Annotated in this window: 40 protein-coding genes, 4 tRNA genes and 1 pseudogene; 23 read left to right on the forward strand and 22 right to left on the reverse strand. The window is 67.8% G+C overall.

The window, feature by feature from the left end; genetic code table 11:
* A partial coding sequence (locus FG94_RS26440) for a zinc ribbon domain-containing protein (protein WP_152570852.1) occupies nucleotides 1-262 on the forward strand: 262 nt, incomplete at its 5' end.
* 298 nt (nucleotides 263-560) lie between these two features.
* Here the strand turns inward: FG94_RS26440 and FG94_RS05130 are convergent.
* The gene (locus FG94_RS05130) at nucleotides 561-2,204 is read right to left on the reverse strand and encodes a SulP family inorganic anion transporter (protein ID WP_036207991.1); all 1,644 of its coding nucleotides are present in this window, start codon (nucleotides 2,202-2,204) and stop codon (nucleotides 561-563) included.
* Between the two features lie 42 nt (nucleotides 2,205-2,246).
* Nucleotides 2,247-3,716, reverse strand: a complete 1,470-nt coding sequence (locus FG94_RS05135) for a diguanylate cyclase (protein WP_036207994.1) — start codon at nucleotides 3,714-3,716, stop codon at nucleotides 2,247-2,249.
* A gap of 175 nt (nucleotides 3,717-3,891) precedes the next feature.
* Here FG94_RS05135 and FG94_RS05140 point away from each other — a divergent pair, with 175 nt between their 5' ends.
* From FG94_RS05140 to FG94_RS05150, 3 genes are read left to right on the forward strand one after another with little or no spacing between them, the layout of a single operon-like run.
* On the forward strand, nucleotides 3,892-4,857 hold the full coding sequence (locus tag FG94_RS05140; protein WP_051996226.1) for an SDR family oxidoreductase: 966 nt from the start codon (nucleotides 3,892-3,894) through the stop codon (nucleotides 4,855-4,857).
* 9 nt (nucleotides 4,858-4,866) lie between these two features.
* Nucleotides 4,867-5,943 (forward strand): Ku protein, encoded by a 1,077-nt coding sequence (locus FG94_RS05145; protein WP_036207997.1) that lies wholly within the window; start codon nucleotides 4,867-4,869, stop codon nucleotides 5,941-5,943.
* Nucleotides 5,944-5,946: 3 nt separating this feature from the next.
* Nucleotides 5,947-6,180, forward strand: coding sequence for a hypothetical protein (locus FG94_RS05150; protein WP_036208000.1), 234 nt, complete (start codon nucleotides 5,947-5,949; stop codon nucleotides 6,178-6,180).
* Nucleotides 6,181-6,204: 24 nt separating this feature from the next.
* Here FG94_RS05150 and FG94_RS05155 read toward each other — a convergent pair whose 3' ends face one another.
* On the reverse strand, nucleotides 6,205-7,230 hold the full coding sequence (locus FG94_RS05155) for a S41 family peptidase (RefSeq protein ID WP_161783941.1): 1,026 nt from the start codon (nucleotides 7,228-7,230) through the stop codon (nucleotides 6,205-6,207).
* A 129-nt stretch (nucleotides 7,231-7,359) separates the two neighbouring features.
* Nucleotides 7,360-7,932, reverse strand: a complete 573-nt coding sequence (locus tag FG94_RS05160) for a hypothetical protein (RefSeq protein ID WP_051996230.1) — start codon at nucleotides 7,930-7,932, stop codon at nucleotides 7,360-7,362.
* A 148-nt stretch (nucleotides 7,933-8,080) separates the two neighbouring features.
* On the opposite strand from FG94_RS05160, the gene FG94_RS05165 reads away from it, so the two are divergent.
* Entirely contained in the window at nucleotides 8,081-9,541 is a 1,461-nt protein-coding gene (locus FG94_RS05165; RefSeq protein WP_051996232.1) for an App1 family protein, read from the forward strand.
* A 92-nt stretch (nucleotides 9,542-9,633) separates the two neighbouring features.
* A complete protein-coding gene (locus FG94_RS05170; RefSeq protein WP_036208002.1) occupies nucleotides 9,634-11,097 on the forward strand; it encodes a catalase in 1,464 nt (487 codons plus the stop codon).
* A gap of 161 nt (nucleotides 11,098-11,258) precedes the next feature.
* Here FG94_RS05170 and ligD read toward each other — a convergent pair whose 3' ends face one another.
* Nucleotides 11,259-13,922, reverse strand: a complete 2,664-nt coding sequence (gene ligD, locus FG94_RS05175; protein ID WP_036208005.1) for a DNA ligase D — start codon at nucleotides 13,920-13,922, stop codon at nucleotides 11,259-11,261.
* Between the two features lie 268 nt (nucleotides 13,923-14,190).
* Here ligD and FG94_RS05180 point away from each other — a divergent pair, with 268 nt between their 5' ends.
* Complete coding sequence (locus FG94_RS05180) at nucleotides 14,191-15,138, forward strand: D-2-hydroxyacid dehydrogenase (RefSeq protein WP_036208068.1); 948 nt, start codon at nucleotides 14,191-14,193, stop codon at nucleotides 15,136-15,138.
* A 1-nt stretch (nucleotide 15,139) separates the two neighbouring features.
* On the opposite strand, the gene FG94_RS05185 is transcribed toward FG94_RS05180, so the two are convergent.
* The gene (locus FG94_RS05185; protein ID WP_051996235.1) at nucleotides 15,140-19,069 is read right to left on the reverse strand and encodes a two-component regulator propeller domain-containing protein; all 3,930 of its coding nucleotides are present in this window, start codon (nucleotides 19,067-19,069) and stop codon (nucleotides 15,140-15,142) included.
* Between the two features lie 109 nt (nucleotides 19,070-19,178).
* On the opposite strand from FG94_RS05185, the gene FG94_RS05190 reads away from it, so the two are divergent.
* Both FG94_RS05190 and FG94_RS05195 read left to right on the forward strand, forming a co-directional pair.
* A tRNA-Arg gene (locus tag FG94_RS05190) sits at nucleotides 19,179-19,255 on the forward strand.
* Between the two features lie 132 nt (nucleotides 19,256-19,387).
* A tRNA-Arg gene (locus tag FG94_RS05195) sits at nucleotides 19,388-19,464 on the forward strand.
* A gap of 50 nt (nucleotides 19,465-19,514) precedes the next feature.
* On the opposite strand, the pseudogene FG94_RS28070 reads toward FG94_RS05195, so the two are convergent.
* Nucleotides 19,515-19,870, reverse strand: a pseudogene (locus FG94_RS28070) (IS1595 family transposase); the annotation flags it as partial.
* Between the two features lie 197 nt (nucleotides 19,871-20,067).
* Here FG94_RS28070 and FG94_RS05205 point away from each other — a divergent pair.
* The 3 genes from FG94_RS05205 to FG94_RS05215 all read left to right on the forward strand — a co-directional run bounded on the left by FG94_RS05205 (nucleotide 20,068) and on the right by FG94_RS05215 (nucleotide 21,592).
* Nucleotides 20,068-20,144: transfer RNA gene (locus FG94_RS05205), tRNA-Arg, on the forward strand.
* Nucleotides 20,145-20,471: 327 nt separating this feature from the next.
* Nucleotides 20,472-20,548 (forward strand) — tRNA-Arg (locus FG94_RS05210).
* Between the two features lie 498 nt (nucleotides 20,549-21,046).
* Nucleotides 21,047-21,592, forward strand: a complete 546-nt coding sequence (locus FG94_RS05215) for an FxDxF family PEP-CTERM protein (protein ID WP_036208007.1) — start codon at nucleotides 21,047-21,049, stop codon at nucleotides 21,590-21,592.
* A 189-nt stretch (nucleotides 21,593-21,781) separates the two neighbouring features.
* Here the strand turns inward: FG94_RS05215 and FG94_RS25820 are convergent, their stop codons facing one another.
* The 3 genes from FG94_RS25820 to FG94_RS05230 are packed head-to-tail and all read right to left on the reverse strand — an operon-like array spanning nucleotide 21,782 to nucleotide 26,170.
* The gene (locus FG94_RS25820) at nucleotides 21,782-23,674 is read right to left on the reverse strand and encodes an ATP-binding protein (RefSeq protein ID WP_051996240.1); all 1,893 of its coding nucleotides are present in this window, start codon (nucleotides 23,672-23,674) and stop codon (nucleotides 21,782-21,784) included.
* On the reverse strand, nucleotides 23,674-24,249 hold the full coding sequence (locus tag FG94_RS05225) for a YfiR family protein (protein ID WP_152570853.1): 576 nt from the start codon (nucleotides 24,247-24,249) through the stop codon (nucleotides 23,674-23,676). Before FG94_RS05225 ends, FG94_RS25820 begins: the two co-directional genes overlap by 1 nt.
* A gap of 40 nt (nucleotides 24,250-24,289) precedes the next feature.
* A complete protein-coding gene (locus FG94_RS05230) occupies nucleotides 24,290-26,170 on the reverse strand; it encodes a TonB-dependent siderophore receptor (RefSeq protein WP_051996242.1) in 1,881 nt (626 codons plus the stop codon).
* A 374-nt stretch (nucleotides 26,171-26,544) separates the two neighbouring features.
* On the opposite strand from FG94_RS05230, the gene FG94_RS25825 reads away from it, so the two are divergent.
* From FG94_RS25825 to FG94_RS05250, 4 genes are all read left to right on the forward strand, one after another.
* A complete protein-coding gene (locus FG94_RS25825) occupies nucleotides 26,545-27,381 on the forward strand; it encodes a response regulator (RefSeq protein WP_051996244.1) in 837 nt (278 codons plus the stop codon).
* A gap of 99 nt (nucleotides 27,382-27,480) precedes the next feature.
* Nucleotides 27,481-28,554 carry a 5-methyltetrahydropteroyltriglutamate--homocysteine methyltransferase gene (locus FG94_RS05240; RefSeq protein ID WP_229445864.1) on the forward strand — a complete coding sequence of 358 codons (1,074 nt, stop codon included), beginning with the start codon at nucleotides 27,481-27,483 and terminating at the stop codon, nucleotides 28,552-28,554.
* Nucleotides 28,551-31,628 carry an ATP-binding protein gene (locus tag FG94_RS05245; RefSeq protein WP_229445865.1) on the forward strand — a complete coding sequence of 1,026 codons (3,078 nt, stop codon included), beginning with the start codon at nucleotides 28,551-28,553 and terminating at the stop codon, nucleotides 31,626-31,628. Before FG94_RS05240 ends, FG94_RS05245 begins: the two co-directional genes overlap by 4 nt.
* A gap of 130 nt (nucleotides 31,629-31,758) precedes the next feature.
* Nucleotides 31,759-32,754: a diguanylate cyclase domain-containing protein gene (locus tag FG94_RS05250; RefSeq protein ID WP_036208011.1), complete on the forward strand. Its 996-nt coding sequence runs from the start codon at nucleotides 31,759-31,761 to the stop codon at nucleotides 32,752-32,754.
* Nucleotides 32,755-32,936: 182 nt separating this feature from the next.
* On the opposite strand, the gene FG94_RS05255 is transcribed toward FG94_RS05250, so the two are convergent.
* Complete coding sequence (locus tag FG94_RS05255; protein WP_051306809.1) at nucleotides 32,937-33,386, reverse strand: hypothetical protein; 450 nt, start codon at nucleotides 33,384-33,386, stop codon at nucleotides 32,937-32,939.
* Nucleotides 33,387-33,647: 261 nt separating this feature from the next.
* On the opposite strand from FG94_RS05255, the gene FG94_RS05260 reads away from it, so the two are divergent.
* Complete coding sequence (locus FG94_RS05260) at nucleotides 33,648-35,270, forward strand: response regulator (protein WP_036208014.1); 1,623 nt, start codon at nucleotides 33,648-33,650, stop codon at nucleotides 35,268-35,270.
* A 51-nt stretch (nucleotides 35,271-35,321) separates the two neighbouring features.
* Here the strand turns inward: FG94_RS05260 and FG94_RS05265 are convergent, their stop codons facing one another.
* Nucleotides 35,322-35,777 (reverse strand): hemerythrin domain-containing protein, encoded by a 456-nt coding sequence (locus FG94_RS05265; RefSeq protein WP_036208017.1) that lies wholly within the window; start codon nucleotides 35,775-35,777, stop codon nucleotides 35,322-35,324.
* 183 nt (nucleotides 35,778-35,960) lie between these two features.
* Between FG94_RS05265 and FG94_RS05270 the strand changes: the two genes are divergently transcribed.
* The gene (locus FG94_RS05270; RefSeq protein WP_036208018.1) at nucleotides 35,961-36,698 is read left to right on the forward strand and encodes a sensor histidine kinase; all 738 of its coding nucleotides are present in this window, start codon (nucleotides 35,961-35,963) and stop codon (nucleotides 36,696-36,698) included.
* Nucleotides 36,699-36,807: 109 nt separating this feature from the next.
* Here the strand turns inward: FG94_RS05270 and FG94_RS05275 are convergent, their stop codons facing one another.
* Complete coding sequence (locus tag FG94_RS05275) at nucleotides 36,808-38,109, reverse strand: NAD(P)/FAD-dependent oxidoreductase (RefSeq protein WP_229445866.1); 1,302 nt, start codon at nucleotides 38,107-38,109, stop codon at nucleotides 36,808-36,810.
* 193 nt (nucleotides 38,110-38,302) lie between these two features.
* Between FG94_RS05275 and FG94_RS05280 the strand changes: the two genes are divergently transcribed.
* Entirely contained in the window at nucleotides 38,303-39,286 is a 984-nt protein-coding gene (locus FG94_RS05280) for an aldo/keto reductase (protein WP_036208024.1), read from the forward strand.
* 13 nt (nucleotides 39,287-39,299) lie between these two features.
* Here FG94_RS05280 and FG94_RS05285 read toward each other — a convergent pair whose 3' ends face one another.
* The 3 genes from FG94_RS05285 to FG94_RS05295 all read right to left on the reverse strand — a co-directional run bounded on the left by FG94_RS05285 (nucleotide 39,300) and on the right by FG94_RS05295 (nucleotide 41,921).
* Nucleotides 39,300-39,767, reverse strand: coding sequence for a hypothetical protein (locus FG94_RS05285; RefSeq protein WP_036208028.1), 468 nt, complete (start codon nucleotides 39,765-39,767; stop codon nucleotides 39,300-39,302).
* A gap of 92 nt (nucleotides 39,768-39,859) precedes the next feature.
* Nucleotides 39,860-40,651 carry a LytTR family DNA-binding domain-containing protein gene (locus tag FG94_RS05290; protein WP_036208031.1) on the reverse strand — a complete coding sequence of 264 codons (792 nt, stop codon included), beginning with the start codon at nucleotides 40,649-40,651 and terminating at the stop codon, nucleotides 39,860-39,862.
* A complete protein-coding gene (locus FG94_RS05295) occupies nucleotides 40,644-41,921 on the reverse strand; it encodes a sensor histidine kinase (protein ID WP_036208034.1) in 1,278 nt (425 codons plus the stop codon). Before FG94_RS05295 ends, FG94_RS05290 begins: the two co-directional genes overlap by 8 nt.
* Nucleotides 41,922-42,042: 121 nt before the next feature.
* On the opposite strand from FG94_RS05295, the gene FG94_RS05300 reads away from it, so the two are divergent.
* The 3 genes from FG94_RS05300 to FG94_RS05305 all read left to right on the forward strand — a co-directional run bounded on the left by FG94_RS05300 (nucleotide 42,043) and on the right by FG94_RS05305 (nucleotide 44,134).
* Entirely contained in the window at nucleotides 42,043-42,618 is a 576-nt protein-coding gene (locus tag FG94_RS05300) for a hypothetical protein (RefSeq protein ID WP_051996246.1), read from the forward strand.
* 65 nt (nucleotides 42,619-42,683) lie between these two features.
* Entirely contained in the window at nucleotides 42,684-42,812 is a 129-nt protein-coding gene (locus FG94_RS28400; RefSeq protein WP_267872328.1) for a hypothetical protein, read from the forward strand.
* 74 nt (nucleotides 42,813-42,886) lie between these two features.
* A complete protein-coding gene (locus tag FG94_RS05305; RefSeq protein ID WP_036208037.1) occupies nucleotides 42,887-44,134 on the forward strand; it encodes a DEAD/DEAH box helicase in 1,248 nt (415 codons plus the stop codon).
* A 34-nt stretch (nucleotides 44,135-44,168) separates the two neighbouring features.
* On the opposite strand, the gene FG94_RS05310 is transcribed toward FG94_RS05305, so the two are convergent.
* The 5 genes from FG94_RS05310 to FG94_RS05330 form a co-directional block, all read right to left on the reverse strand.
* Nucleotides 44,169-46,850, reverse strand: coding sequence for a bifunctional acetate--CoA ligase family protein/GNAT family N-acetyltransferase (locus FG94_RS05310; RefSeq protein WP_036208040.1), 2,682 nt, complete (start codon nucleotides 46,848-46,850; stop codon nucleotides 44,169-44,171).
* Between the two features lie 93 nt (nucleotides 46,851-46,943).
* A complete protein-coding gene (locus tag FG94_RS05315; protein ID WP_036208044.1) occupies nucleotides 46,944-47,342 on the reverse strand; it encodes a hypothetical protein in 399 nt (132 codons plus the stop codon).
* Between the two features lie 90 nt (nucleotides 47,343-47,432).
* Nucleotides 47,433-50,090, reverse strand: coding sequence for a PAS domain S-box protein (locus tag FG94_RS25830; protein WP_051996249.1), 2,658 nt, complete (start codon nucleotides 50,088-50,090; stop codon nucleotides 47,433-47,435).
* Nucleotides 50,091-50,271: 181 nt separating this feature from the next.
* Nucleotides 50,272-52,746, reverse strand: a complete 2,475-nt coding sequence (locus FG94_RS05325; RefSeq protein WP_036208048.1) for a heavy metal translocating P-type ATPase — start codon at nucleotides 52,744-52,746, stop codon at nucleotides 50,272-50,274.
* Between the two features lie 99 nt (nucleotides 52,747-52,845).
* Nucleotides 52,846-54,717, reverse strand: coding sequence for a PAS domain S-box protein (locus FG94_RS05330; RefSeq protein ID WP_036208051.1), 1,872 nt, complete (start codon nucleotides 54,715-54,717; stop codon nucleotides 52,846-52,848).
* Nucleotides 54,718-54,899: 182 nt separating this feature from the next.
* Between FG94_RS05330 and FG94_RS05335 the strand changes: the two genes are divergently transcribed.
* Complete coding sequence (locus FG94_RS05335) at nucleotides 54,900-55,397, forward strand: nuclear transport factor 2 family protein (protein ID WP_081925814.1); 498 nt, start codon at nucleotides 54,900-54,902, stop codon at nucleotides 55,395-55,397.
* A 23-nt stretch (nucleotides 55,398-55,420) separates the two neighbouring features.
* On the opposite strand, the gene FG94_RS05340 is transcribed toward FG94_RS05335, so the two are convergent.
* A complete protein-coding gene (locus FG94_RS05340) occupies nucleotides 55,421-55,951 on the reverse strand; it encodes a flavin reductase family protein (protein WP_051996250.1) in 531 nt (176 codons plus the stop codon).
* Nucleotides 55,952-56,104: the final 153 nt, after the last annotated feature.

Below are 56,104 nucleotides of genomic sequence, written 5' to 3' on the forward strand. Positions count from 1 at the left end.
GCGCGCCTGGACATGCGCCGGCTGCGGCGCGTACCACGACCGCGACGTCAACGCGGCCATCAATTTGCAACGGCTCGCCACCGGCGCCCTCGCGGCGGCAACGGCGCTACCCGTGGCGAGTCCGGCGGCGACGCCGGGCACTGCCGCCGGCCAGGTGCCGGCGGGAGGCGGGAAAGTCACGCCTGCCAGGCACGAGCTCGGTCAACAAGACGGTTCGGGGCAGGAAGAGAACGCTGCACACTTTTGTGCACGTTTTTGCTAGCAGATCAGGATCCCGGTCCTGCACCCGGTAGACGTTGCCGGCCATCAGCCGGCCGCTGGTCTTGACTTCGGCCGCCTGGGCCGGTCCGGCCGCCAGCGCGGCAAGTGCGATCGCCGCGCCTGTCCTGCGAACGGCAACGCTGGTTGCCGGCGTCTCATGTCGGGTCATCCCTGCCCTTATCCGATTCGGCGCGTGCGCTCCAGGCCCAAGCCTGTCGCACCTGATTTGATATTGCGCCTGATCAATCCTAATGACCGGTCGACACGCTGTCAATACAGCGTTGCTTTTCAGGAACTAATCATGAGGCCGGCCCGGGCGCCAGCTCATCCCAGGCCATGGCGGCGCTCAGGAACAGGCGTCCATTCAGCGCCTGCAGCAGCGTGCTGTGCTTGAGGCGGTCCATCACCGGCCCCTTCACCTCGGCCAGGTGCAGCAGCACCCCGCGCTGGCGCAGCGAGGTGTTCAACTCCCCGAGCCCGAACAGGGCCGAGGTATCAATGGCGTTCACCGCCGACAGCACCAGCACCAGGTGGCGCGTGTCGGGGCGCGCCGCGAGTTCGTCCTCGATGCGTTCGTTCACCGCCTCGACGTTCCCGAAGAACAGCCCGGCGTCCACGCGCAGCATCAAGAGGCCCGGTGCGGTCTCGGCCGAATAGCGGTCCACATTGCGGAAGTGCTCGGTGCCATTGATACGGCCCAGCACGGCAATGTGGGGACGGCTGGCGCGCCAGATCAGCGCCCCCATCGACAAGGCCACGCCCACCACCACGCCCGCTTCCACGCCCAGCACCAGTACCCCGGCGCCGGTGGCCAGCAGCGCCGCCGCGTCGGCGCGGTCGTAGCGCCAGGAGGTGCTCAAGGTCGACAGGTCGAGCATGCCGAGCACCGCCACGATGATGGTCGCCGCCAGCACCGGCAGCGGCAGCAGCGCCAGCCAGCCGGTCGGGGCCACCAGGGCGAGCGCCAGCAGCGCGGCCGTGATGATGCTGGCCAGCTGGGTGTTGGCGCCGGCCGCGAAGTTCACCGCCGAGCGCGAGATGCTGCCGGTCACCGGGAAGCCGCCGCTGAGGGCGCTGCCGATGTTGGCCGCGCCCAGGCCCACCAATTCCTGGTTGCTGCCCAGCTTCTCGCCGCGCTTGAGCGCCAGCGTCTGAGCGCCGGACATGCTGATCAGGAAGATCATGAAACCGATCAGGAGCGCCGGCTGCAGCAAGGCCTGCCAGTGCCCGCTTGACATCGCCAGGTTCAGCCCCGGCAGTCCCGCCGGTACGGAGCCGGTGGTGGCCACGCCGAGCGCTTCCAGCTTCAGCAGCGGCACCAGCGCGGTCGCCCCGATCACCACCAGCATGGGCGCCAGCTTGGCGCCGATGTCGGCCGCCACCGGCGGCAGCCCGGCGCGGCGCAGGCTGCCGGCCATGTAGTGCCGCGCCCAGACCAGCACGGCCAGCGCGCCCAGTCCCAGCGCCGCGCTCGGCCAGTGGACGGCGGGCGGCGTGGCGCCCAGCAGCGGCCGCAGCTGGCCCCAGGCGATCAGGAGCGCCGAGCCGAGCGTGAAGCCGCTCATCACGGGACGGGAAAAGAAGTTGGCCAGGAAGCCGATGCGCAGCAGGCCGCAGGCCAGCAGCACAACACCGGACAACAGCGCCAATTGCGCGGCCAGCACTCCATACAGCGCGCTGCCGGGCGCCGCCAGCGGAGCCAGGCTGGAGGCCGTCATCAGGGAAATGATCGCCATCGGGCCGACCGACTGGGTGCTGCTGGTGCCGAACAGCGCGTACAACAGCGGTGGCACGATGCTGGCGTAGATCCCGGCCACCGGCGGCAGGCCGGCCACCAGCGCATAGGCCATGCCCTGGGGGATCATCATCATCGCGACGACGATGCCGGCGCTGATGTCGCCCGGCAGCATCGAACGCCGGTAGTGCTGCAGCCACTGAAGCATAAGGTATTGCCCGACAGAAAAGCCGCTAGCCTATCATGCGGCTTATTGCATCGCCAGTTCGACGCAGTTGCGCCCTGCCCGCTTGGCACGCGCCAGCGCGGCATTCACGCGCACCGCCAGCGAATCGCCGTTTTCCAGTTCGCCCAGCTGCGCCACGCCGAGGCTGACCGTGACGCGGTCGCAGCCCGGGATCTCGGCGGCCTCGATGGCCGCGCGCAGCTTCTCGGCCATTTTCAGGCCGTCGATGGCGCTGGTGTGCGGCGCGATCACCTGGAACTCCTCGCCGCCCGAGCGCACCAGCACGTCGCTCGAGCGCAGCAGGGCGCGCGCGGTGTCGGCCACGGTGCGCAGCGCGATATCGCCCACCGGGTGGCCGTAGGCGTCGTTGACGTTGCGGAAGCGGTCGATGTCGAAGGCGATCAGGGCCAGCGGCGTACGGTAGCGGCGGGCGCGCTTGATCTCCTGTTCCATCAGGTATTCGCCATGGCGGCGATTCGCCACGCCGGTCAGGGCGTCGAGGGTCGCCAGCTGGGTGACCCGGCCGAGCAGCTCCTCGCTTTCGCGCATCAGCTCCGCCATGCGCAGCCCGAAGGCGGCCAGCTGCGCCAGGTCGTCCAGGGCGGACAGCTGGGCGCCAGAGAGCGGGCGCGCGTCCCCGAACAGCAGGCAGAGGGCGCCGCGCGGCGCGCCCGGGCCCGATGCCGGCACCGGCACGCCGAGCACCATCTGCACGCCCTGGGCACGCAAGGCTTGCGCGAGCAGCGGCTCGCCTGCCTTGTCGACGGCATCGAGCAGCACGGTCTCGCCGCTGGCAGCGGCCAGGAGGCTCGGAAAGGCATGGCGCAGCGGCGCCTGCAGCAGGCGCTCGCCGCGCCCGAGCACGGCGGCCAGGTCGAGCCCAGCGCGCCCGTGCTGCGCTTCCAGCCGCAGATCGCCGCCCTCGTGGCGCTGGAACATCGCGGCATGCACCACGCCGGGCCAGTCCAGCAGGGCCAGGCACAGGCGCTCGCCGAAGCGGATGCTGTCGTCGGCCTCGGCCAGCGCCCCCTGGGCCCTGCTGCGCACCGCCAGCAGCGCCGCCAGCTCCGTTTCCATCGGACTGGCCGCGGGGGCCGGCGAGAACGCGGCGCGCAGGCCTGCGGCGACTTCGCGACGCAGCTCCTCCGGCCCCAGGGGGCCGATCACGTAGGCCAGCGGGCCATGGGCCATCAGGGCCGGCAGCCAGCGCGCATTGCCGAAGGGGCACAGGACCAGCACCGGCCTGCCTTCGCGCTGCGCCACCAGCTGGCCGAGCGCCGGCAGGTCGATGCCGATCTCGAAGCACTCGAGGTCGAGCACCAGCACGTCGGCCGGCTGCTGCGCCAGCATGGCAAGGGCCTGCTCGGCGCCATCGACCACGCGCAAGGCGTCGAACAGTCCGGCACACGCTTGCTGGAACGCGCTGCGGCGCTGCCCGGCCGGATTGACGAACAGGCCGCTGCACGCCTGCCCTGCGCCTTCCTGCTGAGACATCCCTTCTCCTTTTATTTCCTGGCGAGCCAGTTTGCGAAAAACGCTGGCAAGTTTGCCATAAAGCCATGGGGGGGCATAGTGAAGAATTGTCTCCGTGTGTGTGGGAGCGCACCGTCCGGCACGGAGCGACGCGTCGATACTCTACGGGTCGACTGAACGTTCACGGGAGCACGCAATGGCACACCAGGATGACGTGGCAAACAAGCAGAAGGCGATCCAGAGCCGCCAGGACCAGCAGGACGGCAGCATGCAGAAGGCGGAGAACGACGAGGCGGTGCAGACCGGGATCCAGCAGCCGGCCCCGCCGATGCCCGAGCAGCATCTCGCCAAGCCGGGCATCGAGGCCCAGATGGAGATGAAGCCGAAGTTCATGGCGGAGCAATACAAGGGCAGCGGCAAGCTCGAAGGCATGAGCGCCATCGTCACCGGCGCCGATTCCGGCATCGGACGTGCGGTCGCGGTGCTGTTCGCGCGCGAAGGCGCCGACGTGGCCGTGATGTACCTGAACGAACACGAGGACGCCGAAGAGACCAAGCGCTGCGTCGAGGCGGAAGGCCGGCGCTGCGTCACCATCGCGGGCGACGTCAAGGACGCCGCATTCTGCAAGGACGCGGTCGAGAAAGTGGTCGCCGAGTTCGGGCGCCTCGACGTCCTCGTCAACAACGCGGCCTTCCAGGAACATGCCAGCTCGCTGCTGGACATCACCGAGGAGCGGCTGGACGAGACCTTCCGCACCAACATCTACGGCTACTTCCACATGGCGCGCGCGGCCCTGCCCCACCTCAAGGAAGGTTCGTCGATCATTAACACCGGTTCGGTGACCGGCCTGAAAGGCTCGAAGAAGCTGCTCGACTATTCCGCCACCAAGGGCGCCATCCACGCCTTCACGATGTCGCTCGCGGCCAGCGTGATCGACCAGGGCATCCGCGTCAACTGCGTGGCTCCGGGCCCGGTCTGGACGCCGCTGAACCCGGCCGACCAGTCGCCCGAGGACATCAAGGAATTCGGCGCCAGCACCACCTTCAAGCGTCCCGCCCAGCCGGAGGAACTGTCGCCGGCCTACGTGTTCCTGGCTTCGCCGGTGTGCTCGGGCTACATCACGGGGGTCATCCTGCCGGTGACCGGCAAGGTAGGCGAATAAGGAGGAGTTATGCCGCGCAGCATGTGGAAAGGTGCGATCAGCTTCGGGCTGGTGCACATCCCCGTCGATATGTACCCGGCGGTCGACAACAAGGGGCTCGACCTGACCATGCTCGACCGGCGCGACTTCTCGCCGGTCGGCTTCAAGCGCTACAACAAGGGCAACGGCAAGGAAGTCTCCTGGGACGACATCGTCAAGGGCTACGAGTACACCAGCGGCGAATACGTCGTGCTGTCCGACGAAGACCTGCGGCGCGCCAACCCGGAGGCGACCCAGACCATCGACATCCTCGCCTTCGTGGATGCCGAGGACGTCTCGCTGCTCTACTTCGAGCAGCCCTACTACCTCGCCCCCGGCAAGGGCGGCGACAAGGTCTACGCCCTGCTGCGCGAAACCCTGCGCAAGGCAGGCAAGATCGGCATCGCGCGCGTCGTCATCCGCGTCAAGCAGCACCTGGCGGCGCTGGTCTGCGTGGGCGATACCATCGTCATGAACACGCTGCGCTACGCCGACGAGATCCGCGATGCGGGCGACCTCAAGATCCCCACGGCCGACGACAAGAAGGCCGCGATCACCGACAAGGAACTCAAGATGGCGATGGCCCTCGTGCAGGGCATGGCCGAGGACTGGGATCCCGAGCAGTACCACGACACCTACCGCGAGGACGTGCTGGCCCTGATCGAGAAGAAGGTCAAGGCGCACCAGACCAAGACCATCACCATGCCCGAGCCGGGCGAGACGAAGCGCGAGACCGGCAAGGTCATCGACCTGGTTTCGCTCCTGCAGGCCAGCCTGGGCAAGAAACCCGGCAAGGCCGCGGCCATTGATGACGACGACGACGACGACGAACCGCCGCCGCCGAAGAAACGCCGGCCCGCTGCCGAGGACGAGGACGAAGAGGAAGCACCGCCTCCGCGTGCGCGCAAGGCCGCCGCCCACGGCACCGACCGCGTCGCCGCCAGCGGCGCGGCGCCGAAGCGCAAGACCGCCACCAAAGCCGCGGCCAAGCCGGCGGCAAGGAAAACCGCCGCCAAGTCCACCGGCGCACCATCGACGGCCGCTCCGCGCCGCAGGAAGGCGGCGTGACGGATGGATGAATTCATCGACTTCCTCCAGTGGCCGGCGATGCTGGTCACCCTGTTCGCGGCCTACCTGATCGGCTCCAAGCGCGCCGAGCGGCGCGTGTTCGGCTTTTCCATGTTCATCCTCAGTAACTTGCTGTGGATCGTGTGGGGCATCCACGACGAAGCCTTGGCCCTGATCGTCCTGCAGGCGGCGCTGATGTGCATGAACATCCGCGGGATCTTCAAGAACGAATCCTGAGTCCGGCCACCCGGCCCGGGCGTGTCAAGGTCCGGCGACAGCGAGCGCGGCGCCTCCCTGGAGCCGACGCCGCATCATGTCCCTGGCCACTCCCAGCGCCTGGTCCGGCGCCGCCGCGATGTCCGGCTTGACCCCGCGTCCTTCCCAGTTGGTGCCGGTAATGGAACTGATGCTGCGCTGGTTGGGTATCTGAGCAAAGAAGTGCTCGCCGATGCGGTAAAAGCCCATGGGGTGGGCGCCGCCCCAGGTCCGATCGCCGATCACGGTGGCGCGTTTCAGGGCCTGCATCGTGTACGCGAAGTCTTCGCCGGCGGACGCCGTGCGGGGGCCGACCAGGATCAGGATCGGCTTGCTGCCGCCGTAGCGGTTACCGACGAGCTTGTCGTGCGTCCAATGCTGGACCGCATTGCCGGTCTCGCGATCCCAGATGTCGTTGAGGCGTGTGGGCCGGTCGACGAAATAGCTGATCAAGAGGGCCACCGCTTGCGGATCGCCGCCGTCATTCTTGCGCAGGTCGACGACGAGGCCCCCGGTATCGGCGAGTTCATCCATCGCTGCACCGAACTTGCCGGCGACCGGGAGGGCATCGGGGAAACTGGAGATTTTCAGGTAGCCGACATTGTCGCCGAGGCGTTCGACCTTCACTGCACGGGCTGCCGTGCGGCGCATCATCAGGCGCTCGAGAAAGTTGGTGCGCTGCTCCCACTCTGCCTGCGTCGCCGCCGGCGCTTCTCCCATTTCGCTGACCAGATCCAGGCCGGGAGCGAAGCGCACCTTCAGGTGCTGGTCCTTCGCGACGCCATGGATATCGGCCGTGAGCTGCGTCGCCAGCCGGTAACCGTCCTTGGTTTTATCGTATCTGCCTTCCTGCTCGCGCTGGCGCAGGACGGCCTCGAATTGCCTGGCCTTCTCGGGAAAGACATAGTGATCGTTCAGCTTCGCCACCAGGGCATCGATCATTGCGGTACGCATTGCACGGTCGACCACTACCTCCGGTCGGGGCTTGAAGGCCAGCCAGAACACGGCCAACACCAGCGAGATCGCTATCACGGTCACTATTCTTTTCATTGTTTTCCTCTGGGTGAACGAACATTACTATGAGCGAGACAATCCAGTGGCAGAAGAATAGCACAGCCATTACCAACTCCTGGTAGTTTTTATTGCCATGCAAGCGCAGCTCTAGCGAATCCGGGTTACATGGGCGTCACGCGCGGCATGCCATCCGAGGCGCGCCGCGATGATGCGGCGGTATGCGGTATCGATATGCGGCGGCGTGCAGCGCACGTAACGCTCGGCCTGGGCCCGTTCCTCGCCCGGCAGGCAATCGAGGGCGCGTACTACCTCGTCCGGCGTCGGCACCCGCCCGGACTCCCCCTCGAACTTGGCCGGCAGCGCGGTCCATACGGCGGCGTCGAGACGCATGCGCGCCAGCCAGGCGGCGATGCGCTCGTCGCTTCGGGCACCGTCGACCGGCGGGATGCTGCCGATGTAGTCGGGCCTCCCCGGCGCGATCTTCTCGCGCTCGCCCAGCATCGCACGCGCCGCATCGAGGTCGGAGGCATCGAGATAGGCCCAATAGGTCGGCATGGGGCGCGCGCCTTCGCACAGCACCAGGGCGACTTCCGCGCTGTCGTCGCTCTTGCGCACGAATTCGAGCGGCAGGCGTGGACCGCCGGGATGCCAGCCCGAGGCCAGCTTGAGGGGGGCGGGCTTCCACAACAGGGAGCCCCAGGCGATGCAGACGATGTTCATGGTCGGCCGGCGGTGGTGAAGTAGGCACTCCAGCTTGCCAGAGAAGCGTGGCGTGCATGAAGCGTGCACCGTGATTGTCTCGTAGCGTGCGTGCCCTTCGCCGCGCGTGCGCGATACTTGGCATAACCCGACTATGCCAGATGCGACCATGCCCAACAGCGCCATGCCCTTCCTTGTGTTGACCCGTGCCGGTTTCGACGACATCGCGGCCAGGGTTGACCTCGGCAAGGCCAGCCTGTTCCTGAATCCCGGCCTGCTGTCGGAAACCGACATCGCGCGGCTACGCGAGATGGGCACGGCGGTGCACGTGATGGCCACGCCAGTGGATCCGATGAAGCCCCAGCAGGTGCAGCAGGCCCTGCTCCTGACGCGCACTGCGCGCGGCAGCGTGTGGGTGGAACGTGGCACGCCGCGTGCCGCCACGGCGGCCAATGCCGCCGACAAGCTGCAGCAAGCCAGCCGGGAGGTGGTACCCGCCACGCCGCTACGCCAGCGCCTGGCGCGCGGCGCCGGCGCCTTTGCCAGCGCCGCCCTGCGCCGCTTGAGCGCGCCGGAAAGCGGGCGCCGCCTGATGGCCGTGCCCTACCTCGGCTTCGGCAATGCCGGACGGGTGTGGCTCAAGGGCCGCCTGCTGGACGAGGCGGCCTTCCGCGAGCAGAGCGACACCGACAGCGGCTGGCAGAACCTGGTCGCCCTGTACCGCCGGCTCGAATCGGATGAGGTGGCGGGTGCGCGCGTGCTGGCGCACTTTGCCGGCGCCACGCACGAAACCCACACGGATCGGGGCGGCTACTTTTCCTTCGACTTCGTCCCCGCCGCCGAACTCGGCGGCGGCTGGCACGAGGTCGAACTCGAATTCCCGGACAACCTGCAGCCCGACGGCCAGCCGCTGCGCGCGACAAGCGAGATCCGCGTCCCGGCCGCCAGCGCCCGCTTCGGCATCATCAGCGACATCGACGACACCGTCCTCTGGACCAATGTCACCAACAAGCTGAACATGGCGCTGATGCTGGCCCGCACCAACCACCATACGCGCAAGCCCTTCAAGGGCGTAGCCGGCTTCTACCGCGCCCTGCGCGACGGTGCCAGCGGCAGCGAGGACAATCCCCTGTTCTACGTCTCGAGCAGCCCCTGGCACCTGTTCGGGCCCCTGGTCGACTTCCTCAAGCTGCAGGACATCCCGCTCGGGCCCCTGCTGCTGCGCGAGCTGAGCGTGCGCCAGGTGCTCAAGATCAACGAGCACGGCAACCACAAGCTCGAACAGATCGAGCGCATCCTGGATTTTTATCCCGACATGCAGTTCGTACTGATCGGCGACAGCGGCGAACAGGACCCCGAGATCTATGCCGAGGTCGTGCGCCGCCATCCGGGCGCGGTCAGGATGATCTACATCCGCAACGTCAACCCCGATCCCTCGCGCATCGATGCGCTCGACCGACTGATCGACGAGGTGAGTGCCACCGGCACCCAGCTGGTGCTCTCGCCCGACAGCGTGTTCGCCGCCTCGCACGCCGCGGCCGAGCGCCTGATCGCGGTCGACCGACTTCCTGGGATCCGCTCGGACAAGCGCGAGGACGACAATGCCCCCCCTGCGAAAACGGGATTGTGAAAAACTATCAAGCTGATTCAATTAATCAAATTTATTAATTCTCCGTTGAGCCATAGAATCTCCCTATCGAGTACACAACAAGGAGATTCCTGATGAGCCAGCCCCGCCTTACCACCGCTTCCGGCATCCCGGTCGCCGACAACCAGAATTCGCTCAGCGCCGGCCCGCGCGGCCCGTTGCTGCTGCAGGACTTCCACCTGATCGAGAAGCTGCAGCACTTCAACCGCGAGCGCATTCCCGAGCGCGTGGTCCATGCCAAGGGCTCGGGCGCCTACGGCAGCTTCACCGTCACCCACGACCTGCGCCCCTTTACCAAGGCCAAGCTGTTCTCCGAGGTCGGCAAGGCCACCCCGGTGTTCCTGCGCTTTTCGACCGTCGGGGGCGAAAAAGGCAGCGCCGACAGCGAGCGCGACCCGCGCGGCTTCGCCCTGCGTTTCTATACCGAGGAAGGCAACTGGGACCTGGTCGGCAACAACACCCCGGTGTTCTTCATCAAGGATCCAATCAAGTTCCCGGACTTCATCCATACCCAGAAGCGCGATCCGCAGACCAACCTGAAATCGGCCAACATGATGTTCGATTTCTGGAGCAATGCGCCGGAAAGCCTGCACCAGGTGACCATCCTGTTCTCGGATCGCGGCACCCCGGACGGCTACCGCCACATGGACGGCTTCGGCAGCCATACCTATAGCCTGATCAACGAAGCCGGGCAACGCGTGTATGTGAAGTGGCACTTCAAGACCCGCCAGGGCATCAAGAACCTCAGCGCCGCCGAGGCGGTCCGACTTGCAGGCACGGACCCGGACCACGCCCAGCGCGACCTGTTCGAGGCGATCGCCCGCCAGGACTTTCCGCAGTGGGACGTCAAGGTGCAGGTGGCAAGCGAACAGCAGCTGGCCGACTGGGAGGCGCGCACCGGCTGGAACCCCTTCGACCTGACCAAGGTGTGGCCGCACGGCGACTTCCCGATGCTGCCGGTGGGTGTGCTGGAACTGAACCGCAACCCGGACAACTACCACGCCGAAGTCGAACAGGCCGCGTTCTCGCCGGCCAACGTGGTGCCGGGCCTGGGCTACTCGCCGGACAAGATGCTGCAGGGCCGCCTGTTCGCCTACCACGACGCCCAGCTGTACCGGGTCGGCACCAACCACCAGCACCTGCCGGTGAACGCCCCGCGCTGCCCCTTCCACAACCAGCAGCGCGACGGCGCGATGGCGATCGCCAACGGCGGCGCGGCGCGCAACTACGCCACCGTCGATTCGGTAGGCCGGGGAGCGCTGGGCATGGGCCATGGCGAGCCGGAACTGCCGATCAGGGGCGACGCCGGCCGCTACGACTTCCGCGGGATGGAAGACGATTACACCCAGGCCGGCAACCTGTTCCGCCTGATGAGCCCTGCGGCGCGCCAGAACCTGTGCGACAACCTGGCAGGGCCGCTCAGCGGGGTGGACGAGGATATCCTGCAGCGCCAGCTGCGCCAGTTCGACAAGGCGGATCCGGCGTACGGGCGGGGGGTGCGGGCGTCGTTGAAGGCGCTGGGCCGTAACGTTGAGTGAAACCTTGGTAGCTCAGGGTGCGAACTTGGGTCCCGGCCTCCGCCGGGACGACGGTTTTACGGCTAGCGCAGAGAAATCCTCTCCATAGCTGCCAAACTGAATACCGTCGTTCCGGCGAAGGCCGGAACCCAATTTTGCATGAGCAGCAAGCGGTATCTCACCTACTCATCAAACCCCAGGATCTTCATCGCCTTGGTGAGCCCCTTCGCGGCTTTCGCATAGCCCGCCCACGGTTCGTTCCCCTTGTCCAGCCGCGTGTGCACGTTTGCCACCGTCCACTGCGCGCTCGACTTGAGCTTTTGCAGCTCGTCCCATGCCAGGGGCACCGAAATGCCCAGCCCGGGGCGTGCACGCGCCGCCCAGGCGCTGATGGTGGTCGCGCCGCGACCGTTGCGCAGGTAGTCGATGAAGATCTTGCCGACCCGGTTCTTGGCGCCGCTCTTGAAGGCGAAGCGGTCCGGCAGCGTGGCCGCCAGGTGGCGCACGATGGCCTGCGAGAAGGCTTTCACGGTATCCCAGCCGTATTCCGGCTTCACCGGCACCACCACGTGCAGGCCCTTGCCGCCGCTGGTCTTCAGGAAAGACGGCAGGCCCAGCTCGTCGAGGAAGGCATGCATGATCTGCGCCGCTTCCTGCATCTGCTGCCACTCCACGCCCTCGCCCGGGTCGAGGTCGAACACCATGCGATCCGGCGTCTCGTAGCTCCTGGCCAGCGCATTCTGGGTGTGCAGCTCGATCGCGTTCCACTGCGCCAGGGACAGGATACCCTCCACGCCGGCGATCTCCAGCATCGGCGGATTGTCCGGGTCGAGCGCCTGGTCCATCTGCTTCACGCCCGGCAGCTTCTTCACGTCGGCATGCTTCTGGTACACCAGCTCCGCACCGATGCCGGCGGGGGCGCGCACCAGGGTCAGCGGACGGCGCTTGAGGTGTTCCATCATCAGCTCGCCCACCAGCGCGTAGTAGCGGATGATGTCCAGCTTGGTGATGCCGGTGGACGGGTCGACCACCCGCGCGGGATTGGTGACCCGCAGCGAGTCCGGCAGCTTGCGGTGCAGGCCGGCGGGCGGCGGCGACACCGGTTCGTCGGGCGCCTCGGCCCGCGCTTTGCCCTCGTCGATGTCCTCGATGTGGCGCGGCTCCTCGCGCGTGATGCCCCTGGCCGGCTTGTCATTACGCAGGCCCTGGAACACCGGATGGCGCACCGAGCCGGTATTGGTCCATTCCGAGAAGCTCACCTCGGCCACCAGCACCGGTTTGACCCAGTGGTGCTGGCGCCCCGGCACCGCGCGCGGCGGGAACGGACTGTCGTCGGTACGCAGGGCTTCCAGGCGTTCCTTGATGTCCATCAGCGAAGCGTGGTTGAAGCCCGAACCCACGTTGCCCGCATAGCGCAGCACGCCCTCGCGGTCGTAGGTCCCGAGCAGCAGCGAGCCGACGCCCTGGCGCGAGCCCTTCGGGTCGGTGTACCCGCCGATCACGAATTCCTGGCGCAGGCCGCACTTGAGCTTGATCCACTCGGGCGAGCGGCGCGTCACGTAGCGCGAATCGCGGCGCTTGCCGATCACGCCTTCCAGGCCGATCTTGCAGGCCGCCACCACCAGTTCGTCCGGGTTGGTCCCGAACTCGGCGGAGAAGCGCACCTTGTCCGACTTGGCCTTCTTGAGGATCTGTTCCAGCGCGGCGCGCCGCTCGACCAGGGGCACGTCGCGCAGGTCGTAGCCGTTGCAATAGGGAGCATCGAACAGGAAGTAGACGATGTCGGCCGTGCGCACGCCATCGAAGGCCAGCTGCAGCAGGCCGAAGTTCGGCTTGCCGTTCTCGTCGTGGACCACGATCTCGCCGTCGTACCAGCCGTCCGGCAGCCCGATGCGCTGCAGTTCGTCGCGCAGCGGCGCCAGCTTGTCGGTCCAGTCGTTGGCGTTGCGCGTGATGAGCCGAACCGTACCCTTCTCGACCCGCGCCAGCATGCGGTAGCCGTCGAACTTGACTTCGAATACCCAGTTTTCCGGGTCCAGCGGCGGACCGTCGACCAGCGTCGCCAGTTCGGGCGTGAAGGCTTCGGGCAGCTCTGCCTCGACCACGCCTTCCGGCAAGTTGGGCGCCGCGGCCTTCCTGGCGCGCGTGGATGTGCTGGTGGACTTCGCGCCGGCCTTGGCCGCGGGCTTGGCGGCGGCGGCCCGCTTGCGCGCCGGCTCGCGCACGTCTTCCGACTGGGCTTCGGATGCCGCCTCGGCCTTCAGCGCCGCCACCTTGCCGCGCGCGGGCTTCGGCATCGGCAGGTCCTTGACGCTGTCGGGCATTTCGTCGACCACCGAGAATTCCTCGGCCGGCCGGGCGTGCTCGTCGTTCTCCTTGATCAGGAGCCAGGGTTCCTGCTTGTCGTCGCCGCGGCCCTTCATGCGCACCAGCACCCAGCGCCCGTGCATCTTGTGGCCGTGGATGACGAACTTCAGGTTGCCCTTGCGATAGCCCTCGTGCGGATCGCCGACTGGTTCCCAGGTACCCTTGTCCCAGATGATGACCTTCCCCGCACCATATTGTTTGGGCGGAATGGTGCCTTCGAAGTCGGAATAGGAAATCGGGTGGTCCTCGACGTGCACGGCCATGCGCTTGTCGTGGGTGTCGTAGCTCGGTCCTTTCGGAACGGCCCAGCTCTTCATGGTCCCGTCGAGTTCCAGCCGGAAATCGTAGTGCAGGCGCGTGGCCCAGTGTTTCTGGATGACGAAGGTCAACGCCTCGGTACTGGGCGCGCCGCCCTCAAGGGGCTCGGACGTGATGTCGAAATTGCGCTTGGCCTTGTACAGTTTGAGCGCGTCTGGCATGTGCCACCTCCCCGGCTACGGTCGTGGGTCCAGTGTAGGCCGCGCCCGGCTGGCGCGACTGTACGCCAGCTAACCCTGCCTTCCTTTGTAAGCAAATGTAAGCCCGTCAACCGGCCGGCCTGCGCAGCCGTTGAGGGTTCAGCAGTACATAACAGGCCGCTCGGGCCCCACCATATCCAAAGGACAGGTTCGCCCTGTCCTTTGTCGTATTCGACGCCATCGTTTCGATGGCGTCTACAATGTGGCTTTGACCACCCGCGAGCACGCCATGCCCAGAATCGTCTTCCTCGACCGCGACAGCCTGCAGGCCCGGGTCCGCGCCCCCGCTTTCGACCATGACTGGCAGGATCATGCCGGCACGGCGGAAGACCAGGTCGTGGAACGCCTGGCCGGGGCAAGCGTGGCCGTCACCAACAAGGTGCCGCTGCGCGCGGCCGCGATCGAGCGCCTGCCCGACCTGAAGATGGTGGCCATCGCCGCCACCGGCACCGACAACGTCGACCTCGCGGCCTGCCGGGCGCGCGGCATCGTGGTGTCGAACATCCGCAACTATTCCCTGGTGTCCGTGCCCGAACACTGCTTCGCCCTGCTGCTGGCGCTGCGCCGGAACCTGGGAGCCTACGTGGCCGACGTCGAGGCCGGCAAATGGGAGCGCTCGACCCGCTTCTGCCTGCTGGACCACCCGATCGGCGACCTGGCCGGCAGCCGGCTCGGCATCGTCGGCTATGGCGCGCTGGGAAAGAAAGTGGCGCAGCTCGGGCGCGCCTTCGGCATGCAGATTGCCGCCACCTCGCGCTCGACGGTAGCCGAGCCTGGCGTGACCGAACTGCCGCTCGACGAACTGCTGGCCAGCTCCGACGTCGTCAGCCTGCACCTGCCGCTGACGCAAGCCACGCGCCACCTGATCGGCGCGCGCGAGCTGGGCCTCATGGGGCGGCATGCCCTCCTGATCAACACCGCGCGCGGCGGCCTGGTGGACGAGGCGGCGCTGGCTTCGGCCCTGCAGGAGGGGCGCATCGGCGGCGCCGGCTTCGACGTGTTGAGCCAGGAGCCGCCGCTGCCCGACAACCCGCTGCTGCGTCTGCGCCTGCCGAACTTCATCATGACCCCGCACGTGGCCTGGGCCAGCGGCGGGGCAATGCAGACATTGGCCGACATGCTGGTCGATAACATCGAAGCCTGGGCCGCCGGCCGGCCGATCAACGTGGTCGCCTGAGCTAGCGCCCGGGCATGCTTTCCGGCGCCGCCTGCAGCGCCTGCGGGTCCGGCGCGCGCAGCGGCAGCTCGAGGATGAAGGCCGCGCCCTGCCCCGGCGCGCTTTCCACCCGCAGCGATCCGCCCAGCAGCGTGGTGACGATGTTCCAGCTGATGTTCAGTCCCAGGCCGGTGCCGCCCTGTCCCATGCGCGTGGTGAAGAAGGGATCGAAGATGCGCGACAGGTCGCCTTGCGGGATGCCGCGCCCGTCGTCGCGGAAGGTGATGCGCACCCCGCCCTCGCAGGGCGCCGCTTCCAGCACCATGCTGCCGCCCGGCCCCTCGAAGGCGTGCAAGAGGGCATTGTTGACCAAGTTGATCACGACCTGGCCGAGCGGGCCGGGGAAGCTGTCCATCACGATGCCCGGCGCCACGCGCAGTTCGAGCCGGTGTCCGGCCAGGCGCACGGTGTTCATCAGGGTAGCGACGATCTCCTGGCAGGCCTGGGCCAGGTCGAAGCGGCGCCGCTGGGCGCTGGCCTGGTCCACCGATACCTGGCGGAAGCTGTTCACCAGCTCGGCCGCATTGTGCAGGCTGCGCATGATCAGGCTGGACGCTTCGCGCGAGGCCGCCATGTAGTCGGCCAGCTCCGAGCGACGCAGGTTGGCGCTGTCGAAGCGCGCGGCGATGTCGCCCGTCTTCTCCTGCAGCGTGCTGGCCATGAGCAGGCTGTTGCCGATCGGGGTATTCAGCTCGTGGGCGACGCCCGCCACCAGCGAGCCGAGCGAGGCCAGCTTCTCGCGCGCCGCCAGCTGGGCCTGGGTATCCTGCAGCTGGCGGTAGGCGCTGGCATTGTCGATCGCCACGCCGACGTAGGCGGCCAGCGTTTCGAGCATGTCGAGGTGCACCTGGCCGTAGGCCCGGGCGGCCGGGCTCTGCACCGTCAGCGCGCCCAGCACGCGCTCGCCCACCAGCACCGGCACCAGGAGCAGCGAGCGCGGCGCCATGCCGGCGCGCCAGGCGCAGGGCAAGGCGATCTCGCCGGCCTGTTCAGGCGGCAAGCCCGGCAGGTAGTCCGGCAGCTCCTGGGGAAGCTCGCCGGCCAGCACCTCACGCCCGCGCACGATGGCCCAGGCGGCGAGAATCCGGTCCGGGTCTTCCGGCAGTTCGAAGGCCTCGCGGCGCTCGCCGTCGACCACCGCATAGACATATTCGATGGCGCCGCGCTCGGGGTGGCGCAGCACTACCGCGAACAGGCTCGCGTCCATCAGCGCATGCACCTCCTCGTAGAGCGTGCGCATGATCGCTTCGAGTTCGAGGTTCGCCGTCACCGCGCGCCCGATGTCGGACAGCAGCGCGATGTTGCGGTGCGCCTGCTCCACCACTTCCTTCTGCTGCTCGACCTCCTGCTTGCGCCGCTCGGCCGATTCCTTCTGGCGCCGCAGCTCGACGGTGCGCACCCCCACCTCGTGTTCCAGCAGCAGCTTCTGGGCGACCAGGCCGCGCACGCGCAGGCGGTAGGCGGCAGTGAACAGCGCCAGGACGGCCAGCACCGCGAGCGTGCGGAACCACGGGGTCTTCCAGAACGGCGGCGTGATCGTGATCGTGAGGGAGGCCGGCTGCGCGCTCCAGACGCCGTCCTTGTTGCTGGCACGGACCCGGAACACATAGGTTCCCGGGTCCAGGTTGGTGTAGGTTGCATAGCGCCGCCGCGCGTCGGTGTCGACCCAGCCCTGGTCGAAGCCCTCCAGCTGGTAGGCGTAGCGGTTGCCTTCGGGGTCGGCATAATGCAGGGCCGCGAATTCGAGGGTGAACACGGTGTCGCGGTGCGACAGCGTCAGGGCGGACTGTTCGTGGAAGTTGGGCGTGGCCCGCGAGCGGTTCAGCACCAGGAAGTCGGTGATCACCACTTCCGGCACATAGGGATTGTCGCGCACCGCGTCCGGCAGGAAGGAAGTCAGGCCGGTGGTGCCGCCGAACCAGAACTGGCCGTCGCGGCCGCGCATGGCCGCGCCGACGAAATAGGAACCGTCCACCAAGCCGTCCTTCGCGGTGTAGTTCTTGGTGGCGCCGGTGGTGGGATCGACGCGCGTGATGCCGGCCGTCGTGCTGGCCCAGACAAAGCCGTGCTCGTCCTCGATCATCGCGCCGATCGGCAGCGCTTCCGGGCCCTTGTTGAACGGGTAGTAACGGAAACGCACTCCTTCCTTGCCGGCTTCCATCCGGTGCAGGCCGCCGGCGGTGCCGACCCACAGTTCACCGCGCGCCGACTCCATCAAGTGATAGACGCGCCCGTGGCGCAGGCCGTTCGGATTGTGCGGGTCGGGGCGATAGTGGGTGAAGCGCCCGCTCGCCGGGTCGTAGCGTTCCAGGCCGGTCTCGGTGCCGATCCAGACGATCCCGCGGCGGTCCTCCAGCGCCGTGAAGCCGTAGTTCTCGCCCAGGCTGCCCGGGTCGTCGGGGTCGTGGCGCCAGGTGCGCACCAGGTCTTTGCCATGCGCCTGCCCCGGCAGCAGCGCGGCCAGGCCGCCGCGCGTGACGATCCACAGCGTGCCGCTGCGGCCGGGGTGGAGCGCCTGCACATAGTTGGCGCCCGGGCTGGCGCCCAGCCCGGTCTGGCCGAAGCGCCCGGCGGCATCAACCCAGGCCAGGCCGGTCGGGGTGCCGATCCAGGTGCGGCCGCGCGCATGCGCCAGCGCGCTCACCACCTCGCCCGGCAGCTCGCCCTGGCCGACGCGCTCGATCCGTCCACCCGGGCGGGCCATCCGCATCAGGCCGTCGCCGGTGGTGCCGATCCACACCGCGCCGTCCGGATCCTCGGCGATGGCGCGTACCTTGGCCCTCCCGAGGCCCTCGTTGCCGCCATAGCGGGCGAAGCCGCCGCTGGCCAGGTCGGTGCGGCTGACGCCGCCGAACTGGGTGCCGGCCCACAGGGTGCCGGTACGGTCGACCAGCATCGCGGTGACCTGGTTGTCCGACAGCGTGTGCGGATCGGCCGGGTCGTTGCGGTAGCTGAGGAAGCGCCCGGTCGCCGGGTCCAGCCATTTCAGCCCTTCCAGTTCGGTACCGACCCACAGGGTGTTGCCGCGGTCGTGGTACAGCGCATTGATGCGCGACTCTTCCATGCCGAGCTGGCTGCCGATGCGGCGCCGCTGCGGCCGCCCATCGGCCGCGCCGTCGCCGAGGCGCCAGGCTTCCAGCCCGGCCGCGGTGCCGACCCAGAGCGTATCGCGCGGGCCCATCGACAGTGCCAGCACGGTATTGCGCTGCAGGTCTTCCGGGTCGAGATCATGGTGCTCGAAGCGGTCGGCGCCGGGCACCAGCCGGTCCAGCCCTGCCGCGGTGCCGATCCAGAGGTGGCCGCGGCCATCCAGCGCCAGCGCATTGACGCGGTTGTCGCGCAGGGTGCGCGGATCGGCCGGGTCATGGCGGTAGGCGCGCAGGCGCCCGCTGGCGGGATCGAGGTACTGCAGGCCGTCGCCGGTGGCGAGCCACAGTCCGCCGCCCGGCGCCGGCTGGATCGCCAGCACGGCGCGGTTGCCGGTATACGGGGCGCCGGCGCCGGCGCCGGGCGCCGCGAAGCGCAGGAACTTGCCGGTGGCGTGGTCGAACCGGCTCAGGCCGCCCTTGGTGCCGAACCATAGCCTGCCCTGCTCGTCCTCGTAGGAGGCGAGCACATAGTTATCGGGAATGCTGGCGGGGTCGTTCGGGTCGTTGCGATAGACCGTGACGCGGTAGCCGTCGAAGCGGTTCAGGCCGGCCTGCGTGCCGAACCACATGAAACCGCGCCGGTCCTGCAGGATGGTCAGCACCGACTGCTGCGACAGGCCCTCCTCGATCGACAGGCGTTCGAAGCGCAGGCTGCGCGGCGCGCCGAGGGCGCTGCCCGCCCACAGGCACAGCATACATAGAGCGACCAGAGCGAGGCGCGCTCCCGGCTTCAAGGCAAACATAGGTGTCTCATCAGGTTCCAACCCGGCTAATCTACCAGAGCAGGTTTGCCTACGGAAAAAAATTGAGGCTTCCGGAAATAACAAGGCGCTGCTATAATGCGTGCCTCGGGCGGCTGTAGCTCAGCTGGATAGAGTACTTGGCTACGAACCAAGGGGTCGTGGGTTCGATTCCTGCCAGCCGCGCCAGAATATGAGGGACCAGATTGAAAGATCTGGTCCCTTTTTTCGTTGTGGGCCACGCAGGTCCCGCGGGATGTGCCAGGATGCCAATGAAGGCTTTTGCAATATGCGAAGCTCCTGCTATAATGCGTGCCTCGGGCGGCTGTAGCTCAGCTGGATAGAGTACTTGGCTACGAACCAAGGGGTCGTGGGTTCGATTCCTGCCAGCCGCGCCAGAATATGAGGGACCAGATTGAAAGATCTGGTCCCTTTTTTCGTGGCGCTGTCACCGTTGGCTATGGATGACCCCGATCGCAAGGCGCAGCAACTGCTCCACCGTCGTGATCCGCCCACCATCGAGCGCCCGGCGCCAGCCCAGGTAGTTCGGCAGGTAGCGCGAAGCTACGCCGCGGAAGCGGCTCAACCACTGCCGGAAGCGCTGGCGGTAGGCATTCACATTCTGCACATGGATGGCTCCGGCAACGGCGCGGCGTACCCGCACGCCCGCACGCCCGCACGCAGGTTCACCGCCTCGTGCGCAATGCCATGCTTGCGGGCGAAACGGCGATATGCCGCATGGGCGTCGCTGACCAAGAGTACCTGCCGGTCGAGCCGGGGCAGCAGGTCTCGCTCCAGCTGCGCAACTGGTGCGCGCATGGTTGTTGCCGTCTGTGGTGACAGGCATTCGACCAAGGATGAGCTCAGCAGTTCCGCCCTCATCCATAGTTAAGGATGACAGCGCCTTTTTCGTTGTGGGCCGCGCAGGACTCGCAGGCTGTGCCAGGATGCCAATGAGGCTTTGGCAATATGCGAAGCTCCTGCTATAATGCGTGCATCGGGCGGCTGTAGCTCAGCTGGATAGAGTACTTGGCTACGAACCAAGGGGTCGTGGGTTCGATTCCTGCCAGCCGCGCCAGAATATGAGGGACCAGATTGAAAAATCTGGTCCCTTTTTTCGTTGCGGCATCCGTTTGATGCGGCCGCTCTCCCTGTCCCCTCGCCGGCGCCCCTGCAGATTGACATGTTGCGCCCGCCTGCGCCACGCTTAAGCGCCTTCTAAGACGGCTCTGAGAAGATTCATCCCGCAGCATCGCAATTCGATTCCCCTTCCCCGCGGCCGCCGCGCTTCACCGGGCGTCCGATCCTCGCAACGGGGCTGGGGGGAATCACTCCGGATGGGCTTGGGTTCAACGAATCGGGGGATTTGCCAAATCATCCAATGCTGCTATAATGCGTGCCTCGGGCGGCTGTAGCTCAGCTGGATAGAGTACTTGGCTACGAACCAAGGGGTCGTGGGTTCGATTCCTGCCAGCCGCGCCAACTTTTATAAAATGGCTCAGAAGCGATTCTGAGCCATTTTTCTTTTCCGCTATCCCCTCTCGTTTTTCCGACCCGGGTAGGTCTATTCTCCTCGACGCCTGACTGCGCCCGTGCGGAACCCTCGATCCGCTGCTGAGGTAACTCAGCAAAAACATCCTAAAACGCGCTAACTGCTAAGCTTCGTTCATTAAACCGGACTGAAATCGCACGGGCTCAGCGCCGGAAAGCCCCTCCCGTTTCTGTAGGACTGCGCTTACACATTTTCAGCAACTCGAGAATTTTTTTCTACCTATCAACCCTGATGAAACGAATTCTCCTATGAAGAGAAGGCGCACAGTATGTCCTCTCAGAAATCTCTTGTTTTGCGGAACATGTAGCGTGCATTGAACGTTCAATCACACTTCCACGTGCTTTTTTTTGCCCTTTTGATAGCATGAAGTTCCCCGATACTTGAAACCCAGGCTGCAGGACGCGGCTGATTCTAATGCGAGGAAAGAAATGAAAAAATCTCTGATTGCTGCAATTGTGTTTGCTTCCGCTTCGTTTGGTTCGTCGGCCGTGATGGCCCAGGAGGTCGTCGGCAACTCCCCACAGGCTCTGGAGCTGATCGACAACACCGCCTTCTTCGGCGACACCTTCGCGGCTGACAACGAAGGTAATACCTTCGCTGACCGCTTCACCTTCACCGTCGAAGGTGATATGCCGATGAACCTGGATGCGATCATCTCGTCGATCAGCCGCAGCGAAAGCGAGGGCCTGGACATCACCGCCCTGGCCCTGTATGGCGAAGACGACACGCTCATCACCACCGGTACCTCGCTGATGAGCGGCGCAATGGACGTCTGGAGCATCTCCAGCGACAACCTGGTCGCCGGTAATTACTACCTGCAGGTCAGCGGCAATCTGGTGTCGGATACCGGCGCCTCGTTCGGCGGTGCCGTGATGCTGGCACCGGTTCCGGAGCCGGAAACCTACGGCATGATGCTGGGCGGCCTCGGTATCCTGGGCTTCCTGGCACGCCGCCGCAAAGCCAAGCAGGCCTGAGCTTCACACCTGCTGAAATAAAACGACGGAAGCGCGCAAGCGCTTCCGTCGTTTTTTCGTCCAAAGAAAAGTCAGTCACAAGGGGTCAGGTCTGACATTCAGACACGAGCTGAGCAATAAAAACGACGGTATGCTCGAGTCCGTGTCCAAATGTCAGACCTGACCCCGGACGGGCTGGACGTGCGCCACTCAGGTGCGCAACTTCTTGATGATGCTGCGGTTCCCCAGGATTTCCTCGATCTGCTCGAAACGCACCGGCTTGACCATGTGGTGGTCGAAGCCGGCCTCGAAGGCGAGCTGGCGGTCCTTTTCCTGGCCCCAGCCGGTGACGGCGATCAGCACCGTCATCGAGCCGCAGGCCAGCTTGCGGATCCCGCGCGCCAGGTCGTAGCCCGACATGTGCGGCAGGCCGATGTCCAGGAAGGCATAGTCCGGGCAGAAGCGGGCCGCCGCCGCCAGCGCGTCCGGCCCGTTGTGGGTGATGACCACGCTGTGGCCCATGGCCGTGAGCAGCGCGCCGATGCTGTTGACGAAGTCGACGTTGTCGTCCGCCAGCAGGATGCGGTAGGACTCGGTGCTGATGAAGGCGGCCGGCGTCGGCTTGGCGATCGGTTCCGGATCGACCACGATCGGCAGGCGCACGACGAAACTGCTGCCCTGGCCCAGGCCTTCGGACCTGGCCTCGATGGTCCCGCCGTGCAGCTCCACCAGCTTGCGCGCCAGCGACAGGCCGACGCCCAGGCCGGCCACGCTGCGCTCCAGGGTCGAATCGACCTGCACGAACATCTCGAACACGGTGTCGAGCATGTCCGGCGCGATGCCGATCCCGGTGTCGGCCACTTCCAGCACCAGGGTGCGGTCCTCGACGCCCGCCCTGAGGGTGACGCGTCCGCCGCGGTTGGTGTATTTGGCGGCGTTGTTCAGGAGATTCGACAGCACCTGGGCCAGGCGCGTCGCGTCGCCGTGCAGGAACACCGGGCGGTCCGGCAGGTCGATCACCAGCTCATGGCCATGCAGTTCTATATAGGAGCGCACCACCTCGAGGGCGTCGTTGACCACGGCCTTCAGCTCCACGCGGCCCATCTTGATGGTGAACTTGCCGGTATTGATGCGCGAGACGTCCAGCAGGTCGTCGACCAGGCGCACCATCTGGCGCAGCTGGCGTTCCATGATGTCGGTGGCGCGCTGGGTCGCCTGGGCGTCGCCGCTGCGGATGCGCAGGATGTCCAGGCCGGTGCGGATCGGCGCCAGCGGATTGCGCAATTCGTGCGCCAGGGTCGCGAGGAATTCGTCTTTCCTGCGGTCGGCCACGATCAGCGCCTGCTCGGCGCGCTCGCGCACCGTCATCTCGTGTTCCAGCGTGCGGTTGGCCGCCTGCAGCGCGTCCGAGCGGCGCCCGATCTCGGCAAGCATGTCGTTGAAGGCTTCCACCAGCACCCCGATCTCGCCCTTTTCCTTGCCAGGCACGCGCAAGCTGAAGTCGCGCCGCAGCATCACCTGGCGCGCCACATTGGTCACCGCCTGCAGCGGCCGGGTGATCGAGGCCTGCAGGCGCGAGGCCACCAGCGCCGCGATCACCAGCGCCCCCAGCATCACGCCACCGAGGATGGCGCCATAGCTGAGCACCCGGTCCAGCAGTCCGAAGCGCGAGCGCAGGTAGACGGTGCCGAGCGGCTCGCCGTTCTCGACGATCGGGCGGAACACCTCCAGTTCGCCGCTCTCCATGCGGTGGCCCGCCGCTTCCGGACGCGCCGGGAAGGATGCTTCCGTGCCCGCCTTGGCATAGGTGGCGAAGCGCTGGCCGCTGTTGGTATAGATGGCGGCGGCCATGATCTGCGGCCGCACCCGCAGCACCGCCAGGCTGCGCTCGGCGGCGCTGCTGTCGTTGAACGACACCGCCGGGGCGGCGACGTCGGCGACGATGTCGGCCTGGGTGCTCAGGTCGTCGATCCAGACGCGCTGGAAGCTGCGCGCGTCGACGACGATCATGGCGATGGCGGCCGTCAGGAGCGCGACGATGGTGGTTGCCACGGCCATCAGGATCAGTTTGCTGCGGACCGAGCCGGTATCGTGCATGCCCATCACGATCCTCCCTTCTGTACCCGGTTCGCCACGGTCAACAGGCGCGAACTGAGCTTCACGTTCTTCTTTTCGGCGGCATCCAGCGAAACGTCGAAGCGCACGCGCTCGTCGACGATGCGGAAGTTGATGACGCTGCCACAGCGCAGGCCCCCGTCGCATTCGGTCACGGTCAGGTAGGCGCCGGGGGCGGCGCGCAGCACGCGGCCGGCCCGTTCGGCGTCGCCGCCTGCCACGAACAGCAGGTGCACCGCCGGCGGCGCCTCGTTCATGGCCACCTGCCGCACCACGATCGGACGCCCGGCGATCATGCGGCCGCTGGCGATGCGCGCCAGTTCGGCGGCCATCTCGTCCGAGCCGACCACGGCGATCGTCAGCGGCCCGTTGGGGTCGGCAAACGCATGCACTGGAAACTCGGCATAGCCGAGGAATTTATACAGGAAGGCCGCCTTGACGCGGCGCTCGAGCGCCTGGGCGCCGCCCCCTTCCGCCAGCGCGCGCGGCGCCATCCCTGCAGCCGCCGCCAGCAACAGCGGCAAGGGTAAGGCTAGCGCCCGGCAGGCCAGGCGGCGTCGCATTCGGTCAGGGAGCTTTGTCTTCATTCTTGTCATGGAGCTTTCAGAAACGCAGCGTTGCGCTGGCGAACACATGCCGTTCAGCCAGTTGGCGCACGTCCGCCTCCCCGAACTCGGGATGGCGGGCGTGCAGCAGGTTACGGCACGCGAGGGCCAGTTCGACGCCGGGGCCTGCCTGCCACGCCAGCCGTACGTCGAGTTCATGATAGCCCGGCACGGCCGGCTGCGGCAGGCGCGCGACGCCCCGCAGCAGCAGGTCGGCGCTCAGCCTGGCGCCGAGTTCGTGCGAGGAGCGCAGCTGCCAGTAGCTGCGCGGGTCGTTGGTCGCCAGACCGGCACGCGCCGAGGCATCCAGGCTGCTGGGGGCCACGCCGGTGTCGATATCCTGCAACACCGCGCCCGCGAACAGGCGCCAGCCGCGCATGGGCTGCCAGCTGCCCCAGGCTTCCACCCCGCGCGCCCGGCCGTGCCCCAGGTTGCGAAATACCGCCCCGCCCGCTTGGGGCTCCAGCGTGCGCAGGCGCTCGTAGTCGCTGTAGAACAGGGCAATCGCATACGACACCGCGCTAGCCGGCTGGGCGCGGTAGCCCAGCTCCAGCACGCGGGCCACCTCGGACAGCATGTCGGGGCCGCCCGCAATCAGGTAACGCTGGCCGTTCGACGCCGGATCCACCAGCCGCAGATCGCGGTCGATCCGGGCCGGGGCGCGCACCGTGCGCGAGGCGGCCGCCCACAGCATGGCGCCGGCGGCGTGGTCCCAGGCCAGGCGCAGGCTGGGCAGCAGTTCGGTGCCGGTGTAGGCATTGTGCTCCAGGCGCAGGCCGGCTGTCGCGCGCAGGGCCGGCGTGAGGCTGAATTCGTCCTGGGCGAACAGGTTGGTCGAGCGCAGCGTACGATGGGTCGGTGCGAACTGCAGGATGGGGCCGTTGTCGAAGCGGTCGCGCGCCTGGCGCATGCCGCCGCCCCAGCTGAAGGAATGGCGCTGCCCGAGCCGCGTGGCCAGCTGGACCTCGAGGTCGGCGGTATCGAGCTTGTGCCGGCCGGCGCCGGGCTGCTCGCGCCGCTGCTGGTCGAGCCAGGCTTGCAGGCGCAGGGCGGTGTCGGCGCCCACCTGGGTATCGAAGCGCGCCACCAGGTTGGCGCCGGAGAAATCGGTGCGCGGCTCGCCCGCGGCGCGCAGCGCGCCGGCATGCAGGTCGCCGCTCACGCTCAGGTCGTGGCCTGCGCCGTCCCAATCGAGGCGGAAGCCCGCCTGGCGCCGGCCGGCGCCGCCGCCCTGCGCATCCGGGCCGTCGCCGGGCGCCGCTCCGGCTTCGTCGCGCTTGCCGTAGACGCGCACGTAGGCGCCGTTGGCCAGGCGCTTGCCGTGGCGCAGCACGGCGCCGGCGTAACGCTTGCCGGCATGCGCCTGTGCCAGTCCACCCTGGGTATCGGCGGCGCTGCGCGTGATGATGTTGATGACGCCGTTGACGGCATTGGTGCCCCAGATGGTGCCGCCGGGGCCGCTGATCACCTCGATGCGCTCGACGTCGGCCAGCACCACGTCCAGGGCTTCCCAGTAGACGCCAGAAAACAGCGGCGAATAGACGCTGCGGCCGTCCACCAGCACCAGCAGCTTGTTGGCCAGCTGCGAGGAGAAGCCGCGCGCGCTGACCGCATATTCCTGGGCGCCGGCGAAGGCCACCTGCAGGTTCGGCGCCAGGCGCAGCGCTTCGGGGACCGTGGTCGCGCCCGAGCGCGCGATCTCGGCGCCGCTGATCACGTACACCGAGGCCGGCGCGCTGCTGAGCCGCCCCTGCTGGCGCGAGACCGAGGTAACCACGATATCGGCCAGTTGTTCCAGGGAGTAGTCTTCCAGCGCAAGCGCGTCCGCCCCTTCCTGCCCGGCGTGCCCAGCCGCAAGCCCGCCGCCTGCGTGCAGCAAAAACAGTGCCGCACAAACGCAGGCTAGCCGGGAAGGTTTTGACATAGTTGCCATCGTAGAACATTTTCACCCGTGCACCAAGCGTGCGCGCCTCCCGCCGGGCCGGCGTCGCAGCCACGCCACGGCCTGGTTGACAAAGCGGACTCATCAATAATCTTGATGGCGGTCATTTGAAATATAAATTGGACTAATTTGCGGCAATGCAGCATCATGCTCCCTGTCTCCTCTATTCTCCTCCAAGGAAATAGATTCAGCCCGCTTCCCAGAAGCGGGCTTTTTTTTTGCCCGGCATGGCTCGCACGGATCGAGACGGCAGTTGGACGGCATTTGGTGTAGGATGGCCGCCATGTTTTCGTTCCTACAACAGTCTGCCCATGCCTGAACACGATCCGCGCACTGCCACCTTCTATGACTGGTCTGGAAGCAGCCTGGGCGAACCCACCCGCTGGCCTGCGCCGCTGCGCGTAGCGGCCGACCTGCTGCTCAACTCCCCTCTGCCGGGATTGCTGGTGTGGGGGCGCGAAACCATCCTGGTGTTCAACGAGGCCTATGCAGCGCTAGCCGGCCTGGGCTGCGGCCGGGTGCCGGGCGGATCGGTGCCCTCGGTGCTGCCGCCGCCGCTGTCCGCTGCCGCCACCGCCCTTCACGGGGCCTGGTCCGGGCAGCCCGGCCTGGTGGCAGGAACGACGCTCAGCTTCCGCCACGCGAACGGCCCGCTCGAACATCGTTGCGACCTGCGCCTGACGCCGCTGCCGGACGGACACGGCGGCGTCGGCGGCATCCACATCCTGCTGGCGCCCCCGGCCGCCGCGCCGGCGGCGCTGGAGACGGAGCCCGAAGACGCCGCGCTGCGCATCCTGGTGGTCGAGGACAACCTCGATTCCCAGTACCTGGTCTGCGAGATGCTCAAGGCCTTCGGCCACGAAGCGGACGGCGTGGCCCATCCGGACGACGCCCTGGCCCTGCTGGCCAGGCAGCGCTACCAGGTGCTGTTCTCGGACGTCAGCCTGCCCGGCATGTCGGGCGTGGACCTGGCACGCCGCGCGCTCGAAGACCATCCGGCGCTGAAGGTGATCTTCGCGTCCGGCTACGGCGATTCGCTGCTGCGCCACCTCGAGTTCCCCTACCTGTCGCTGCAGAAGCCCTACGAGCTGGACCAGCTGCAGGACGCCCTGGCAAAGGTGGCGCGCCAGCCGGCGCCCGCCAGGTGAGGCCGGTGCCGCGTGCCGGCAGGCTTCGGCTGGGCTACAATGGCCTTTACCAGGCCAGGCGCAGTCGTGCGTCCGGCGCCTGCCACCATGCCAGCACTGATGATTCCAACTGAACCGATCGGCAGCATTCCTCGTCCGCCCGAGCTGGTCGCCGCGATCCGCGGCGGCGCAGCGGGAGGCGCGCTCGCGCCCCTGCTCGATGCGGCGGTACGCGCGACCGTGCTTGAGTTCGAGGCGACCGGGGCAAGCGTCATCAGCGACGGCGAGCAGGGCAAGCTCGAGAACTTCTGGAGCTATCCGGTGCGCGGCGCCGCCAATACCGCGCCGGACGGCTTCCGTATTCCCGTGCAAACCGGTTCCGGCCCCACCAGCCACCGCATGCCGCGCCTCACGCACGGCCCCTTCCGCTACCAGTGCTACGCCGACCAGTACCTGCGCGCGGCGCGGCGCCATGCGACCCAGCCGGTCAAGCAGGCCATCATCTCGCCTTCGGCGCTGTCGCTGCTCTACCCGCCCGACGGGCTGGCCGGCTATCCGCGCGAGCAATTCCTTGACGACCTGGTACGCGAACACGAGACCGAGATCCGGCGCTGCCTCGAGGCCGGCGCCCACAAGGTCCAGATCGACTTCGCCGAAGGTCCGCTGGCGATGCGGCTCGACCCGAGCGGCGCCCTGCTGGCCAGCTTCGTCCACCTGAACAACATGGCCCTGGCGCGCTTTTCCGCCGCCGAACGCGCCCTGATCGGGCTGCACGTGTCGGCGGCCGGGGTCCGGCCCGCCGCCGGCGGAACCGAGGCCGAGGTCGACTACGCGGAGCTGCTGCCGGCACTGTTCGAGATCCGCGCCGGCAGCTTCTATATCGCGGTGGCCGGGCAGCCCGACCCCGTTCGGGTGCTGCGCATCGCGCGCGACTATGCGCGCCCGGAGCAGCGCGTGTTCGTCGGCGTCGTCGATCCGTTCGAGGCGCGCATCGAGAGCGCCGCGCAGGTGCGCGACCGGGTGCTGCTGGCGGCCCAATACCTCGACCCGCAGCGCCTGGGCACGACCGACGACGCCGGCTTCGCTCCCTTCTTCGACGACGACAGCGTCAGCCGCGCCACCGCCTTCGCCAAGATACGCGCACGGGTCGAGGGCACGCGCCTGGCAAGCGCACTGCTGGAGGGGGCCGCGTGAGCGACGAACACGAACTCGAGCTGATGCGTTCGGCCGCGCTGCGCAACGCCCAGAGCGTGCTGGCGGCGCGCCAGCGCGCCGAGGAAGAGCTGCTGGGGGCGCAGGAAGCGCTGCGCCGCGCCAAGGAGCGCATGGAGAACATGCTCGAAAGCCTGTCCGACGGCTTCTGCGCGGTCGACCGCGAGTGGCGCATCATGTACATCAACGGGCGCGCGCTCGACATGATCGCCCCGCTCGACAAGAGCCGCCCGGGCCTGGTCGGCAAGAACCTGTGGGACGAGTTCGAGGACCTGCACGGCACCTCGGTGGCCGAGGACTGCCGGCGCGCCATGGAGCGGCGCGAGACCGTGGTGCGCGACTTCTATTATGTGCGCCTGCAGTGCTGGCTGGAGATGCGCCTGCACCCGTCGCCGGACGGGCTGACCCTGTATTTCCAGGACATCACCCAGCGCAAGCTGGACCAGCAGGCCCTGGTCGAGAACAACAACCGCCTGCAGGTGGCGCTCGCGGCCGGGCGCTTGGGCGACTGGCGCTGGGACGCGGCGCTCGACCGCGTGCTCCTCGGTCCGCGCGCGGCCGGCATCCTGGGCCTGCCGGCCGAGACCCCGCTGCCCTGGCCGCAGCTGCGCGCACGCCTGCATCCCGAGCACCGCATCCAGGTGCGGCGCGCCGTGATCAAGGCTTTCGAGGCGCGGGCCGACCTGAACATCGAGTGCCGGGTCGCGAGCGGCGCTTCCGGGAGCCAGGCCGCGCGCTGGGTGGCCCTGGTCGGCCGCCCCGACTATGCCGAACGCAAGGGCCAGGAAACCCTGATCGGCATGACCGGCGTGGTGCAGGACATCAGCGGCCGCAAGAGCGCCGAAGACACCCTGCGCCAGAGCGAGGAACTGCTGCGCGCGCTGGCCAACACGATCCCGCAGCTGGCCTGGATGGCCGGCACCGACGGCGGCATCGTCTGGTTCAACGACCGCTGGTACGAATACACCGGACGCACGCCGGAGCAGAGCGTGGGCTGGGGCTGGCAGGACACCATCGACCCCGCCACCCTGCCCGCAGTGATGGGGCGCTTGCGCGAGACCATCCGCAGCGGCGAACCCTTCGAGATGGAATTCCCGCTGCGCGGCGCCGACGGCAGCTATCGCTGGCACCTGACGCGCTTGAGCGCGGTGCGCGACGCCGACGGACGCGTGGTGCGCTGGTTCGGCACCAATACCGACGTCGACCAGGTCAAACGCGCCGAACAGGCGCTGCGCGACGAATCGCACGTGCTCGAGCTGCTCAACAATACCGGCAGCATCCTGGCCTCGACCCGCGACCTGCGCTCGCTGCTGCGCGCGGCCACCGAGGCGGCGCTGGGAGTCAGCGGCGCGCGCTTCGGCGCCTTCATCCACTACGGGCAGGAAGGCGACGGCACCCTGTTCTCGATGGTCACGCTGTCGGGCGCGACATCCAGCGAATTCCAGAGTTTCGGCGAACCGCGCGCCAGCACGCTCTACCCGCCGGCCTTGCGCACCGAGGGCCTGGTGCGCATCGACGACATCGCCCGCGACCCGCGCTACGCGGGCAGCGCGCCCCAGTTCGGACTGCCGGCCGGGCACCCGGCGGCCGGGGAGCCGGACCTGCGCAGCTACATGGCGGTGCCGGTGGCGGCGCGCTCGGGCGAGCTGCTCGGCACCATGTTCTTCGGCCATCCGGAACCCGGCGTGTTCACCGAACGCAGCGAGCGCATCGTGCGCGGCATCGCCGCCCAGGCCGCGATCGCGGTGGACAACACCCGCCTGTACGAAGCCACCCGCCGCGCCGCCGAGGAGCGCAAGGTGCTGCTCGAGAACGAACGCGAGGCGCGCGCCGAGGCCGAGCGCAGCAGCCAGATGAAGGACGAGTTCCTGGCCACGCTGTCGCACGAACTGCGCACCCCGCTGTCGGCGATCCTCGGCTGGTCGCAGGTCCTGCGCCGCGGCAGCCGCGACGGCGCCGACCTGCAGCGCGGCCTGCAGACCATCGAACGCAACGCGCGCGCCCAGGCCCAGCTGATCGAGGACCTGCTAGACATGAGCCGCATCACCTCGGGCAAGGTGCTGCTCGACATGCAGGCGATCGAGCCAGCGACCTTCATCGACGCCGCCATCGAGACCGTGCGCCCGGCGGCCGACGCCAAGCACATCGCCATCGAGAAGCACTACCGCGCGCCGGGCGCGCTCGTGGCTGGCGACACCGGCCGGCTGCAGCAGGTAATCTGGAACCTGCTGTCGAATGCGATCAAGTTCACCCCGCGCGATGGTCTGGTGGCGGTCGAGATCAGCGAACGCGACGACGGTCATGGCGCGGGCGGCAAGGTGGTGGCGATCACCGTGCGCGACAACGGCGTCGGGATCCGTCCCGAATTCATCACCCACGTGTTCGAGCGCTTCCGCCAGGAAGACGCGTCAATGACGCGCCGGCATGGCGGCCTGGGTCTGGGATTGTCGATCGTCAAGCACCTGGTCGAGCAGCACGGCGGCACGGTGCGGGCCGAGAGCGCCGGCGAGGGCCAGGGCGCCAGCTTCACGATCGAGCTGCCGCGCGCCGAGGCGCCGGCATCAAGCAGCCGGCCGTCACGCGCAGCGCCGGCGCCCTCGCCGGCGCCGGAAGCGCCCGACGGCGCAGTGCGCGACCTGACCGGACTGACGGTGCTGGTGGTGGACGACGCGCGCGACGGCCGCGAGCTGATCGCGCGCATCCTGACCGACTGCCATGCCCGGGTGCGGGTGGCCGCCAGCGCGCGCGAAGCCTTCGATGCGCTGCGCGCCGACCGGCCCGACGTCCTGGTGAGCGACCTGGGCATGCCGGAGGTCGACGGGTTCGAACTGATCGGCTGGGTGCGCGCCCTGCCGCGCGAGGCCGGCGGCCAGCTGCCGGCCATCGCCCTGACCGCCTTTGCCCGGCCCGAAGACCGGCTGAAGGCGCTGGAAGCGGGTTTTTCGACCCATATTTCGAAGCCGGTGGAGCCGGGAGAACTCATCGCCGCCGTCGCTTCGGTCGCGGTTCCGACTGCACAGATGGTGAATGGCGCAGCACGCGGGCTTGGTCGATAATGATCCTACCCGGACACGCGGCGCTGTCCTACAAGAAATTTTTAGGCTTTTGCTAGACTATGAAGATATGGGAGGCGTCCATTCCAAAAGGAAATGGAACACGTTCCCGACAGAGTAGAAGAGAACGAGCATGCCGAGCAGACAAGACATTTTGAACGCGAAGATCCTGGTGGTGGACGATTCGCCCGACAATATCGAATTGATGGAAGAGATATTGCGCGAGGAAGGCTACACCTGCGTCAGTTCGACGATGCTGCCCGAGCAGGTATGCCCGCTGCATCGCGAGCACAACTACGACCTGATCCTGCTCGACCTGCAGATGCCCGGCCTGAACGGCTTCCAGGTCATGAAGGGCCTGAAGGAAATCGAACAGGGCGGCTACCTGCCGGTGCTGGCGCTGACCGCCCAGCCGAGCTTCAAGATCGCCGCGCTGGAAGCCGGCGCCCGCGACTTCATCAGCAAACCCTTCGACCTGCTCGAGGTGCACAAGCGCATCCACAACATGCTGGAAGTCCGCCTGCTCTACAAGGAGCTGGCCCAGTATTCGCGCGCGCAGCAGGAGCTGGCGCTGCACGACGCCCTCACCGGCCTGCCCAACCGCCGCCTGCTGGAAGACCGCATCGAGACCGCCCTGCAGCACGCCAACCGCAGCCATACCAAGGCCGCGATCATGTACCTCGACCTGGACGGCTTCAAGGCGATCAACGACACCTACGGCCACGCCTATGGCGACGACATCCTCAAGATGGTGTCGCAACGCCTGCTGGCCAATTCGCGCAAGGAAGACACGGTGGCGCGCCTCGGCGACGACGAATTCATGGTGGTGCTGGGCGAGATCCACAGCCTGGCCGACGCCCAGGGCCCGGCGGCCAAGCTGGTCGAAGCCGTGTCCGAGCCCTACTTCATCAACGACCTGACCCTGCGCCTGTCGACCTCGATCGGCATCAGCATCTATCCGGACGACGCCGAATCGGTCGACGCCTTGATCAGCATCGCCGACTACGCGCTGTACGAAGCCAAGCGCGCCGGCAAGAACCGCTTCTGTTCGCCTGCGGCCAACCGCCAGGCGGCGACCAAGATGCCCGCGGCAAATCCAGCGGCGGTGGAGACCGCGGCGCATCGCTGAGCGGGCGCTTCGGGTTCGCGTTTGCGGTCTGCAGGCTAAATTGGGGGGAAACAATGCGAGGCATTGTTCCCCCCAAGTTCATCGCACTTCTGTGAGCTCCCCCTTGCCAGACAAAAACAGACGGGCCACAAAGCAGCCTGCGCCGCCCGTGGCCCGTCATGAAACCGACAAGCGCTGATCGATCAGCGGTTCCCGCCCTCGTCCTTCTGCAGATACCTGGTATTGATTTCCGCCGAACGCAGCATCTCCTCGCTATGCGACTCGATCGCCTGCGCCGCCTGGTGGTCGCGGCTGGCGTCGACCTTGTCGGGCGCCACCTCGATGCGGGTGATGCTGGACTGGACCGACACCGGGTCGCTGGCCGGGAAGGTCATTTCGACGGCGTCGTCGAGCAGCTCTTCCTCGGCCTGCTCCTTGCCCGAGGCGTTTTCGCAGCTGGACAGCGCCTTGATGGCCACGGCGTAGTTCACGATCTGCATGTTGGCGAGGTCGCCGATCGTGTGCACGCCGGCGGCGGCAAAGGCACTGGCTTGTTGTTCGCTGACGCCACAGAGGGCGGTCAGCGGCGAATTGACGAGCTCACGGAACGATTTGCCGTGATAATCCTGATTTACGATAGAGTCGATATTCATTATCTGTCCTTTCAAGTAGGCAGCCCCGTTCCCATGGAGTCGGTTGAACTGGAGGCTTCCACTATCGCACAGCCCACCCAGAGACGTATGTGCGGCACCGTACACGTCACCATGCGCACGATTGAGTTTTGCCTATTTGCACTTAAATTGCCCGTGATATCATTCTTTGTTATTACAGTGATTCTTTGAAACCCTACACACTTGATTTGGTAAGATCTTTCCTAAAGGCAAACCCTTTGAGGGAAAGCACAGCGAACCATCGTGGCACACACTGACAAACCCAAGATCCTGGTCGTCAACGACGACGCCGCCAGCCTGTTAGCGCTGACGAGCCTGCTCGACCAGTGGGCGGAAGAAAGCAATTATTCGGTGCATTCTGCGCGTTCCGGCCAGGACGCCCTGCGCCAGGTGCTGCTCCACGATTTCGCCGTGATCCTGCTCGATGTGAACATGCCCGGCATGGACGGCTTCGAGACCGCCGAGGCGATCCATCAGCGCGCGCGCTCGGCGGATATCCCGATCATCTTCGTCACCGCCTTCCTGGCCGACGAGATCGACCGCCTCAAGGCTTACCAGCGCGGCGCCGCCGACTTCCTGTTCACCCCGGTGATTCCGCAGATCCTGCACGCCAAGGTCTCGGTGTTCGTGGCGCTGGCGATGAAGAACGAGCAACTCAAGCGCCAGGCCGAAAAGCTCTCGCAGCGCACCACCGAGCTGACCGCGACCAACCGCCGCCTGGTGCGCGAGATGGAAGAACGCCGCGACGCCGAACGCAAGAGCCACGCCAAGGACGAATTCCTCGCCATGCTCGGCCACGAGCTGCGCAACCCGCTGTCGGCAATCAGCAGTGCTTCCTCGCTGATCGGGATGGCCGGCGCCAACGCCGAGACGGTGAGCCGCGCCAAGCAGATCATCCAGCGCCAGAGCCAGCACCTGTCGCGCATCGTCGACGACCTTCTCGACCTGTCGCGTGCGATGTCGGGCAAGATCCTGTTGGCGCGCAAGCCGATCGATCTGTCCAACCTGGTATCGGGCTGCCTGGAAACGCTGCGCGCCACCGGCCGTTCCGCCGGCTACCGCATCAGCGTCGACCTGGCGCCGAACTGGGTCGACGGCGACCCGACCCGGCTCGAACAGATCACCACCAACCTGCTGGACAACGCGCTCAAGTACACACCCGCGGGCGGCAGCATCGACGTCGGAGTGGCGCAGTCAGGCGAAGACGTGGTGCTGACAGTGCGCGATACCGGCGTCGGCATTCCCGAGGAACTGCTGCCGCACGTGTTCGACGTGTTCGTCCAGGGCGCGATCTCGATCGACCGCTCGCAGGGCGGCCTGGGCATTGGCCTGTCGCTGGTGCGGCGCCTGGTGGAACTGCATGGCGGCAGCGTCAGCGCCCATAGCGACGGCAGCGGCAGCGGCAGTACCTTCATGATCCGCCTGCCGCGCACCGAACCCGTCGTGCCGTCCGTGGCCGCGCAGCAGTCGAGCGGCGACAACTCCGGCAAGCCCGCGGTGCTGCTGATCGAAGACAACGAAGACGGCCGCGAGATGATGGCGACCATGCTGGCCGCCCACGGCTTCCCGGTGGACACCGCCGCCGACGGGCTGCAGGGGGTGGCGGCCGCGCTGGCCAGACGCCCTGCCGCGGCGCTGGTCGACATCGGCCTGCCCGGCATCGACGGCTACGAAGTGGCGCGCCGCCTGCGGCGCGACCCGGCCACGTCGCACATCCGCCTGATCGCCCTGACCGGCTACGGACTGGCCGAGGACAAGCGGCGCGTGATGGAAGCGGGCTTCGACCAGCACCTGGTCAAGCCGGTCGGCATGGACCAGTTGCTGGAGGCGCTCGCGCCGGCCACGGTGCCGGCCGACGCGGCCTGAGGCTGTCCCGGCGCAGGCCCGAAGTCCCGGCGGCGCCGGGACAGGTATTGCTTACTGCAGCTCGGCGGCCCGGGCTGCCATTTCCTGGCCCAGCGCCTGCAGGTCCAGCTTCAGTTCCTTCATCTTCGGGAACATTTCCTTCTCTTCTTCCTCGACGTGGTGGTCGACCAGCTCGCCCAGCACCTTCACCTTGGCGTCGTACAGGTCGTCGCCCGGGTCCATTTCCTGGATCTGGGCGATCAGGTCCTTGGCCGACGCGTGTTCGACGACGGCCTCGTCGACCATGTCCTCGGTTTCCTCGGTTGCTTCGCGCACTGCTGGATACAGGATCTCTTCCTCGATCGTGGTGTGCATGATCAATGCCTGGCAGATCTCGTCGGCGAGCTTTTTCTTGCTGACCTTGGCACGGTCGGTCATGTTCTCGAACTTCTCGAACATCTCGTGGACTTCGCGGTGCTGCGCGGTGAGCAGCGTGATGGCATCCTGCGATTTGCTTGCGGTCGTCATTGTATTACCCCCGGTTATTAATAAAGTGGTATGGCTACGCCCCAAGCTTCGCCTGAAAAGGGCAACGCGACTGTACGGCAGCGCACGCTGCTTCCGGCACCCCGCAGCTACAATGCACCGGCCTTGCGCGCCGTCACGCGGCCAGCTGTTGTATGATTTGGGAAACATTTAACCGAGCCTACGATGACCGAACCGGCACATCCGCAGCCCCTGCCCGCCGCAGTCGCATCGACAGCGCCGGGCGCGGACCGCACCGCTGAACTCACCGAGATGCTGGGCTACCTCGCCGCCTGCTGGGACGAGGAACGCCGCCTGCTGGCACGCCAGCTCCACGACAGCCTCGGCTCGTCGATGACGGCGCTGACCATGCACCTTGCCCTGCTCAGCCAGCACATCCCGGCCGAGAACCAGTCGATGCGCGACCGCAGCGCCCAGATGAAGGGGCTGCTCGCCAACATCATCGAGACCAACCGCAAGATGCAGCTCGAGCTGTGGAACGACAAGCTCGAGTTCCTCGGCCTGAAGGCCGCGCTGGCCGAACTGGTCCCCGACTTCGCCGCCGCCCACGGCATCAAGGCGCGCGCCAGCCTGCCCGACGAGGACGGGTCCTATACCCGCACCCAGGGCGTGGTGCTGCTGCGCTGCGTCGAGGAAGGCCTGCGCAACGTGGCCGCGCATGCGCGCGCGACCGAGGTCGACGTGATCCTGGACGACGACGGCGAGCAGGTGATGCTGACCATCCGCGACAACGGCAGCGGCCTGCCGAAGAACGACAAGGTGTTGGAGTCGACCAGCTGCCACGGCCTGCGCCTGCTGCGCGAGCGCGCGCGCTTCCTGGGCGGCACGCTGGAGCTCGGCGCCGGCGAGACCGGCGGCGCGGTGTTGCGCATGACTTTGCCGAAGCAGGCGCCGGGCGCGTAGGGTGGGCGGCTAAGCCGCCCACGCAGTGATAGTTACAGCAAGATCGTCCGGTGCGGGAGCGGAGCCCGCAGCGATCACCGCGTGGGCGGGAAACCCGCCCACCCTACATTCAATGCAGTTTGACGAGCGGCGTGGCGCGCCGCACCAGGAAGCGCGCCAGCGCCAGCACCCCGGTGCGCATGGTGCCGAGCACCGCGCGGTGGTGCATCAGGTGCAGGCTGGTGTACATCAGGCGTGCCATCGTGCCCTGCACGAACCAGCTGGCGCCGCGCAATGAGCCCATCAGGCTGCCCACGCTCGTGGAGCGGCCCACCGACACCAGCGAACCGTAGTCGCGGTATTCATACGGCCGGTCCTGGGGCGCATGGCCCTTGGACTTGCGCAGGAAAGTCGTGACCAGGTAGTCGGCCTGCTGGTGGGCGGCCTGGGCGCGCGGCGGCACCGCATTGCCCTTGCCGTCGACGCAGGCGGCGCAGTCGCCCAGCGCATAGATGTCGTCCGCGCCTTTCACGCGCAGGTGGGCGTCGACCTCGACCTGGCCGCCCCTGGCGGTCGGCAGGCCGAGCGAGGCCAGCAGGTCGGGCGCCTTGATGCCGGCGGCCCAGACGCACAGCTTGGACGGATACACGTTGCCGTCCTTGTCGACCACGCGGTCGCGGTCGATCTGCGTGACCCGGCAGTCGGTGACCACGCGGATGCCGCGCTTGGCGAGCAGGTCGTTGGCCGCGCTCGACACCTTTTCCGGCAGCGGCGCCAGCACGCGCGAGGCGCCTTCCAGGATGGTGATGCGCACGTCGCGCTTCACGTCCAGCTGGTCGAAACCGTAGGTGACATAGGCGCCGGAGGCCTCGCGTAGTTCGGCCGCCAGTTCGACGCCGGTGGCGCCGCCGCCGATGATCACCACGTCCAGGCCGCTTCCCTTGCCTTCTTCGTGATCCTGCTCGGCGGCCAGCATCAGGCGCAGCATGCGCAGGCGGAAGCGCTCGGCGTCCTCGGTGGCATTCAGGGAAATGGTGTGCTCCATGGCGCCGGGCACGCCGAAGTAGTTCGAGGTGCTGCCGACCGCGAGCACCAGCGAACCGTAGGCGATGCGGCGCTCGGGCAGGACCTCGTCGTTGTCGGTGGCCGCCAGGATCGCGCCCACGGTGATGGTCTTCGACGCGGCGTCGAGGGCGGTCATCGGCCCGAATACGAAATTGAAGCCGTTGTCATGCGCCAGCATCTGGTAGGACAGGCCTTCCTGGTGGATGTCCAGGGTGCCGGCCGCGACTTCGTGCAGCGACGGCTTCCAGATGTGGTACAGCCGGCTGTCCACCAGCGTTACCTTCGATGGCCCCAGCTTGCGGCCCAGTTTGCAGGCCAGTTCCAGGCCGCCCGCCCCGCCACCCACGATCACGATTTCGCTACGCAAAGTAAGCTCCTTCATGGTGCGCCCGTCCGGCAATGCCAGCACATGGGCGATGTGGCAATCTTACTACGTCGGCGCAAAGCCTGCGGCACCCTGGCTCGTGTGGAAGAGTCCGCGGCGGCGCCGACCGCCCGGTTCAACGGTGCGCGCCGCGCGCCGGTGTAGCATGGGCGACCATTCGACACGAAAGGACAGCATGAACCAGCGCTACCGACCGATCTCGCGCCTGGGCCTTGGCGGCACCGGCCTGGGCGACATGTACCACACCACGAGCGACGAGGCGGCCCGCACCACCGTCGACGCGGCCTGGGAAGCGGGCATCCGCTATTTCGACACCGCACCTCACTACGGCACCGGCCTGTCCGAGCACCGCTTCGGCCAGGCCCTGCGCACCCGGCCGCGCATGGACTACACGCTGTCGACCAAGGTCGGGCGCGTGCTGGTGCCCGACCCAAGCGGCGACATCGCCCCGCCTTTCGTGTCTTCGCTGCCCTTCCGGCGCCTGACCGACTACACGGCGACCGGTGCACGCCGCTCGGTCGAGGACAGCCTGCAGCGCCTGGCCCTCGGCAGCACCGACATCGTCTACGTGCACGACCTCTCGCCCGACCACCTGGGCGAAGGGTTCGACCACCATTACCGGATCGCCGCCGGCCGCGGTGGCGCTTTCGAGGAACTGGTGCGGATGCGCGAGGAAGGGCTGATCAAGGCCTGGGGCCTGGGCGTGAACACGGTCGAACCCTGCCTGCGCGCGCTGCGCGACTCCGACCCGGACATTTTCCTGCTGGCCGGACGCTACACGCTGATGGAAACCACGCCGCTGGAGGCCCTGTTCCCGCTGTGCGAGGAGCGCGGCGCCGGCATCGTGCTGGGCGGCCCGTTCAACTCGGGTTTCCTGGCGGGCGGCGACCACTATGACTACGTGCCGGCCAAGCCGAAACACTTCGAACACCGCGAACGGCTGCGCCACGTGGCGGCGCGCCATGGCGTCGACCTGCCGGCGGCGGCCCTGCAGTTCGGCGCCGCCCATCCGGTGGTGGTGGCCACCATTCCCGGCGCCAGCAGCACGCGCCACCTGCGCCGCAATGCCGACCTGATGGACATCAAGATTCCGGCGGCGTTCTGGCAGGCCTTGATTGCCGAGGGCTTGCTGCCGGACGGGGTACCGCTACCGGCGTGAAGCCGGCGCCGGCTCAGTCGTGGCCGCGGCCGTGGCCCTTGCCGTGACCGTGACCGCGGTCGTGATCCCTGCCATGGCCACGGTCGTGGTGGCGGTCATGCCCACGGCCGCTACGGTCGTCGTAGCGCTCGCGGTAATGCACTTCGCGGTAGCGCGGCGCGTACACGTCCGAGTACCAGCGGTCCTGCACGAACAGCACCGGCTGGCCGCAGGCGCCGTACTTGCGGCAATGCTTGCTCCAGTTCTTGCGGTGGCCCGGCGGGACGCGCAGGTAGACCGGCTCGGCGCGCACCCGGTGGCGGCGCTCGATGATGATCGGTTCGGCCACGTACACCGGCGGCGGGCCGTAGCTGCGGTAGCCGTCGCCGAGGTCGATGCGGCCGTAGAAGCCGGGCTGGCCGATGCTGATGCTGACATTGGTCTGGGCCAGGGCCGGGAACGAAGCGGCCGCCAGGGCTGCAGAGAGAATCAGGGCTTTCATGGGTGCCTCCAGGCTTGTTGATGGCATAACTTTACCATCGGCAAGCACGATTCCATTGCCCCGATACACTCTGTGCAGGCTTTCACATCTGGTTACATGTTGCGGAACAGGCCCATGAAGGGCTGGCTCACGGCCAGTGTCTCGGGCCGGTTCTTCAGGCGCAGGACGCCGCGCCCGCTCTCGTCGCGGGTCACGCCGCTGACTGCACGCAGGTTGACGATGGTCGAGCGGTGCACCTGCTTGAAGTGGGTCGGATCGAGCACCTCGAGCAGGTCGCGGATGGGCTTCCTCAGCAGGGTCTCGCCCTCGATCGTCATGACCACCGTGTACTTGGAGTCGGCCTGGAAGTAGCACACGTCGTCCACCAGGATCAGGCGCGTTTCCTGGCCGCGGCTGGCGGTCAGCCAGACCAGCGGCGGCGCCTTCGGCTGCGGCGGCGCCACCGCCTGCAGCTGCTGCAGCAAGGCCTGCAGCTGCCTCAGTTGCCCGCTGTCCTGGCCGCCGCGCTGCAGGCGCGCCTGCACCCGCCCCACCGTGCCGGCCAGGCGCTCGCGCGCCACCGGCTTGAGCAGGTAGTCGACGGCGCCGCGCTCGAAGGCGTCGATCGCGTACTGGTCGTAGGCGGTGACGAACACCACTTCGGTCTTGATGCCGGCGGCCAGCAGGTTCGACGCCACTTCCAGCCCGCTCAGGCCGGGCATGCGGATGTCCAGGAACACCACGTCCGGACGGTGCTCGGCGATCGCATCGAGGGCGCTGCCGCCATCCTCGCAGCTGGCCACGATCTCGAGTTCCGGCCACACCTGGCCGAGCAGCTGGACCAGCGATTCGCGCAGCAGGGCTTCGTCTTCCGCCACGACGCAGCGGATGCGGGAATCAAGCATGATGGGCTCCTGCCCCTACGGTATGGGGAACGGTGATGGTGGCGGCCACGCCGCTCGGGAAGTTGGCCACGATCGAGAACGCGGCCGCGCTGCCGTAGGCCAGGCGCAGGCGCTCGCGCACGTTGCGCAGGCCGACCCCGGTTCCCCCGCCCTCGGCGGTGAAGCCGCGGCCGTCGTCGGCCACCGTCACCGCCACCGCACTGTCGACCTGGCGCGCCAGGATCCAGACCGTGCCGCCGCCCGGCTTGGGCTCGAGGCCATGCTTGATCGCGTTCTCGACCAGGGTCTGCAGCATCATGCTCGGGAACAGCACCGCGCGGAGCGCGTCCGGCACGTCGACCTGCAGCTGCAGGCGCGGCCCCATGCGGATCTTCAGGATGTCGAGGTAGGCGCGGGCGCGTTCCAGTTCCTCGCCGATGGTCGAGGGCGCGTCCTCGGTGCGCGGCAGCGAGTGGCGCAGGTACTGGATCAGGTTGCCCAGCATCTCGTCGGCGCGCGCCGGGTCGGTGCGGGTCAGCACCTGGGCGCTGGCCAGCGTGTTGTACAGGAAGTGCGGCTCGACCTGGGCGTGCAGCAGGCTCAGCTTGGCCACCGTGAGCTCCTTCTCGGTGGCGGTCTGGGCCACCATCGCCTGTTCGCCGCGGCGCCGCTCGGCTACCCGGCGGGTAATCGCCCGCACGATCGCTTCGGCGTTTTCCAGGTTGGTGCCGTGGTCGACCAGGAAGGTGTCGGTCCAGGCCGGGTCTTCCGGTTCGCAGATCAGGGTGACGCTGCCGGCGGAATCGCCGTTCGGCGTCACCGTGGCCAGGATCTGGTTGCGCCGCTCTCCGAACGGAATGAAGGCCCAGCTGGCGGCGGGCGGCTGGCCGTCGTGGTGCATGGCGTAGGGATTGATGCGCTTGACCTTGGCGCGCACCTGCAGGCTGTCGCGCGCGCTCTCGACCAGGATCGCGCCGGGCAGTTCGCGGATCGCGGCATCGATCAGGTCGAAGGCCTCGCCGGCCTCGAAGGGAATCTCGATCTGGCGGCGCTGGCGGTTGGACAGGGTGCTGCTGTTGAGGCTACCCGCGATCAGGCGCACCCGGCGCATGTGCGAGAACACGCCGGAGAGCACCCACAGCCCGAGGAACAGCGCCAGCAGCGCGAAATAGCCGCCGACCTCGCGCTCGACGATATCCCGGGTCCCCTCGGCAACGATGATCGCGAAGACCAGGTAGCAGCCGAGCCAGGCGGCCAGCAGGCGTCCAATATGGAATGTGCTTGAAATCATGATGTTCTTTCAGTAGTCAGGGCAGCGCCAGATTAGTCCTGGTCTCTATTGCCGGGTGACATTATGCGACGGAGCCGGGATAGTGGCGACGAAACCGGCCCTGGCGGGCACAAATAAAGCGTTGTACATCGCCCTCATCCTCGTCCCGATGGAGAGCAAGCTGAACGGCCGCTTCGGCGCCAACTACTTCAAGCACGACTTCGACAAGCGCTCGGGCCTGGTCGACTACAAGCTCGACGGCAAACTGGCGACGTTCGACGTGCTGTTCGACTGGTATGTCATCCCGCACAGCAGCTTCCGCCTGACCGGCGGCATCCTGTACAACGGCACCCGTTTCAAGGCCCTTGGCGTCCCGACCGCGAACGGCAGCTTCAACTTCAACGGCATCAACTACCTGGCCGCCGACTTCGGCGCCCTGAAAGGCGAAGTCAACTTCCGCCGCGCTGCGCCGTACATCGGCATCGGCTGGGGCAACGCGCTCACCCCGAACAAGCGCTGGAACTTCAATGCCGACATCGGCGTCTTCCACCAAGGCAAGGCCCGCGTCAACCTGATCGCCTACGGCTGCAGCACCAACGTCACCTTCTGCAGCAAGCTGGCGAGCGACGTCAACGTCGAAGAACTGCGCCTGCAGAAAGAAGTCTCGGACTACAAGATCTACCCGGTACTGCGCGCCGGCATCTCGTACAGCTTCTGATTTCGCGCCGTATGCATTTTCGGCGCGGACTGGCGTATGATGGGGCTTCTTGATAAGGAGCCATCATGCCACCGCGCCGCCTCTTCCCCGCCGCCGCGCTCGCGATTGCCTGCCTGTTGCTGACTGCCTGCAAGGACCAGCGCGAGCCGGTCAAGCCGATCGTCGACCTGTCGGTCCTGATTGACCTCGCCTGAGCCGGCGTGCCCTTCGCTTGCCGCCTCCGGCAAGTTAAACTACGGCCTGTACATTTACTCGTCGTAAGGTTTCCATGTCCTTTGCTTCGCTTGGACTGATCGATCCGATCGTCCAGACCCTCGCTTCGCTCGACTACAGCACCCCGACCGCCGTCCAGCAGCAGGCGATTCCCGTCATCCTGTCCGGCAAGGACGTCATGGCCGCGGCCCAGACCGGGACCGGCAAGACCGCCGGCTTCGCCCTGCCGATCCTGCAGCGCCTGTTCAAGCGCGACAAGCCGGTAGGCAGCAATGCCGCGCGCGCCCTGGTCCTGGTGCCGACGCGCGAACTGGCCGAGCAGGTGCACGAGAGCTTCCGCAGCTACGGCGCCGGGCTGAACCTGCGCACCATGGTGGCCTACGGCGGGGTCAGCATCAATCCGCAGATGATGAACCTGCGCAAGGGGGTGGACGTGCTGGTGGCGACCCCGGGCCGCCTGCTCGACCTGCATCGCCAGAATGCGGTGAAGTTCACGGAAGTCATCACCCTGGTGCTGGACGAGGCCGACCGCATGCTCGATCTCGGCTTCTCGAAGGAACTCGACCAGGTGTTCGCGGCGCTGCCGAAAAAGCGCCAGACCCTGCTGTTCTCGGCCACCTTCTCCGACCAGATCCGCGCCATGTCCAACCGCCTGCTGCGCGAGCCGGTGCGCATCGAGGCGAGCCCGCGCAACACCACGGTGGCCAAGGTCACCCAGTGGCTGGTCCCGGTGGACAAGAAACGCAAACCCGAGCTGTTCCTGCACCTGCTGAAAAAACACGACTGGCCCCAGGTGCTGGCCTTCGCCAAAACCCGCAAGGGGGTGGACGAGCTGGTCGGCCTGCTGGACGCCAAGCGCATCGCGGCCGATGCGATCCACGGCGACAAGCCGCAGCCGGCGCGCCTGCGCGCGCTGGAGCGCTTCAAGGCGGGCGAGGTGAAGGTGCTGGTGGCGACCGACGTCGCCGCGCGCGGCCTCGACATCGACGACCTGCCGGTGGTGGTCAACGTCGACCTGCCGATCGTGGCCGAGGATTACGTGCACCGCACCGGGCGCACCGGGCGCGCCGGGGCCTCGGGCGAGGCGGTCTCGCTGGTGGCGGCCGACGAAGTCGAATTCCTGGCCGCGATCGAGGCCCTGACGCGCCAGACCATCCGGCGCGTGGAGGAAAGCGGCTTCGAACCGGAGCACCGCGTGCCCGAGACGATCGCGGGCGGGCAAATCGTTAAGAAGCCGAAGAAGCCCAAGAAGCCGAAGGGCGATGCGAAGGTCGTGGTCGAGGACGTACGCTTCAGGAAGTGAAATATTATTTCATATAAGCGGCCGGTTTGAAATTTTATTGCAACACCAGCCGCATTTCACGCATGCCTTCCAGCCCGGTCGACTTCACCGTGAAGCCCATCCGCTTGGCCAGCCCGGTGATGCGCGAGTTCTGCGGCAAGGCCTCCCCCACGATCTCGCGCGTGCCGCGCGCGCGGCAGTAGTCGATCAGCTTCTGCATCATGAGCTTGCCGAGCCCCATGCCCTTCAAGTCCGAGCGCACCGTCACCGCGAATTCCGCCGTGATGTTGTCCGGATCGGCCACCACCCGCCCCACCGCCAGGGTCTCGGCCACGCCTTGCGCATTGGGCCGGGTGGCGATGAAGGCCATCTCGCGGTCGTAGTCGATCTGGGTAAAGCGCGCCAGCTGCGAGGGCTGCAGTTCGCGCACGCGCACGAACATCCGGTAGCGCACGTCGTCCGGCGTGAGCGCATCGAAAAACGCCAGATGGGCCGGACCGTCCTCCGGGCGGATCGGCCGCAGCAGCAGGGGCGCGCCCTGCCAGTCGATCGTCTCTTCCAGCTCGCGCGGATAGGGCCGGATCGCCAGCCGGTCCAGGGTGCTGCCGGAACGGTCGGCCAGCGCCAGGCGCATGCGCGCGTCCAGCACCACGGCGCCGCGGCTGTCGGCCAGCAGCGGGTTCAGATCCAGCTCGACGATCTCGGGAATGTCCGCGACCATGCGCGAGACCTGCACCAGCGTGGCCAGCACCGCGTCCATGTTGGCCGCCGGTCGGTTGCGGTAGCCGGCCAGCAGCCGGGCCACGCGGGTACGGTCGACCAGGTCGCGCGCCAGCACCAGGTTCAGGGGCGGCAGGCCGACCGCATGGTCGTCGGCCACTTCCACCGTCACCCCGCCCTGCCCGAACACGATCACCGGCCCGAACACGGCGTCCAGCGCCGCGCCGACGATCAGTTCGTGCGCGTTGCTGCGCCTGACCATGGCCTGCACCGAGTAGCCCTCGAATTTCGCCTGCGGGAACAGTTCCGCGAGGCGCCGGCGCATGCGCGTGGCAGCCGCGCGCACGCCCTCGTCGCCGTCGAGGTCGAGGGTCACGCCGCCGACGTCCGACTTGTGCATCACGTCCGGCGTCAGGATCTTGACCGCCACCGGGTAGCCGATGCGCTGGGCGGCGCTCACCGCCTCCTCCACGCTGGCGGCCTGGCGCGTCTCGACCACCGCCATGCCGTAGGTGCGCAGGATGGCCTTGGTCTCGGGGTCGGACAGCAGGTAGCGCCCGCCCGCGACCGCCTCGCGCACCAGCGCGCGCGCCGCGGCGCGGTCGGGGGCCACCGAGCCCACCATCGAGGGCGGCACCTCCATCAGGAGGTTCTGGTTGCGCCGGTAGTGCACCAGCTGCAGGAAGCCGGCCACGGCGTCTTCCGGCGTGCGGTAGGCCGGCAGGCGCGCGCCGGAGGCGATGGCACGGGCCTCGGATACCGCGCTGCCGCCCAGCCAGCACGAGAGCAGGGTCTTGGACGCGCTGCGCACCAGCGGCGCGATGGCGTCCGCCACGTCGCGGCTCGCCACCGTCGCGGTGGGCGACTGGATCAGCAGCAGCGCGTCGACCTGCGGGTCGGCCAGCAGGATCTCGAGGGTCTCGCGGTACAGTTCGGGCGCCGCCCGGCCCTGCAGGTTGACCACGTTCCCGCGCCGCCAACCCGGCGCCAGCAGCGCATCCAGGCGCGCCTGCGATTCGTTTGAAAACTGCGCCCCGACCCCGCCGCCATAGGCCAGCGCATCGCGCGCCAGCACGCCTGGTCCCGCGCCGTTGCTGACGATGGCGAGGCGCTCGCCGTGCAGCGGGCGCGCGTAGGCCAGGGTCTCGGCGGCCGAGAACAGCTGGTCGGTGGTGGTCACGCGCAGCATGCCGGCGCGCCGGATCGCGGCGTCGAACACGTCGTCGCGGCGCGCCAGGGCGCCGCTCTCGCTGGCGGCGGAAGGCAGCGGATCGTCCTCGCGCCCGGCGCGCAGCACCAGCACCGGCTTGCTGCGCGCCGCCGCGCGCGCGGCTGACATGAACTTGCGCGCATAGCGCAGGTCCTGCAGGTAGAGCAGGATGGCGCCGGTGGCGCCGTCGCTGGCGAGGTAATCGAGCACGTCGCCCAGGTCGACGTCGGCCGCGTCGCCCAGCGCGATGAAGTGGGAAAAGCCGATGCCGCGGGTGCGCGCCCAGTCCAGCACGCCGACCATCAGGGCGCCCGACTGCGACACGAAGGCGATCCGCCCGGGCAGCGCGCCGCTGGTGGCGACGCTGGCGTTCAGTCCCAGGCCGGGCGCCAGCAGGCCGGCGCTGTTCGGCCCGAGCAGGCGCAGCAGGTAGGGATGGGCGGCGTCCAGCATGGCCTGGCGCAGGCCGCGGCCGCGCGCGGTCCGTCCATCGCTCATGCCGCTACTCAGGACCACCGCCGCACGGGTGCCGCGCTCGCCCAGCTGGCGCACGATCGCGGGAATCGTCGCGGACGGCGTGCAGATCACGGCCAGCGCCGGCGCCGCGGGCAGCTCGGCCACGCTGGCATAACAGCGCCGCCCGGCCAGTTCGCCATACTTGGGATTGACCGGCCAGACCTCGCCCTTGAATCCGCCCGCCAGCAGGTTGTGCAGCAGCGTTGCGCCCAGGCTGCCCGGCCGCTCGGAAGCGCCGACCAGCGCCACCGACTTCGGTGCGAACAGGTGCTCGAGGTTGCGAACGCTCATGCGGTGACCTTTCCTCGGATGACGCGGGCGCCCCTGCGCCCCGCCCAGGAAGCATAGCGCCCCTTCACGAGGCGGCGCGCACGGCCTGTCGACTTAGCGTCGCAGCATGCCGCGCCGCTCGCGGCGGGTGGCCGGCAGCGCGCGCAGGGCCGGCGAGCGGATGCGCAGCGCCCCCATGATGCTGTCGGCCATGATACGGGTGTGGGCGGCAAGCCGGGGGGCGTCGATGCCGGCTTCGAGCACCTGGGCGCGGAACCGGTGCGCCTCGTCCAGCTCGCTCACCGCGATGCTGGCCAGGATGGCGGGCGATGGCTGCGGCGCGATCGCATAGAAGCGCAGGCGGAATTCACGGTCGAGCAGGATGGTGCCGGCCAGGAAACGGTCGAGCCCGACGTCGAACAGGACGTGGACGATCACCTCGGCCGCGCGGGCGGCGATGTCTTCCTGGTTTTTCCTGCATCGAGGGCCGAACAGGCGGATCAGCATCTGCATCGCACCCTCCAAGTCAATACCCTTAAAATACTAACAGTGCGTTTCAATATCGGCAATATCTCGCCGGGCTGCTGTTGCGCGCATGCACAGCTATACCTTTCCCAGCAGGTCGATCAGCTGCTGCGGCGCCACCGGCTTGGTGAGGTGCTCGTCGAAGCCGGCCGCCAGCGAGGCCGCGCGGTCCTCCTGCCGCCCGCGCCCGGTCACCGCCACCAGGAAGGGGCGCGGCACCCGCCGCGCCAGGATCGCCGCCACTTCCAGCCCGTCCATCTCGGGCATGCCCTGGTCCAGCACCGCGATGTCGGCCGGGTGTTCGTTGAACAGGCGCAGGGCCGCCGCGCCGTCGTGCGCCACGTCCACCGTCGCGCCTTCCGAGCGCAGCAGCCAGGCCAGGGACTCGGCGGCATCGACGTTGTCGTCGGCCACCAGCACGTGCTTGCCCAGGCGCGGCCCCGCGGCGCCGCCCTGCTCGGCCACGTCGGGCGTGGCCGCCGGCCGGATCGCCGGCAGCGTCACCGTGAAGGCCGAGCCGTGTCCCGGCCCTTCGCTGTGCGCCGCCAGCCGGCCGCCGGGCAGCTCGACCAGGCCCTTGGCCAGCGACAGGCCGATCCCCAGGCCGCCCTGCGCCAGGTGGCTGGCGCTGGACACCTGGACGAAGGCATCGAACACGCGCGCCAGCATGTCCGGCTCGATGCCGATGCCGTTGTCGCTCACCTCGACCCGCGCCTCGCCGCCGCTTTCCTCCAGCAGGATCGCGATGCGTCCGCCCGGCGGCGTGTACTTGGCGGCATTGTTGATCAGGTTGGCCAGCACCTGGGTCAGGCGCAGCGCGTCGGCATCGACCCAGACCGGCTCCTGGCACAGGTCGAGCGCCACGGTGTGGCGCCCGGCCTCGATCAGCGGCATGCTGGTCTGCAGGGTGTCGCGCAGCAGCCGGCCCAGCTCCACCGGCGCGCGGTGCAGTTCGATCTTGCCGCGGCTGATGCGGGTGACGTCGAGCAGGTCGTCGAGCAGGCGCGCCATCTGGCCGGTCTGGCGTCCGACCATGGCGGCGATCCATTCGATGCGGTCCTGGGCCAGCGCCTTGCCGCGCAGGAGCGAGGCGGCGTTGGCGATCGGCGCCAGCGGGTTGCGCAGCTCGTGCGCCAGGGTGGCGATGTAGACGTCCTTGCGGCGGTCGGCCTCGCGCAAAGCGTCCATCGCTTCCTCGCGTTCACTGACGTCCAGCACCAGCGAGAACACCCGGTCGATCCGTCCATCCTCGTCGTGCAGCACCGAGTTGTACCATTCGCAGCAGAGCGTGCGGCCGTCGCGCGTGCGGTTGCGGTTGCTCGACTCGACGTAGCGCGTGGCCGAATCGAGCAGGCGCCCCATCGCGCCGGCCACCATGCCGGCGTCCTCCTCGTGGATCACCGGCAGCGCGTCGATGCGCCGCCCGACCGCTTCCTCGGCCGTCCAGCCGAACAGTTCCTCGGCGCGCCGGTTCCACAGGCGGATCACGAAGTCGCGGTCCCACTCGATCACGGCCAGCGGGGTATTTTCGATGAGGTAGCGCGTCTGGTCGAGCGCGCGCGCCAGCGCGGCGTTCGCTTCGGTCCGTTCGGTGATGTCGTCCAGCACGATCACCGCCGCCGCCAGCTCGGCCGCCGCATCGCGCAGGGGCGCTCCGCTGACCGAATACACGCGCCGCCCGTCGCGCGTCAGGCTCTCGAGCACGGCGTCGCGGAAGGCTTCGCCGCGGACCGCGCGCCGCACCGGCTCGCCGATCAGGGACAGCATCGCGGCCGGGCCGGCCATGCCGCCCTTGCCGGTGTGCTCGAAACGGGCCGCCATCTGCTCGGCCAGGTCGTTGGCCATCACGCAGCGTCCCTCGCGGTCGACGATCAAGACGCCGTCGGGCAGCTGGCGCAGCACCGAGCCGAGCAGGCTCTGCCACTGCGCGCGCGAACGGGTCTCGATCATTTCTTCGAAGGTGTCGCGCAGGCGCCTGTGCAGGGAGATGTTGTCGATGGCGACAGCGCCCAGCACGAACAGCGAGGCCGCCAGGCCGTACAGCCGCCCGGCGTAGAAGCCGAGGTCGAAGCGTCCGCCGTTGAGCAGGCAGGACAGCAGGACCTCGAAGGCCCAGGCCGACATCGCGATCGTCAGCCAGACGTCGAGCACGGCGCGCGGGCGCTTCTGGGCCGTCTTCCACAGGGCGAACAGGGACAGCGCCAGCACGCAAGCGCTGACCCAGCGGTAGGCGGGACGAAAGCGGTCCCCGTCCATCAGCTCCGGCAGGTAGGGGGCGCCGGTGGTGCACAGCAGGACCAGCGCCGAGACGAACAGCGCCGTCAGGAGTGCGCCGGCGCGCATGAAATGCGCCGGCAAGGGGCGCCGGTAGCTGGCCGCATAGCCGAGCACGAACAGCGGGAACAGCGCGTGCCAGATCATGAACAGCCAGGGCGTGGTCTGGTCGTTCCCGCCCAGCACACCATGGGGCGAGAACAGGCCGGGAAAGGTCAGGAGGTGGGCCAGCGCGATCAGCGCCGTGAACAGGTAGCCCAGCGTGAGGATGCCGAGCGACCAGGAACGGCTGGTATGCACGTGGCCCAGCAGGAGGATGCCGGTGAGCAGGTTGCTGCCGATGAGCACCGACTGGTACATCGGGATGAACTCCGGCGCCACCGGCAGCGGCGTGCGCGCAAACGGCGCCAGCAGCGAGAAAAAGACCGCCAGCACCGCCAGCACCACGAGGACGTTGCGCAACTGCGCACCGGATGGAGGGTGTTTCGCCAGATCTGCCGGTTCTGCTAAAACACCGTAGCGCATGTGTCATCCCAGTGGAATGCTGTGCAAAAGTTGCCTTGCGTCCTGCTACCTGCCTATATTCAATTACATAAAAATATAGCTCATTTTGTCGGATCTGAGCACTTGTTTATCTGATATCTTAGCTGCGCGAGCTGACGGGGTAGCCGGCAGCGTCGATCGCTGCAACGATCCGGTCGAGATCGGCATCGCTGTCGATGCTCACGCGCTTGCTCGGCAGGTCGATGCTGACTTTCGCCGCCTCGTCGATGCCCTGCACGGCCTTGGTCACGCGGCCGACGCAGTGGCCACAGCTCATGTCTTCTACGGTCAGTTGGTACATTTCTCGTGCTCCTGGTTGAACGGGCGTTTCCAGCCCTTGGTGAATGAATTCTTCCCTGGCGGCGTGCGGCGCGGCTGCCGTTGAGGGCCGCCAGCCGCGCAGCAGCAGCGCGTTGGCCACCACGCTGACCGAACTGAGCGCCATCGCGGCGCCGGCCAGCACCGGATTGAGCAGGCCGAAGGCGGCCAGCGGGATGCCGACCACGTTGTAGACGAAGGCCCAGCCGAGGTTCTGGCGGATCTTGGCATAGGTGCGCTGCGAGATCGCCACCGCATCGGCCACCAGGCCGGGGTCGCCGCGCATCAGCGTGATGCCGGCGGTCTGCATGGCGACATCGGTACCGCTGGCCATCGCGATGCCGACGTCGGCCGCCGCCAGCGCCGGCGCATCGTTGATGCCGTCGCCGACCATCGCCACCTTGCGGCCGGTCGCTTTCAGCTCCGCCACCAGGCTGGCCTTGTCTCCCGGCAGCACCCCGGCATGGAAGCGCGCGATGCCGGCCTGGTCGGCAACCGCACGCGCGGCGCCCTCGCTGTCGCCGGTGAGCATGACCGACTCGATGCCCATGGCGGCCAGGCGCGCTACCGCCGCGGCCGCACCCGGCTTGAGGCTGTCGCCGAAGGCCAGCAGGCCGAGCACCTCGGCCCCTTCGGGACGCGCCAGGGCCAGCCAGGACACGGTGCGCCCCTGCGCCTCGCGCGCGGCGGCCTGCGCCTCCCATGCGGCGGTGGCGGCGCCCTGCTCCCGCATCAGGCGCGCATTGCCGAGCAAGACGATCGTACCATCCAGCTCCGCCTGCACCCCGCGCCCGGGCAGCGCCCGGGCCTGCGTCACCGGCTGCAGCGCGACGCCGCGCGCCTGCGCGGCCTCCAGCACCGCATGCGCCAGCGGATGGCTGCTGGCCTGCTGCACGGCCGCTGCCAGGCGCAAGACGCGCTCGCCGTCGGCCCCTTCGAGCGCGGCCAGGCGCGGCCGGCCTTCGGTCAGGGTGCCGGTCTTGTCGAACACGACCACGCCCACCGCATGCGCGGTTTCCAGCGCCTCCGCATCCTTGATCAGGATGCCATGACGGGCGCTGGCGCCGGTGCCGACCATGATCGAGGCGGGCGTGGCCAGGCCGAGCGCACACGGACAGGCGATCACCTGCACCGCCACCGCATTGAGCAGCGCCGCCTGCCAGTCGCCCGTCGCCAGGCCGCAGCCGAGCAGCGTGACGAGCGACACCAGCAGCACGGCCGGCACGAAGACGGCACTGACCCGGTCCACCAGGCGCTGGATCGGCGCCTTGACCGCCTGCGCGTCTTCCACCATGCGGATGATCTGCGACAGCATCGTCTCGCTGCCGACCGCGGTGGCGCGCACCAGCAGCAGGCCGTCGGCGTTGACGGCGCCTCCCGCCACGCGATCGCCCGGCCCCTTCGCCACCGGCAGGGATTCGCCGGTCAGCAGGGATTCGTCGAGGTGGCTGCGCCCTTCTTCCACGCTGCCGTCGGCGGGCACCCGTTCCCCGGGCCGCACCACCATCAGCTCGCCCACGCGCAGTTCGGCCAGCGGGATGCGCTGGTCGCGGCCGTCGCGCCGCACCAGGGCGTCGTTGCTGCGCAGGGCTTCCAGCGCCCCGATCGCCGCCACCGCCTGGCGCTTGGCGCGGGCCTCCAGCCACTTGCCGAGCAGGACCAGGGTGATCACCACCGCCGAGGATTCGAAGTACAGGTGGGGCGTACCGTGGTGGCTGCCCGCCAGCAGCAGGTACAGCGACAGGCCGTAGGCGGCGCTGGTGCCGATCGCGACCAGCAGGTCCATGTTGCCGCTGCCGGCACGCAAGGCCTTCCAGCCGGCCCGGTAAAAGCGCGCGCCCAACCAGAACTGGACCGGGGTCGCCAGGACGAGCTGCAGCCAGCCGGGCAGCATCCAGTGCAGGCCGAAGGGCTGCACCAGCATCGGCGCCACCAGCGGCATGCTCAGCAGCGCGCTCAGGGCCACCGGCCACCAGGCCGGCAGGCCGGCGCCGGTCTTCCCGCCCCTGTCCGGACGAGCGCTGCCGGGCGCCGGCGCCGCGGCGGCTTCGTAGCCGGCCGCGCGCACCGCCGCCACCAGCGCGTCGAGCGCGGCGCCGCCATGCACGCTGGCCTTCTCGGTGGCCAGGTTGACCGTCGCCGCGCTTACGCCGGGCACCTTCTGCAAGGCCTTTTCGACCCGGGCCACGCAGGACGCGCAGGTCATGCCTTCGATACTCAGGAGGGTCGCGCCCTCGGGATGCGTTCTCGTGTCCATTTGCTTCCTTCAATCGTGGAATGCCATACCCGAAGGATATTCCTTCCCACGATGGGAAGGTCAAGCAACTTTTTTGGACACCTGAAACTCGAATAAGGCTTAGTAAGGAGAGCGCGCCGAGCACACCCGGCCACGCCCGGCCTTCTTGGCCTGGTACATGAAGTGGTCGGCTTCCTTCAGGAGTTCCTCCGGCGCGCGCACGGCCTTGCCGCTGTCGAGCGAGATGCCGATGCTGGCGCGCACGCGCATCGCCCGTCCCGGCAGCATCACCGGCTCGGAAATGCTCGAGATCAGCTTTTCGGCCACGGTGTGGGCATCATCGAAGGTGTCGGCCATGTCTTCGAGCAGCACGGTGAACTCGTCGCCGGCCAGGCGGTAGACGCTGTCGGTCTTGCGCACCCCGGCGCGCAGGCGTCCGGCGATCTCGCGCAGCAGGATGTCGCCCGCCTCGTGGCCGAGCGAATCGTTCACCGCCTTGAAACCGTCCAGGTCGATGAACAGCATCCCGACCGCCTTGCCGCTGCGGCTGGCGCGCGACTGGGCCACGGGAATCGCTTCCAGCAGCGCGCGCCGGTTCAACAGGCCCGTAAGCAGGTCGTGCCGGTTCTCGTATTCGCGCTGGGCCTGTTCCTGCTTGCGCTCGGTGATGTCGTGCAGGAAGGCGCTGAACATGGTGCGCCCGTTCGATTCGAGCGCGCGAATGCGCACCTCGACCGTCAGCGCACTGCCGTCGCGCCGCAGCGCCGGCAGTTCCAGGCGCTGGTCGACGGCGCTGGCGAGCCGGGTCGCCAGGAAGCGCTGCATGCCGTGGCGATGGCGCTCGCGGTGATCTTCCGGGATGATCAGCTCGTCCAGGCTGCGGCCCAGGGCTTCTTCGCGCGGCCAGCCGAAGGTGTCCTCGGCCTGGCGGTTCCAGGCCGTGACCAGTCCCTCCTCGTCCAGGCTGATATAGGCGTCGTAGGCGTTTTCCACCACGCTGCGGATTTCCGCCTCGCGCGCGTGCAGCTCGGCGGTGCGCGCCTGCACCCGGCGTTCCAGGTCGGCATTCAGGGCGGACAGCGCATCCTGGGCCGCCTTCTGGGCGTCGATGTCCTTGATGACCGCCACCGTGTATTCGACCTGCCCCGCGGCATTGCGTTTGGTCGAGACGTCAAGGGCGACCCATACCGGCCTGCCATCCTTGCGCATGTAGCGTTTCTCGAGCCGGAACCCGTCGAGCTCGCCCCGCTGGATGGCGCGCATCTGATCCATGCCGAGGTCGACGTCGTCCGGGTGAGTGATCTGGCGGAAGCTGCGGCTCCACAGCTCTTCCTCGCTGTAGCCGACCACGTCGCACAAGGCCTTGTTGACGCTGATCCAGCCGCCATCCGGCGCCACCAGCGCGATGCCCACGCTGGCGATGTCGAACACGCTGCGGAAACGCGCCTCGCTGGCGCCCAGCACCGCGCTGGAACGCGCCAGCTGCTCGCGCGCTACCGCCATGCGCTCGCGGTACTGCACTTCCTTGGTCAGGATCGCGGCCAGGTCGTTCAGCAGGCCGGCCTCGTCCTCGCTCAGCGTGCGCGGTCTGGTATCGAGCGCGCACAAGGTGCCGATCGCCAGGCCGGCCGTGGTGCGGATCGGCACCCCGGCATAGAAACGGATGTTCGGCGGACCGTTGACCAGCGGGTTGTCGCTGAAGCGCCCGTCTTCCAGCGCGTCCTGCACCACCAGCGGCGTGCTCATGCCGATCGCATGGGCGCAGAAGGCGTGTTCGCGCGGCGTCTGTCCCGGTTCCATCCCGACGCGCGACTTGAACCACTGGCGGTCGGCATCGACCAGCGAGAACAGCGCCATCGGCACGTCCAGCATGCGGCTGGCCAGGCGGGTGACGCGGTCGAAGACCGGTTCGGGCGGGGTATCGAGCAGGTGGAGGGCGTCGAGCATCGACAGCCGGTCAAGTTCGTCGGGAGGCAGTGGGGCAGCAGGCATAACGTCCGTATGATCAATTAACGGCGTGGCTGCCGTCCAGGTGGAACTGTAACAGATACTGCATTTCCGACACAAAATTAAGGTGTCACAAGTACCAACAATGTGTCGCATTCTGGTGAATCTGTGACATTATTCCAAGGAAAGCCGTCCCATCGTCGTAGCAGTATGATTCGAGACCCGCCATGCGCCCTCTTCCCGTCGTCCTCCTTTGCCTCGCCAGCCTGTTGCTGCCCTTCCACGCCGCTGCTTCCGACGCCGCCGCGCGCGATGCCAGACTCGGCGTGCGCGAGGCCGAGCGCCAGCGCGCCCTCGCGCTGAACGAACGTGACATCGAGCTGCTGCGCCGCCTCATGGGCGGCAATTATCGCCACGTCGAGACCAACGGCAGGCTGCGTTCCAAGACCGAGTTCCTGCAGGCGCTGGCGCGCGACGAGTACCGCATCCGCAACTATGGGCTGGAAGACATGGAGGTCGAGGTCGTGAACGAGGACGTGGCGATCGTCACCGGCACCTGGCGCGCCGCCCGCCTCGATCTCGGCGCTGCCCAGCCGCTGCGCGGCCGCTACGTGCGGGTCTGGACGCGCCAGCCCGAAGGCTGGCGCATCTCGCTGCACCAGGGCACCGAGATCAAGACCGCCGCCGCCCAGCCCGCCAAGTCCGATAGCCGCGGCCCGCACTAGTGCTTCCCCAGGGGGCGGCGGCCTCAGTCGGCGGCGCGCATCGCTTCGCCGATCGCATAGAAGTTCCCGCCGGCGACGTGGTGGATGCTGCGCCAGGAGGGATCGGCCGTCTCGAAATGCCAGTGGCCGTCGCGGAACACGCGCGCATCGGCCCAGGCGGCCGTCACCTCGCCGATGAACAGGTCGTAGGCCTGCTGGTTGTGCGGTTCCGGCACCAGCCGGCAGGCCAGCCAGGCCGAACAACCTTCCACCAGCGGCGCCGCCACGCCTTCCATGCGTTTCAACACGACGCCGGCCTGGGCCAGCTTGTGCGGCTCGGCATCGAGCGAGCGGTTCCCCACCTCGTGGGTCAGGCGCAGCTGCGCCACCGTCGGCAGCTGGATCACGAAGCTGCCGCTGCCCTCGACCAGGGCGCGGGTACGGGTCGACTTGTCGAGCACCACGGTGAGCTTGGGCGGGGCGAAATCGAGGGCGCAGGCCCAGGCCGCCGCCATGACGTTGTCCACGCCCTCGTGGCTGCTCGACACCAGCACGGTCGGGCCGTGCGTGAGCAGCCGGTAGGCCTTCTCGAGGGGGACAGGGAGCTAGACCCTAGTCGAACTTAATGTGCACCCAAGTGTCGAATAATGATCATGGAAAGCACTTTAGCGATTGGACACGCAGCGAAGCTGCTGGGAATCACGGTCAAGACGCTACAGCGCAACGAG

The organism is Massilia sp. LC238, assembly GCF_000735635.1.
Classification (GTDB): domain Bacteria; phylum Pseudomonadota; class Gammaproteobacteria; order Burkholderiales; family Burkholderiaceae_D; genus Telluria; species Telluria varians.

Coding starts and splice junctions, on each gene's coding strand:
- FG94_RS05130 (WP_036207991.1), bottom strand. CDS start 2,204: ATGCTTCAGTGGCTGCAGCACTACCGGCGTTCGATGCTGCCGGGCGAC.
- FG94_RS05135 (WP_036207994.1), bottom strand. CDS start 3,716: ATGTCTCAGCAGGAAGGCGCAGGGCAGGCGTGCAGCGGCCTGTTCGTC.
- FG94_RS05140 (WP_051996226.1), top strand. CDS start 3,892: ATGGCACACCAGGATGACGTGGCAAACAAGCAGAAGGCGATCCAGAGC.
- FG94_RS05145 (WP_036207997.1), top strand. CDS start 4,867: ATGCCGCGCAGCATGTGGAAAGGTGCGATCAGCTTCGGGCTGGTGCAC.
- FG94_RS05150 (WP_036208000.1), top strand. CDS start 5,947: ATGGATGAATTCATCGACTTCCTCCAGTGGCCGGCGATGCTGGTCACC.
- FG94_RS05160 (WP_051996230.1), bottom strand. CDS start 7,932: ATGAACATCGTCTGCATCGCCTGGGGCTCCCTGTTGTGGAAGCCCGCC.
- FG94_RS05165 (WP_051996232.1), top strand. CDS start 8,081: ATGCCCAACAGCGCCATGCCCTTCCTTGTGTTGACCCGTGCCGGTTTC.
- FG94_RS05170 (WP_036208002.1), top strand. CDS start 9,634: ATGAGCCAGCCCCGCCTTACCACCGCTTCCGGCATCCCGGTCGCCGAC.
- ligD (WP_036208005.1), bottom strand. CDS start 13,922: ATGCCAGACGCGCTCAAACTGTACAAGGCCAAGCGCAATTTCGACATC.
- FG94_RS05180 (WP_036208068.1), top strand. CDS start 14,191: ATGCCCAGAATCGTCTTCCTCGACCGCGACAGCCTGCAGGCCCGGGTC.
- FG94_RS05185 (WP_051996235.1), bottom strand. CDS start 19,069: ATGTTTGCCTTGAAGCCGGGAGCGCGCCTCGCTCTGGTCGCTCTATGT.
- FG94_RS05215 (WP_036208007.1), top strand. CDS start 21,047: ATGAAAAAATCTCTGATTGCTGCAATTGTGTTTGCTTCCGCTTCGTTT.
- FG94_RS25820 (WP_051996240.1), bottom strand. CDS start 23,674: ATGGGCATGCACGATACCGGCTCGGTCCGCAGCAAACTGATCCTGATG.
- FG94_RS05225 (WP_152570853.1), bottom strand. CDS start 24,249: ATGCGACGCCGCCTGGCCTGCCGGGCGCTAGCCTTACCCTTGCCGCTG.
- FG94_RS25825 (WP_051996244.1), top strand. CDS start 26,545: ATGCCTGAACACGATCCGCGCACTGCCACCTTCTATGACTGGTCTGGA.
- FG94_RS05240 (WP_229445864.1), top strand. CDS start 27,481: ATGATTCCAACTGAACCGATCGGCAGCATTCCTCGTCCGCCCGAGCTG.
- FG94_RS05250 (WP_036208011.1), top strand. CDS start 31,759: ATGCCGAGCAGACAAGACATTTTGAACGCGAAGATCCTGGTGGTGGAC.
- FG94_RS05255 (WP_051306809.1), bottom strand. CDS start 33,386: ATGAATATCGACTCTATCGTAAATCAGGATTATCACGGCAAATCGTTC.
- FG94_RS05265 (WP_036208017.1), bottom strand. CDS start 35,777: ATGACGACCGCAAGCAAATCGCAGGATGCCATCACGCTGCTCACCGCG.
- FG94_RS05270 (WP_036208018.1), top strand. CDS start 35,961: ATGACCGAACCGGCACATCCGCAGCCCCTGCCCGCCGCAGTCGCATCG.
- FG94_RS05280 (WP_036208024.1), top strand. CDS start 38,303: ATGAACCAGCGCTACCGACCGATCTCGCGCCTGGGCCTTGGCGGCACC.
- FG94_RS05285 (WP_036208028.1), bottom strand. CDS start 39,767: ATGAAAGCCCTGATTCTCTCTGCAGCCCTGGCGGCCGCTTCGTTCCCG.
- FG94_RS05290 (WP_036208031.1), bottom strand. CDS start 40,651: ATGCTTGATTCCCGCATCCGCTGCGTCGTGGCGGAAGACGAAGCCCTG.
- FG94_RS05295 (WP_036208034.1), bottom strand. CDS start 41,921: ATGATTTCAAGCACATTCCATATTGGACGCCTGCTGGCCGCCTGGCTC.
- FG94_RS28400 (WP_267872328.1), top strand. CDS start 42,684: ATGCCACCGCGCCGCCTCTTCCCCGCCGCCGCGCTCGCGATTGCCTGC.
- FG94_RS05305 (WP_036208037.1), top strand. CDS start 42,887: ATGTCCTTTGCTTCGCTTGGACTGATCGATCCGATCGTCCAGACCCTC.
- FG94_RS05310 (WP_036208040.1), bottom strand. CDS start 46,850: ATGAGCGTTCGCAACCTCGAGCACCTGTTCGCACCGAAGTCGGTGGCG.
- FG94_RS05315 (WP_036208044.1), bottom strand. CDS start 47,342: ATGCAGATGCTGATCCGCCTGTTCGGCCCTCGATGCAGGAAAAACCAG.
- FG94_RS05325 (WP_036208048.1), bottom strand. CDS start 52,746: ATGGACACGAGAACGCATCCCGAGGGCGCGACCCTCCTGAGTATCGAA.
- FG94_RS05330 (WP_036208051.1), bottom strand. CDS start 54,717: ATGCCTGCTGCCCCACTGCCTCCCGACGAACTTGACCGGCTGTCGATG.
- FG94_RS05335 (WP_081925814.1), top strand. CDS start 54,900: ATGCGCCCTCTTCCCGTCGTCCTCCTTTGCCTCGCCAGCCTGTTGCTG.